The sequence below is a fragment of the Acinetobacter sp. AL9 genome, from assembly GCF_041464035.1.
GTDB classification, from domain to species: Bacteria; Pseudomonadota; Gammaproteobacteria; order Pseudomonadales; family Moraxellaceae; genus Acinetobacter; species Acinetobacter towneri.
In genome coordinates, this window is the sequence record NZ_JAYFSK010000018.1 from 1 (window position 1) to 47,665 (window position 47,665).

42 protein-coding genes and 7 pseudogenes are annotated in these 47,665 nt (G+C 37.8%); 29 read left to right on the plus strand and 20 right to left on the minus strand.

Annotated features, from left to right (window positions below):
• From ACEO2X_RS06195 to ACEO2X_RS06240, 10 genes and pseudogenes are all read left to right on the plus strand, one after another.
• On the plus strand, positions 1 to 197 hold a 197-nt coding region (locus ACEO2X_RS06195), incomplete at its 5' end, for an integrase core domain-containing protein (protein ID WP_371971249.1).
• A gap of 148 nt (positions 198 to 345) precedes the next feature.
• A complete protein-coding gene (locus ACEO2X_RS06200) occupies positions 346 to 957 on the plus strand; it encodes a hypothetical protein (protein ID WP_371971250.1) in 612 nt (203 codons plus the stop codon).
• Between the two features lie 19 nt (positions 958 to 976).
• A complete protein-coding gene (locus ACEO2X_RS06205; protein WP_371971252.1) occupies positions 977 to 2,620 on the plus strand; it encodes a dynamin family protein in 1,644 nt (547 codons plus the stop codon).
• Positions 2,621 to 2,629: 9 nt separating this feature from the next.
• Positions 2,630 to 4,279, plus strand: a complete 1,650-nt coding sequence (locus tag ACEO2X_RS06210) for a dynamin family protein (RefSeq protein WP_371971254.1) — start codon at positions 2,630 to 2,632, stop codon at positions 4,277 to 4,279.
• A gap of 81 nt (positions 4,280 to 4,360) precedes the next feature.
• Positions 4,361 to 5,986 carry a dynamin family protein gene (locus tag ACEO2X_RS06215; protein ID WP_371971255.1) on the plus strand — a complete coding sequence of 542 codons (1,626 nt, stop codon included), beginning with the start codon at positions 4,361 to 4,363 and terminating at the stop codon, positions 5,984 to 5,986.
• Between the two features lie 343 nt (positions 5,987 to 6,329).
• Positions 6,330 to 8,462 carry a dynamin family protein gene (locus ACEO2X_RS06220; RefSeq protein ID WP_371971256.1) on the plus strand — a complete coding sequence of 711 codons (2,133 nt, stop codon included), beginning with the start codon at positions 6,330 to 6,332 and terminating at the stop codon, positions 8,460 to 8,462.
• A 61-nt stretch (positions 8,463 to 8,523) separates the two neighbouring features.
• Positions 8,524 to 9,369: pseudogene (locus ACEO2X_RS06225) on the plus strand (AAA family ATPase); the annotation flags it as partial.
• A gap of 189 nt (positions 9,370 to 9,558) precedes the next feature.
• Positions 9,559 to 9,783, plus strand: a pseudogene (locus ACEO2X_RS06230) (biotin/lipoyl-containing protein); the annotation flags it as partial.
• 225 nt (positions 9,784 to 10,008) lie between these two features.
• A complete protein-coding gene (locus ACEO2X_RS06235; RefSeq protein WP_371971258.1) occupies positions 10,009 to 10,599 on the plus strand; it encodes a hypothetical protein in 591 nt (196 codons plus the stop codon).
• Between the two features lie 3 nt (positions 10,600 to 10,602).
• Positions 10,603 to 12,042, plus strand: a complete 1,440-nt coding sequence (locus ACEO2X_RS06240; RefSeq protein ID WP_371971260.1) for a VWA domain-containing protein — start codon at positions 10,603 to 10,605, stop codon at positions 12,040 to 12,042.
• 283 nt (positions 12,043 to 12,325) lie between these two features.
• Here the strand turns inward: ACEO2X_RS06240 and ACEO2X_RS06245 are convergent, their stop codons facing one another.
• Entirely contained in the window at positions 12,326 to 13,573 is a 1,248-nt protein-coding gene (locus ACEO2X_RS06245; RefSeq protein ID WP_168390300.1) for an integrase family protein, read from the minus strand.
• Between the two features lie 392 nt (positions 13,574 to 13,965).
• On the opposite strand from ACEO2X_RS06245, the gene ACEO2X_RS06250 reads away from it, so the two are divergent.
• The 5 genes from ACEO2X_RS06250 to ACEO2X_RS06270 all read left to right on the plus strand — a co-directional run bounded on the left by ACEO2X_RS06250 (position 13,966) and on the right by ACEO2X_RS06270 (position 20,578).
• Positions 13,966 to 15,186: a tyrosine-type recombinase/integrase gene (locus tag ACEO2X_RS06250; RefSeq protein WP_371971262.1), complete on the plus strand. Its 1,221-nt coding sequence runs from the start codon at positions 13,966 to 13,968 to the stop codon at positions 15,184 to 15,186.
• Between the two features lie 1,676 nt (positions 15,187 to 16,862).
• Positions 16,863 to 17,780, plus strand: coding sequence for a hypothetical protein (locus ACEO2X_RS06255; RefSeq protein ID WP_371971264.1), 918 nt, complete (start codon positions 16,863 to 16,865; stop codon positions 17,778 to 17,780).
• A 46-nt stretch (positions 17,781 to 17,826) separates the two neighbouring features.
• Positions 17,827 to 18,902, plus strand: a protein-coding gene (locus ACEO2X_RS06260) for an IS3-like element ISAba20 family transposase (RefSeq protein ID WP_371971266.1) whose coding sequence is annotated in 2 segments (ribosomal slippage) — positions 17,827 to 18,079 and positions 18,079 to 18,902 — 1,077 coding nt in all. Because the reading frame shifts where the segments join, the coding sequence is not laid out codon by codon here.
• 243 nt (positions 18,903 to 19,145) lie between these two features.
• Complete coding sequence (locus tag ACEO2X_RS06265) at positions 19,146 to 19,766, plus strand: class I SAM-dependent methyltransferase (RefSeq protein ID WP_371971268.1); 621 nt, start codon at positions 19,146 to 19,148, stop codon at positions 19,764 to 19,766.
• A gap of 68 nt (positions 19,767 to 19,834) precedes the next feature.
• Entirely contained in the window at positions 19,835 to 20,578 is a 744-nt protein-coding gene (locus ACEO2X_RS06270; RefSeq protein WP_121594997.1) for an SDR family NAD(P)-dependent oxidoreductase, read from the plus strand.
• Between the two features lie 259 nt (positions 20,579 to 20,837).
• Here the strand turns inward: ACEO2X_RS06270 and ACEO2X_RS06275 are convergent, their stop codons facing one another.
• Positions 20,838 to 21,137 carry a NifB/NifX family molybdenum-iron cluster-binding protein gene (locus tag ACEO2X_RS06275; protein ID WP_120366198.1) on the minus strand — a complete coding sequence of 100 codons (300 nt, stop codon included), beginning with the start codon at positions 21,135 to 21,137 and terminating at the stop codon, positions 20,838 to 20,840.
• Between the two features lie 118 nt (positions 21,138 to 21,255).
• On the minus strand, positions 21,256 to 21,516 hold the full coding sequence (locus ACEO2X_RS06280; protein WP_120366197.1) for a DNA-binding transcriptional regulator: 261 nt from the start codon (positions 21,514 to 21,516) through the stop codon (positions 21,256 to 21,258).
• Positions 21,517 to 22,627: 1,111 nt separating this feature from the next.
• On the opposite strand from ACEO2X_RS06280, the gene ACEO2X_RS06285 reads away from it, so the two are divergent.
• From ACEO2X_RS06285 to ACEO2X_RS06315, 7 genes and pseudogenes are all read left to right on the plus strand, one after another.
• On the plus strand, positions 22,628 to 22,939 hold the full coding sequence (locus ACEO2X_RS06285) for a rhodanese-like domain-containing protein (RefSeq protein ID WP_371971270.1): 312 nt from the start codon (positions 22,628 to 22,630) through the stop codon (positions 22,937 to 22,939).
• A 49-nt stretch (positions 22,940 to 22,988) separates the two neighbouring features.
• A complete protein-coding gene (locus tag ACEO2X_RS06290) occupies positions 22,989 to 23,861 on the plus strand; it encodes an MBL fold metallo-hydrolase (RefSeq protein WP_371971271.1) in 873 nt (290 codons plus the stop codon).
• 251 nt (positions 23,862 to 24,112) lie between these two features.
• A complete protein-coding gene (locus tag ACEO2X_RS06295; RefSeq protein ID WP_081401333.1) occupies positions 24,113 to 24,523 on the plus strand; it encodes a DUF2946 family protein in 411 nt (136 codons plus the stop codon).
• Between the two features lie 273 nt (positions 24,524 to 24,796).
• The gene (locus ACEO2X_RS06300; protein WP_371971272.1) at positions 24,797 to 26,242 is read left to right on the plus strand and encodes a cytochrome ubiquinol oxidase subunit I; all 1,446 of its coding nucleotides are present in this window, start codon (positions 24,797 to 24,799) and stop codon (positions 26,240 to 26,242) included.
• Positions 26,239 to 27,243, plus strand: coding sequence for a cytochrome d ubiquinol oxidase subunit II (gene cydB / locus ACEO2X_RS06305; RefSeq protein ID WP_110975861.1), 1,005 nt, complete (start codon positions 26,239 to 26,241; stop codon positions 27,241 to 27,243). Before ACEO2X_RS06300 ends, cydB begins: the two co-directional genes overlap by 4 nt.
• 253 nt (positions 27,244 to 27,496) lie before the next feature.
• Positions 27,497 to 27,814 (plus strand): hypothetical protein, encoded by a 318-nt coding sequence (locus tag ACEO2X_RS06310; protein ID WP_004973778.1) that lies wholly within the window; start codon positions 27,497 to 27,499, stop codon positions 27,812 to 27,814.
• A gap of 97 nt (positions 27,815 to 27,911) precedes the next feature.
• Positions 27,912 to 28,190 (plus strand): annotated as a pseudogene (locus ACEO2X_RS06315) (Dps family protein); the annotation flags it as partial.
• A 79-nt stretch (positions 28,191 to 28,269) separates the two neighbouring features.
• On the opposite strand, the gene ACEO2X_RS06320 reads toward ACEO2X_RS06315, so the two are convergent.
• Positions 28,270 to 28,917, minus strand: a complete 648-nt coding sequence (locus ACEO2X_RS06320; RefSeq protein WP_086194912.1) for a peroxiredoxin — start codon at positions 28,915 to 28,917, stop codon at positions 28,270 to 28,272.
• Positions 28,918 to 28,941: 24 nt separating this feature from the next.
• Positions 28,942 to 29,349, minus strand: coding sequence for a rhodanese-like domain-containing protein (locus ACEO2X_RS06325; RefSeq protein ID WP_371971273.1), 408 nt, complete (start codon positions 29,347 to 29,349; stop codon positions 28,942 to 28,944).
• Positions 29,350 to 29,716: 367 nt separating this feature from the next.
• On the opposite strand from ACEO2X_RS06325, the gene ACEO2X_RS06330 reads away from it, so the two are divergent.
• Complete coding sequence (locus tag ACEO2X_RS06330; protein ID WP_001067784.1) at positions 29,717 to 30,421, plus strand: IS6-like element IS1006 family transposase; 705 nt, start codon at positions 29,717 to 29,719, stop codon at positions 30,419 to 30,421.
• A gap of 301 nt (positions 30,422 to 30,722) precedes the next feature.
• Positions 30,723 to 30,956 carry a DUF6500 family protein gene (locus tag ACEO2X_RS06335; RefSeq protein WP_180012408.1) on the plus strand — a complete coding sequence of 78 codons (234 nt, stop codon included), beginning with the start codon at positions 30,723 to 30,725 and terminating at the stop codon, positions 30,954 to 30,956.
• Between the two features lie 466 nt (positions 30,957 to 31,422).
• Here the strand turns inward: ACEO2X_RS06335 and ACEO2X_RS06340 are convergent, their stop codons facing one another.
• From ACEO2X_RS06340 to ACEO2X_RS06355, 4 genes and pseudogenes are all read right to left on the minus strand, one after another.
• Positions 31,423 to 31,737: a hypothetical protein gene (locus tag ACEO2X_RS06340; RefSeq protein ID WP_104505826.1), complete on the minus strand. Its 315-nt coding sequence runs from the start codon at positions 31,735 to 31,737 to the stop codon at positions 31,423 to 31,425.
• A 38-nt stretch (positions 31,738 to 31,775) separates the two neighbouring features.
• Positions 31,776 to 32,090, minus strand: coding sequence for a DNA-binding transcriptional regulator (locus ACEO2X_RS06345; RefSeq protein WP_104505827.1), 315 nt, complete (start codon positions 32,088 to 32,090; stop codon positions 31,776 to 31,778).
• Positions 32,071 to 32,346 (minus strand): annotated as a pseudogene (locus tag ACEO2X_RS06350) (transcriptional regulator); the annotation flags it as partial. The pseudogene ACEO2X_RS06350 and the gene ACEO2X_RS06345, both read right to left, overlap by 20 nt.
• A gap of 48 nt (positions 32,347 to 32,394) precedes the next feature.
• Positions 32,395 to 32,880, minus strand: a pseudogene (locus tag ACEO2X_RS06355) (IS3 family transposase); the annotation flags it as partial.
• 105 nt (positions 32,881 to 32,985) lie between these two features.
• Here ACEO2X_RS06355 and ACEO2X_RS06360 point away from each other — a divergent pair.
• Positions 32,986 to 33,543, plus strand: a complete 558-nt coding sequence (locus tag ACEO2X_RS06360; protein ID WP_019836970.1) for a DNA-binding protein — start codon at positions 32,986 to 32,988, stop codon at positions 33,541 to 33,543.
• An 82-nt stretch (positions 33,544 to 33,625) separates the two neighbouring features.
• Here the strand turns inward: ACEO2X_RS06360 and ACEO2X_RS06365 are convergent, their stop codons facing one another.
• The 6 genes from ACEO2X_RS06365 to ACEO2X_RS06390 form a co-directional block, all read right to left on the minus strand.
• A complete protein-coding gene (locus ACEO2X_RS06365) occupies positions 33,626 to 33,916 on the minus strand; it encodes a type II toxin-antitoxin system YafQ family toxin (RefSeq protein ID WP_371971276.1) in 291 nt (96 codons plus the stop codon).
• A complete protein-coding gene (locus ACEO2X_RS06370; protein WP_004778838.1) occupies positions 33,903 to 34,163 on the minus strand; it encodes a type II toxin-antitoxin system RelB/DinJ family antitoxin in 261 nt (86 codons plus the stop codon). Before ACEO2X_RS06370 ends, ACEO2X_RS06365 begins: the two co-directional genes overlap by 14 nt.
• 88 nt (positions 34,164 to 34,251) lie before the next feature.
• The gene (locus tag ACEO2X_RS06375; RefSeq protein ID WP_371971277.1) at positions 34,252 to 35,586 is read right to left on the minus strand and encodes an ISNCY family transposase; all 1,335 of its coding nucleotides are present in this window, start codon (positions 35,584 to 35,586) and stop codon (positions 34,252 to 34,254) included.
• Positions 35,587 to 35,752: 166 nt separating this feature from the next.
• A complete protein-coding gene (locus ACEO2X_RS06380; protein ID WP_004812232.1) occupies positions 35,753 to 36,085 on the minus strand; it encodes a type II toxin-antitoxin system HicB family antitoxin in 333 nt (110 codons plus the stop codon).
• Complete coding sequence (locus tag ACEO2X_RS06385) at positions 36,082 to 36,330, minus strand: type II toxin-antitoxin system HicA family toxin (RefSeq protein WP_004812233.1); 249 nt, start codon at positions 36,328 to 36,330, stop codon at positions 36,082 to 36,084. The genes ACEO2X_RS06380 and ACEO2X_RS06385 overlap by 4 nt, the downstream gene beginning before the upstream one ends.
• A 104-nt stretch (positions 36,331 to 36,434) precedes the next feature.
• A complete protein-coding gene (locus tag ACEO2X_RS06390; RefSeq protein WP_000537573.1) occupies positions 36,435 to 36,962 on the minus strand; it encodes a plasmid pRiA4b ORF-3 family protein in 528 nt (175 codons plus the stop codon).
• A 229-nt stretch (positions 36,963 to 37,191) separates the two neighbouring features.
• On the opposite strand from ACEO2X_RS06390, the pseudogene ACEO2X_RS06395 reads away from it, so the two are divergent.
• The 3 genes and pseudogenes from ACEO2X_RS06395 to xseB all read left to right on the plus strand — a co-directional run.
• Positions 37,192 to 37,779: pseudogene (locus tag ACEO2X_RS06395) on the plus strand (recombinase family protein); the annotation flags it as partial.
• 247 nt (positions 37,780 to 38,026) lie between these two features.
• Positions 38,027 to 39,289: an exodeoxyribonuclease VII large subunit gene (xseA, locus tag ACEO2X_RS06400; RefSeq protein ID WP_371971278.1), complete on the plus strand. Its 1,263-nt coding sequence runs from the start codon at positions 38,027 to 38,029 to the stop codon at positions 39,287 to 39,289.
• Positions 39,282 to 39,476 carry an exodeoxyribonuclease VII small subunit gene (xseB, locus tag ACEO2X_RS06405; protein ID WP_004644823.1) on the plus strand — a complete coding sequence of 65 codons (195 nt, stop codon included), beginning with the start codon at positions 39,282 to 39,284 and terminating at the stop codon, positions 39,474 to 39,476. Before xseA ends, xseB begins: the two co-directional genes overlap by 8 nt.
• Here xseB and ACEO2X_RS06410 read toward each other — a convergent pair.
• The 5 genes from ACEO2X_RS06410 to ACEO2X_RS06430 form a co-directional block, all read right to left on the minus strand.
• Positions 39,473 to 40,780, minus strand: coding sequence for a DNA-directed DNA polymerase (locus tag ACEO2X_RS06410; protein WP_371971279.1), 1,308 nt, complete (start codon positions 40,778 to 40,780; stop codon positions 39,473 to 39,475). The genes xseB and ACEO2X_RS06410 overlap by 4 nt on opposite strands.
• A 15-nt stretch (positions 40,781 to 40,795) precedes the next feature.
• Positions 40,796 to 41,374 carry a LexA family transcriptional regulator gene (locus tag ACEO2X_RS06415; RefSeq protein WP_180073124.1) on the minus strand — a complete coding sequence of 193 codons (579 nt, stop codon included), beginning with the start codon at positions 41,372 to 41,374 and terminating at the stop codon, positions 40,796 to 40,798.
• Between the two features lie 154 nt (positions 41,375 to 41,528).
• Positions 41,529 to 41,888, minus strand: coding sequence for a hypothetical protein (locus ACEO2X_RS06420; RefSeq protein WP_371971281.1), 360 nt, complete (start codon positions 41,886 to 41,888; stop codon positions 41,529 to 41,531).
• A gap of 96 nt (positions 41,889 to 41,984) precedes the next feature.
• Positions 41,985 to 42,917 (minus strand): IS5-like element IS17 family transposase, encoded by a 933-nt coding sequence (locus ACEO2X_RS06425; RefSeq protein ID WP_081408502.1) that lies wholly within the window; start codon positions 42,915 to 42,917, stop codon positions 41,985 to 41,987.
• A gap of 381 nt (positions 42,918 to 43,298) precedes the next feature.
• Positions 43,299 to 45,533, minus strand: a complete 2,235-nt coding sequence (locus ACEO2X_RS06430) for an NADP-dependent isocitrate dehydrogenase (RefSeq protein ID WP_167846287.1) — start codon at positions 45,531 to 45,533, stop codon at positions 43,299 to 43,301.
• An 815-nt stretch (positions 45,534 to 46,348) separates the two neighbouring features.
• Between ACEO2X_RS06430 and ACEO2X_RS06435 the strand changes: the two are divergent.
• Positions 46,349 to 47,323, plus strand: a pseudogene (locus ACEO2X_RS06435) (sensor histidine kinase); the annotation flags it as partial.
• Positions 47,324 to 47,665: the final 342 nt, after the last annotated feature.

The following is a 47,665-nucleotide window of genomic DNA, read 5'->3' on the forward strand; positions in this document are numbered from 1 at the left end:
TGGTTGAACGATTATGGCGGAGCGTTAAATATGAAGAGGTGTATCTCAAAGCTTATAGCAGTGTCACAGATGCGAAAAAGCAATTGAGTGCATATTTTGAGTTTTATAATCTGAAACGACCTCATTCAAGTCTAGACAAAATGACACCAAATGAGTTTTACTATGATCAGCTACCCCAACAAAACAAGGTGGCTTAACTAGAGCGGAATATCACTTATAAATACGCTTTTAGTTGTTCAAACAAGTGGAACCACCTCTAACTATGACGCACTCGATCAAAGTCTCAATTAAAAATATAAATAAAAAATATATACTTAAAGTATAAAGTTAATACCTGAGATCAGAATGAGCCAAGAGTCTTCTAAGGTCATCACTCGCCAATGGATGATTATTCAGTTTTTATTAAATAGTAAATATGTAAGTAGCAATGAAATTGAAAAATATTTACTCACTAAAGGTGTAGTGACAACTCAGCGGACTATTCAAAGGGATTTAAATCTATTGGAAACATTATTTCCTTTGGAGTGTCGCCGTGATTGTATGCCTTATAGTTGGAGATGGAAAAAAGTAGAACAGTCGGTCAAGGGGGTGAGCTTGTCGCAGGCCTTAATCTTAAGGCTTGTTGACGATCAGTTGAGTGATATTTTACCTGAACATACACAGCAAGAATTATTACCATTATTCCAAAAGGCACGATTGATTACATCAAATGCTGTTTATGAAGAGGATGAAGCAAGCCTTCTTGATATTTTGACTAAAGATCGAAAGCGAACAATTGGATTAGTACAGTCTTCGATAACTCAGGAATTGGCTTTAGGGGTTACTCATAAAGTTACAAAAATTTATAAAGATATTTTTAATACTGAAGATCGTGAAACCAAGAAGTACTTAAAAACATTAAGTACATTACTTGAATCATACGAAATGCCAGAATTGGCAAATGCTTTAAAAAATTAATTTTACGAGAGTGAAAAAGATGTTTAAAACACAGCAAAATATACAAACACATATTCCAGAACTTGAAACATTACTTCAAAAATATGATTTATCTGTTGAGCCACTCATTCAGCTAAAATCAAATGTTGAAAATTTTAAGGTCCGTGTGCCATTGATTGGGGCATTTAGTGCTGGTAAATCATCTTTGATCAATGCTTTGATTCAGAAGAAACTACTTTGTGTTGAAATTGACCCTGCAAGTAATTTAGCGACTGAAATTAGTTTTTCAAAAGATGAAATCATTAAAGGCTTTAAAGCGAATAACTTTGTTAAAAATCTGACAGCACAAGAATTAAAAGACCAAGAGTTTTTAGATTTGATGCCTGATGGACATATTGAAGTACAGCTCAACCAAGCATTTTTGCAATCTCTTCCTCATTTATGTTTAGCAGATTTACCAGGTTTAGACTCAAAATCTGATGCTCATATGCAAGCAATTCATCATTATTTAGGGCGTAGTTTGGCCTATGTAATTACCGTAAGTAGTGAAGAAGGGACGTTAAAAGATAGTATTAAAAAGTTTCTACAAGAATTAGCACTGCATAAAGCACCTGTCGTAGTGATTATTACCAAAAATGATAAAAAAACACCTGAAGAAATGGTCGCGATTAAATCGCAAATTACTGAACAAGTAAGATCATTATTACCTGAAGGAAATTATTTAGATGTTGTGTCTGTATCTTCGAAAAAGAAAGATATAGCTGAAGCTGTTGAAGCATTCCAAAAATTAGAGAACTTGAGTGAAATGCGATTTAAGGAGACGGTTGTACCCCAGTTCAATCGAATCATTGATGAGATCGCATCACATTTGACTATTCTCTTGAACCAAGAAGATTTGGATACAGATGAATTGAAAGAAAAACAACAACAACTAATTGATGAGACAGAAAGTTTTAAGCAAAAACTTTCTATTGAATATCAAAAGATGAAAGAGCAGGTTCCTTCAGTTTTAAATAATGTAGTTGATCATATTCGAAATCGTCTTTTAGGTGAGACAGATCAATATGCAACAGCTCTAATAGGTCAGAATAATATTGAGAGTGATTTAAGTTACAGTGTAAGAATGGCTTTAACTGAAGGTATGGATCGCTACTTCAAACCTTTGGTAGATAAATATATTCATCGTATAGAGACAGATTTACCTAGTCTTATCGTTAATCAAAACTTTCATTTTGAGCAAGAAAAAACTGGTAGTGCTGTATTTGATCTTGGTCTGACTGGAATTACAGGGATATTAGCCTTTGTATTAAAGCGTTTTCCGTTAGCAGCGATGATCATGCCAGTGGTTACATCTATATTTAAAGCATTTATGTCTGACTATAATCGTGACCAACAAAGAGCAGAACAGAAAGAAGCTGCACGTGATCACGTTCGAGGAAAAATTATTCCGCAAGTGGTTGAGCAAGTGCAGATCAATTTAGGTTCTATTTTGCAAGAACAGCTTCATACCGTTAATCAGCAGGTAGAAGATCAAATCAATAATAAAGTCACACAAGCTCAACACTCGATTTCTATGTTAGAAGAACAACTTAAGCAAAATACTGAAGAAAGAGCGGTGCTACATGCAGCATATCAAAGTGATTTAACAATCATTCAAAATATGCAACAACAATTAGAATCTTAAGGAATAAACATGAATAAGCATGTAGAAATTACTCAAATGTATGAAGATTTGAAGCAATATTTTAATAATAACCTAGGGCTTTTGAAAAAAGAGAATGTTTTAGCTCATGGTCAAATAGGTCTAGATTTTATCCATGAAATGGAGAATTTTTATAAGTTTTGTATGTTACCTGAACTTGCAGATAAGGTGATTGTTGGTGTTGGTGGCGCATTTAGTGCAGGAAAATCTAGTTTCTTAAATGGTATCTTAGGTCGAAAAGTTTTGAGCGTAGCGATTGATCCAACGACATCTATTCCAACTTATTTGATACATGGTGAGCAACAAAAAATTGAGGCTGTGCTTAAAAATTCGCAGCAATTAGATTTGAGTCTGGAACAATTCAAAAACTTAACGCACCATGCTGAACAAGAGTTACATGAATTAGCAGTAAATATTGATTTAATTTTTTTAACTCAACCTGAGCAGAGATGGCCAAATTTAGCGTTTTTAGATACCCCAGGCTACAGTAATCATGAAGATATTGAGCAAGGCCTGTGTGATGCACATATCGCTAAAGTTCAGCTTAATGATGCACAGTGTTTAATTTGGTTGGTCTCAGCCGATCAAGGTGTTATTTCTCAAAGTGATATCGATTTTTTAAAAACAATTCGCTCAGATATTCCTAAATTAATTGTGATGAGTCGGGCTGATAAGAAATCACCTGATGACTTAACAGAAATTAAAAAACTCACTAAATATACTTTAGCTCAGCATCAGATTGAGGCTGTTGATGTATTAGTACTTTCTGCAAGACAACCAGAAAAATTTGATCGTCATTTATTAGATGATTATCTCGCGCAATGGAGCTCAAAAAGTCAAGAATCTCGTATTATCGAAAACTTTAATCAGTATTTCGATGCAATGAAAAAGCATCTTAATAATAAAGAGGGGGAAATAGAGATAGAGCAATTTCAAAGAAAATTATTTGAAAAAATTTATCAATTAGCAGTTTATGCAAATATTGATCTTGAAGCGCAATGGCAAAAATACTTAGCTGTACAAGCCAAAATTGAGCAAGACAGGCAAGATAAGTTGATTGCATATCAGGCTGAACTGGAACGTGAAGCGTTAAAAATAGAAGAAGAGAAACGTCTGCAACAGGTTAAGCTTGAGAAAGAAAGGGAAATGTTAAAAAACCAAGACTTGATTGCTAGAGCAGAGCAACTTAAGCAACAAGTACAAAAAACTGAGCGTCGTAGCTTGGAGCAAATTTTAGAAGATGCACAAGAAGAGATTAGTCGCCCTAGTGCTGGTATTTATGTCATTGATGATGTCTACAGTATCCGTAAAAAAACTGAAAAAGCCATTAAATCTTATGCTTATGAGGGTGATGGCGAGTATGGTAAATATAATGATGATCCTCTTGTACTCGTTGATACCACAACATTATTTAAAAATGCAGAGAATGGTCTGTATCTGACATATTCAGAGCTGTACTGCAAAGACATGCTATCAAAACGCTTTGTTATTCGTTTAAGTGAGATTCGAAGTATTCGTTTCGATAAGAGTGATTCTAAGCTCAGTATTAATGGTAAAGAAGTGTTGTATGTACCTCAGGATAATTTAAAAACACCTATGGTGAATCTTGCCAACGCATTGAAAACCTATATCGAGCAGTAATCATGATATAAAAATGAAGATTTTAAGTTTTAGCTCAACTTAGTAAAGGCTAATCCCCTATAAATTTTAGGATTATAGAGAATGCAATACCAAAAAGACTTTGATATCACACAGCGTTATGATTTTTTGTGTCGTGCCAGTCAGTCAAATGTGGAACAAGGTGGGCAGCGTTTACAACTTGTAGCCGCTCTAGATGCTTTGGACAAAATAATTAATCATGATTTACCTGAGTTGGCATATTCAGGTAGCTCAGGTCACGTCACTGATATTCTAAAAGCTCTTAATCTTGAATTAGAACATTTTAGAGTATTCTGTGAATTTCCAGACTTAGCTCAAAGAGTTATTGTGGGGGTTGGTGGGGCATTTAGTGCAGGAAAATCCAGTTTAATTAATACGATTTTGGGGAAAAAGCAGTTAGTGGTTGAGATAGATCCGACGACTTCATTACCAACTTATTTATTACACGGTGATCAAGAGCAAATTACCGCAATCAATTTATTTCATCATCGTGTAGTTTTATCCAAGGCTGAATTTGCTAGCTTGACCCACGAAGAAAAAATTAAATATGGTAGTCAGATTTCGGGTTTATTACGTTCAGTTTTTGTCAGTGATCCTCATTTTACTTGGAAAAATGTCGCTTTACTTGATACTCCAGGATATAGCAAACCTGATAGTGAACAATGGAGCGAACGAACAGATGAATCTGTGGCACGTTCACAACTCAATTTGTCTAATTATATTATTTGGGTGGTATCTGCAATGCAAGGTACGATCTCTGAAGATGATTTAAAGTTTTTGGCAACTTTAAATGCGGATATTCCTAAGCTGATTGTAATTAGTCGAGCAGATACTAAGACTCCTGAAGATATTATTCAGATTGTAGAGTTAGTGAAGCAGATTACATTTGAACGGGGAATTAATGTACTGGATGTGATTCCTGTATCTGCACGAAAGAAGATGGACTTTCCATCGCAACCTATAGTGAATTATTTGGAGAAGTGGAATGAGCACAAACAAAGTTTTAGCCTTGTTCAAAATTTTCAAAGGCTGTTCAGAAAGTATGTTGAAATTATAGAGGAAAAACAAAGTAGCACTTTAAGAAAACTTAATCGTTTAAATCGAATTTTAACTTTAACTGAATTAGCTGAGATTCAGGAGGATGCGCAAGAACTACGACTAGTTGCTGAGGCAGATTTAATATCTTTAAGAAATAGTATTAAATTATTCAAAGAGCTAGAAAATAAGTTTTTTACAAAAATTAATACTTCTATTAAACATATGGATGTTAAATCAAGAATAAAGTTGGCCACCATTGCAAGTGATAAAGAAATAAAAATACTTCTTGCTCATGATAAATCTACAGATGTTAAATTAGCTTTGCTAAACAATAATGAAAATTCAAATGAATCAAGGCACGGTTTTTGGGAGAGGGTTTTTGGTCGTTCAGGCGGTTATTTAGATGAGGAAGTTTTGCTTATTTTAGCTCAAGATTCTGAGCTGCTCGTAAGGATTAATGTTGCGGAAAACAAATATTTAACTGAAAGAATAAAAAAAAATTTATTAAAAGACTCTGAAGTATCAGTGAAAATTGCTTTATCTAAAAACTTTAATATAAATGAGATCGTTAAAAAAGATAATGTGTGTCTAAGGGATATTTTTGTTGTAGATAATTCTGGTGTTTGTAGGATCGTATCGATTTTAATATAACCGCAAATTGCGGATAAGAAATTGAATTGAAAAATAAGATAACTTGACCCATCAGTTAAGTAATCACTCAAAACTCAAGTTTGATCCATGACAAAATAATGGAGTCACAGTCCCTCTATAGCTAACATCATGTTAACTTTCGAGATATTAAAATGGCTAAACGCTTTAGTTCTGAATTTAAGCAACAAGGGTGGTAATCTCCCTCCTAAAATGATGGATAGAGATAAAAATCAATCCTTAGTACGTCAATCTATGACCTAGTCACCTTTTGTCTAGGTCTTTTTTCCATAAAATTGAGCTACAATTTTTTTCATAACTAATTGATATTAAAAAAGAGCAGGGTATGTCAATTCAACAGCATTTAGAACAACTTTCTAACTTGTGTCAGAACTTACAGGTTTGGGGAAAAAGATTCGATAACAACGAAATTTCAAATGTTTTTCGTTTAAAAGAAACCTTACAACAAGATATTCAACGCTTTGAACAAGAGCAACAAACTTTAAATATCGCGATTATGGGGCAAGTAAAGGCTGGGAAAAGTAGTTTTTTAAATGCGCTATTGTTCGATGGTAAGCCTGTTTTACCAACGGCTGCTACACCTAAAACAGCCAATCTCACCCGTATTAGCTATGGTGCTACACCTGCTTTAGAAATCGAATATTATTCGAAAGAAGAGTGGGCTGATTTAGAAAAGCTGGCTCAAGAAACATATGAATCTGAGTCTGTCAAAGTAGCCAAAGAACTGGTTGAAATGGTTGATAAAGCAGGGCTTGATGTGAGTGTTGCTTTAGAACAACAACATCAACGCATTGAAGCCACTTCACTTGATGAGTTAATGAATATATTAAATCAGTATGCAGGCAATGATGGTCAATACACAGCATTAGTAAAAATGACGCGTCTGTATCTGCCTAATGAAGAATTGAAGGGTTTTGATGTTATTGATACCCCAGGAATGAATGATCCTGTCATTAGTCGAACACAAAAGACCAAAGAAGAAATGGCACGTTGTGACGTTGTATTCTTTTTATCAAGAGCAAGTCAGTTTTTAGATCAGTCAGATATTGATTTATTGACTGAACAATTACCTCAGGGTGGTGTCGAACGTCTTTTCTTGATTGCAGGACAATATGACTCAGCGATTCTAGATGATGGTTTCAATCAAGAGAGCTTAGCGGATTGTGAAAGTAATTTGCAACGACGTTTGAATAAACGCGCAGTAAAAGAATTAGGCGATTTAGCTGACAAAAAGCGAAAAGCAGGTCATGAACATTTAGCAAACTTGCTAGAAAACTTAGTTAGTCCAATTGTTTCGAGTACTTTTGCACATGGTTTTGCTTCATGGGATTCTTCGACATGGGATGCTGCCATGCAACATGTATATAAGGAATTAAAAGAAACAGCAGATAATGATTGGGATGGATATCAATTTACACAGCAGGATTGGCAACGTATTGCTAACTTTGAAACTTTAAAAGAAAAATACCAAGCAGCACGTATTGAAAAAAATCAGATTTTGGAATCGAAGAAACAAAGTTTGTTACCTAAAGCGCAAGAAAAGCTTGATGAAGCCTTAACAGATTTAAGAGAAACTGTTGAAGGTCGTATCATCCGTTTAAATACGCAGGATATTTCTCAATTGACTGAATCAGAGAAGCTGTTAGAACAACGTATACGAGCGATTTCATCTAAGCTTGAGCAACATATTGGCACTGAACTAATATCAATTCAAAAAGCGAGTAATAGCATTGCTCAGGAATTGCAAAAATCAATTCAGCAATATACTCAACTCACTACACGTACTGGTTCTGAAACACATGAAGAGGCTTATGAAGTCAGCACATCTGTAATATGGAAGCCTTGGACATGGTTGAGTAGTGAAACTCGCTATCGGACATACACAACAAATTATGAATATTTATCTGCTTCTGATGCGGTAGAGCAAATCGCACAATATGCTAGAAACTGCAAGGTTGATATCCAATATCATTTCAATGATTTAATTCGTCCAAATCAATTAAAACTGAATTTGCGCCGTGCTCTGGTGAATGAATTAAATACTGCACAAGCAGATTTTGATGTCACTCAGTTTAAAAATGTATTGGATGCGGTCATCCGTCAGTTGAATCTGCCAGAGCTTAATTTAGAAATTGGTGATCCAAGCCGTAAAATCAGTCAAAACTTCAGTGGTCAAATCAAATCTAGCAATGATATGCAGAAGTTGAAGCAAGCGTTGAACCAATCTTTGCAGGAAGTTTTTAAATTACTAAACGATCAATTTAAAGCATCAGCAAAACAAATTGAATTCAATTTAACTGATATACAGAATCTGTTGGCGCATAAATTAACACAGGGCTTAGAAAATGAGCTCTTACAGATTAAGCGAGACTTTTCAGAGAAGCAGAAATCTATACAAGAATATGAAGCCTTAAAAGCTCTTATATCTGATGAAGCCTCAACAAAAAAAATTGCCTAATTTAACTCAGGAAGCGCATTACTTGTTCTTCCTTTTAATTCCATGATGGACAGTATATTGAATGAATACATCAGAATTATTTAAAAAAATTCAGCTGATTCAAAGCCAGCTTACTCAAGGTTTGGTTGAACGAGAACAAACGATTAAGCTGACACTGCTTGCAGCTCTAGCAGGTGAACATATTTTGCTAATCGGCCCACCTGGCACGGGGAAGAGCTTAGTCTCACGCCGTCTTCACTTGGTTTTTAAGGAAACCCCTTATTTTGAACGGCTTTTGACCAAATTTTCAGTGCCTGAAGAACTTTTTGGACCTTTATCGATTCAGGCTTTAGAACAAGATAAATATACTCGTCTAACCAAAGGTTATTTGCCTCAGGCATCCATTGCATTTTTGGATGAAATTTTCAAAGCGAACAGTGCCATTTTAAATGCCTTGCTTACTTTGTTGAATGAGCGTGAATTCGATAATGGTGTGATCAGAGAAAAGGTGCCATTGATTTCAGTCATTGGAGCAAGTAATGAATTACCTGAAGATGGTAATCTCAGTGCCTTATATGACCGTTTCCTATTCCGACAATATGTTGAGCCTGTTAGTAAATCTGGGTTTAAGCAGTTATTGACGATGAAAGCTAGCGAGGAAGAGCTATCTGTTGAGCAACTTTCGTATGACGAGCTCAAATACATTCAACAACACTCAAAAAAAGTGGAGTTATCTGCTGAAGCATTACAATTTTTAACGGAGTTGCGTAAGTGGTGTGCCGAAAATCAGATTCAGGTTTCTGACCGCCGCTGGCGCAAAATTGCAGGCATGCTCCAAGTTTCTGCATTTACCAATAGTCAAAGTCAGGTCACGATTTGGGATTGTTGGTTAGTTCAACATTGTATTTGGGAAAAGCCTGAGCAGATTGAATTGGTCGCAGGGATGTATGAACAATATTGTGGGAAGTCGGTGGTAAATTTAAAGAATTTGCTTACGGTAGTTGAGGTATTAGAAAATGAAGTGGAAAAATTACCTAAATGTGCTGAAAAAAAGATGAAAGACTCCAATATCAATGCATTTAGTCAAAAAGCTCAAAATGTAATTCATAGTGAGTTAATCGAAATTACTACACCTGTTTTTCCTGATGCAATTGAGGATGGAACAATTGCAACATGGCATGTAGAAGTCGGGGATAAAGTAGAAAGAGATCAGGTTATCTGTGATATTGAAACAGATAAGGTAGTTCTAGAGGTTGTAGCTCCGAAGGATGGCATATTTTATGCAGTTCTCAAAGATGAAGGTGAGACAGTCTTATCAAAGGAAAAAATTGCCGTGCTTGAATTAAAAAAACAATTTATGAGCACTACAGATGATAACACTTCTATTGCAAAAACTATTGGTCATCTCAATAAATCACAATTTTCAAGGTAATTAAGGAAAAAGAAAGATGAGTTTTTGGAATTCAGGGTGTAGTTTATTTTTAGCAGTTAATAATGAGAATTTAAATGAAGCTGTTTGGATGAAATTTAATAGAAAATTTTTTAAATGTATTCAAGGGGCATTTATATGCTTTTAACTCAATCGATCTTATCCTATATTAAGATGTCTGATAAAGAGCAGGAGGTTTTGGATAGTGTACGAACTCTACATTATAAGTTATGTACATATTTTTCTGTACAGAAAAGTGCTACAGCAAGTATAGAAAAATTAAAAAATTATATTGAAAAGTTGGTTCAGTTAGGCATTGTATTAGATGAAGAACTGATTTTTGATAGTGTGATTTATGCTTATCAGCAACGAAATAAAAAGTATCCTGCTGATTTCACAATGCGTTTAGCATTGGAGTATATGCAAAATCGTCATTCTAATTCTTCAAAATCACTCAATATAGAAGAGCATTCAGGAAAATTGAACATAAAGACTCATATGCAAAAAATCGAAGATATTGAGAAACATATAGAACGTATCAGTTTAATTAAGTTACAACTCACAAAAAATATAAAAGAACTAGAAAGCCAAGGTAAGGGTCATTTATGGCTTGATCATGAATTTGTTGATCCTGCTTTAGATACATTAAAAGGCAGTTTTGCTCAGGTGCAGGAAATTGAAAATCGTATACTGGTTTTAAAAGTGACTTATCAGGATTATCAGGGCTAATATATGGAAAATACAGTCGCTGCTGATTATTTAGAAGATCAATATGCCTTTTTAGATGATTGCCCTTCCGAACTTTTAGAAGAAGTGATTTGTTCGACTTTAGGTTCTCTTGAACAGCGCAGTGAGACCATGCAACAATGGTATAAATATTTCATGATGGGGGAAATTCCTCCAATACCTGAGTGGCTGCCAAAGCATAGTTCTGATGTTGTTCAGCAGCAAATTGTGCAGTCAGGAATTGCCCCTTTTTTGAAAGATCAGCATGAGCTGACGATTGAGTTCTTAAAACATGTCATATTGCAATGGCAAGTGATTCAATCTGAATATCAAGAAAAAATGCAAAAATGGCTACAGGATAAAATTGCCAATGCTAAACAAGGTAATGAGCCTTTTGATGCTTCTGAAGTAGAACAAGATTTTGACTTTAAGTATTTAGGTGAATTGGTTATTCATAATTCATGGCATGAGCGATTAGAGGCATGGAAACAACTTAACAGCGTATTCGGTGATTTAAGCCAAATGCTTGGTCGTGGCGTAGATATCACTAAGGGTATTCTTAAACATCAAAATTGGCGTCATATTGAACGATTACAAGAACTGTTAAAGTGTATTGATGAGTTTAAAAAAGTCGTTGATGCATTGGGACGTTTGCAGGAAAGTATAGATGATGATGAGGAACTCGAAAGTTTCTTTGAAAGCATTTCACGCGTTGTAGAAGAAATCCAAGAGAAGGTTGTTGATTATGTACCTGAAGAAATGTCAGGTACTGAACGTAGTGGTGAAATTAGCCGTATGTTACCACAAGAAGCCTTGTTCCTAGGTCATCCTAAATTAAAATTACTTTGGCATGCAAAACGCTATGAGCAGGCTTTATTAAGCTACAAAGTACAGGGACTAGAAATTGAAAAAACTTGGGTAGATATTTCTCAACAACAAGAAGTGAAAAAGCCACGTACTCGTTTTGATCGTGGTCCTATGTTGATTGTGATTGATACTTCTGGTTCGATGAGTGGCACACCAGAAATCATTGCGAAAGCGTTAACATTACAAGCTGCAAAAACTGCACATGCAGAAAACAGGGCATGTTACTTATATGCATTTGGTGGGCAAGGACAAAGAATTGAGCATGATTTAAAGTTTACTCAAGATGGTATTCAAAAATTACTAGAGTTTTTGGGCTATTCTTTTGGTGGTGGGAATGATATTGAAACTGTGGAGTGTGCTGTTAAACGATTAGAAGAAGAACAATGGAAAAAAGCCGATGTGATGATCGTTAGTGATGGTGAATGGACAGCTTCTTCTCATATTGAACAGATAGTAAAATCTTCTGCGGAAAAGGGTACTCGTTTCCATGGAGTGCAAGTTGGGGGATATGGGCAAGGGTTAAAGCAGTTATGCAACAGTACTTATAGCTTTAAAAACTGGGATAAAATTAAAAAATAAATACAGGATTAATCGTAAATTATCTGATGATGTTAATTGTAAAGTTTAAAATGGGATAGCATTGTGGAATATGCCTATTCGCGACTGGCGTTTAGCCATGAGCCGCTTTATTATTGAATTCGGTGACCGCTTAAGCAATCACCTTTAAATTTATGAAAAGCAATTACACAAAATTATTTACAGGCTCATTTATTATTGAATTCGGTGACCGCCTAAGCAATCACCTCTAATTTATGAAAAGCAATTACACAAAATTATTTATAAGCTCTCAAATGGGGGGATTTCAATTAATGCCATTTTGCACTTGTTGCAAAATCCAATCCTCGTATTCTTGCAGTGTTTCTCGTAGCATATCCATAGGTCGTACGATATAGTGTCTCTCAACTAATGCACTTGGTTTATGACCTGAGATCTGTGCTAAAGATCCTTCATTGATTTTTGCCCATATAGCTAATGTTTTATATGACCTTCTCAATCCATGGGGGGTAAGTCCAATATTTAGTTTTTTACATATTTTCTCTAAGCTATCATAAGGATTAACAATATGGCCACATTCAGCGCCTTTACTGCTAAATATGAATTTAGAATCAGAATTTTTCTTTAGTTCTAATAATAGGCTTTCAACATATGCAGTCAGAGGAATTAGGCGACCTTCATCTTCAATTTTATCTCTGACTTTTGCTGTTTTCCAACGAAAATCGACATCTGTCCATTTTAATGAAAGCAGCTCATTCTTTCTGCAACCAGTGATTAAACTACATATAAAAAAAATCGCAATTTTTCTACTAGTTAACTTATTTACCTCTTCAAACCATGGTTTTAGATGCTGTTTCATCAAACAATCATTTTTGGCTTTGGGGGAAGGGACTTTATCTTTAACCTTTTTGGCGTTATATGATTTTGGAGGTATTAAGTTTTCATAGTCTTCATGTTCCTCGCACCAATTGAGAAAAGCGCGTGTGAGTCGATATGCTTTAGCTGATGTTGTAGGGCGATAGTCATTTTGATCAAGCCAATCACAAAACACATCTGCAGTTAATTCAGAAAGCTTATACTCAAACAGTTGATAAATAGGTTGATTAGCATAAACACTATTTTTTTCAGGATCGTAACCACCTCTAGATAATTCGATATGATCCTGATAACTTCTAGGTCGCCAATTAGGTTGTCTTGCTTTTAAATATTCAAACCATACATCTTTAAATTTAATAGTTTTACGCTTTTCTTGTTTTAGCAGTTCTTTATTATCAGCTAAAGCTTTCTTACGCTCGATTAATGGGTCAATCCCTTTGTGGCACATAATCGCCAATTCTTGTGCATATTTACGAGCGTCATCTAATTTCCATACATCAACGTCACCAATTTTGATACGACGGTTTTGAAGACCAATACGACCTTGGAAGATGTAGCTTTTATTATTTTTAGGTGTAACTTTAACACCGAATCCTGGGGTTTTCTCATCCCAAAAAAAAGTTGGTTTATTTTTGTCTGAGCAATCAATTTTATCAATAGCAGGTTTTGTTAACTTCATTCTAGTAAGCGTCTGGTAAGCAAGTAGTAAGCAAAATCAATATATATTAATCAACAAAAAGAGTGAATAATAAAATTTTAAAATTATATAAGCATATGATAGTATTGATTTTATATATGTTGCTTGTTGATTTTTAATTACCATGTAAACGGACTCATAATCCGTTGGTCGACAGTTCAAGTCTGTCTGGGCCCACCAATTTTTTGTAATCATATGCACAGCTTTGCAATGATTTCATATATAAACCCATGAATTATAATGATTCGTGGGTTTTTTATTTCTGCTTTTTGCGCAACTATGTTTGGCTATGCACAGCTTTATTTGGCCCTCTTGTGTATCCAATCTTGTATCCGATACTCTTTCTGCATTACTCGGATACAAGAGATTTTGCTATGAAAAGAGTGGCTTTAGATAACATCAAACAAATCAAAGATACCCATCTTCTTAATCTTGAACCTGAGGATAAGGAATATCGTATTTCATGTGATGCTGGGCTTTATTTTCGTGTATCACCAAAAGGGAAAAAAACTTGGCAAGTCCGCTTTAAGGATGAGGCGGGGAAGTGGAAATGGCACAGTATTGGAAGTTATCCGCAGTTATCGCTTGTAGCAGCTAAACTTGAAGCTTCAACTATTTTTCTTAAGTTACAGCAAAATGAAAAAGTATTAACAAAAAAAGAAATTGAATTGCAAAAGATTGAGGAACAACAACTTAATTTAAAAAGTTTGATGTATGACTGGCTTGATACTAAGAAAACAACTTGGGCTGCAATAACAATAAAGAAAGAAACTCAATCAATTGAAAAACGTATCTTATCTGTTTTTGGTGAATTGGATTTCACCAAAATTTCACCTCAACAATGGCTGACATTTTTTCAGGATATGCTTAGAAGTGAAAGTATTTACAATCGTGTAGAGAAACTAGTTTCACATTGTCGCAATGCCTACGATCTTGCAAAGTTTCATGGACAAATAGAGTCGAACCCTTTGGATGGAATTTTGAAGTATCTTGATAAAGGTAGTAAAGGGAATATGAAGCATGTCAGTCTTCAGGAACTGCCCGAGTTGGTGCAGTCTATTCGAAGCTATAGAAATTCGCATACAGCAATTGCTTTAGAGTTACTTGTTATTCTTTTTCCTCGACCACAAGAATTGCGCTATGCAAAATGGCAAGATTTTGACTTTGAGAAAAAAATCTGGATAAAGCCTGCCGAAACAATGAAATGTGGTATTACCCATGTTGTACCTTTACCAAAACAGGCAATAGAACTGTTATTTAAATTAAAAGAAATTAGGACAGTATCGGATTTTTTATTTCCTAGCAGAGATAGCCTTATACAGCCAATGAGTGAAGCAACTTTAAATAATGCTTTGAAAAATCTAGCCTATCGAGGCCGTCAAAGTCCACATGGATTTAGACATATTGCAAGTACTGCCTTAAATAATCAATTCAGTGATAAAGAACAGGTTATTGAAGCTTGTTTAGCGCATAAAAAACAGGGTGTAAAAGCTGTTTATGACAAAGCTACACATTTAGAAGAACGAATTGAAATTATGCAATGGTGGGCCGACTATGTTAGTAATGTTACTGATAACATTAAAGCCGTAGCATAATTTTTTAATAAGACAAGGCTCGTCCCTAAGGGATCGAGCCTAATGCATTTGTTAACGCTCTTTGTTGAGCAGATGATTACGCCTGTACTGGCGGTTCAATTTTTTCATGCCGACTTAGGCCATATTCCATTTCATATTTCTACTGCTAGGCAATAGTTTTATGCTTGTCTAATCTGGAAGAACAAGCCACGATTTTTTCATGCTGGTGTAGCATTATCCTGATTTAAGTTTCAGGCAAACCCGTATAAGTTTATTTTCATCAGTGACCAAACTTCAGAATACTTACACTGTAACAATCTCGGCCTAGTCAGAGAGACCAATCCCCGACTGAGAAACACGACCAGTGTTCCATTAACCTTTCTTTTCTACATATTGTCCAACATGCTCACGCATGTGCCGACTCAAGTTTTCGCAATGAGCATCCCGACTGAAAAAATCGAAATGTTTTAGGATTCGCTTTAAGCTAGCTATCTCATTTGATACGAATCTTACTATGAAGATTTGTATCACAATTTCCGCAAGTAAATACTTGCTTTATATGCGCTACTCACCATCGCTCCCACACTGAAAAAAATACAATAGACTTTTAACCAATTTAAGCCTTTTTATTCAGTGCTTCCCAAGTTATTTCAAAGCGTCTTAATGTGCAGACCGTTTATCCTCTCGCCTGTATACATGCTTCCTGTTTCCCCCGACCGTAGTTCCTTAAAAAATATCGGGATATGATGTATACACAACTTTGTAAAGGGTAAAACTCTTACACTCCAATCAGCATCTATCGATTAATGCCGTTACACGTTTAAGCTATCCAGCGACCCATTCAGCTTGCGCAAAATGGTGCCAGCTTTTCCAGCGTTAGCCTCAAAGCCCTAGTACCTTACGGCACTCTCAGCAGCCATCGTGATTGGAAATGAGCATACTTTTCCAAGTAAAAAACTTGTTCGATCAAGCATACACATTCAGCTATTAACGGAGACTATCGCTCATCCTATGCTGCTCCTGACTGTATCACTTTGAACAGGGTTTCAATGTTCCACTATTTTCATAATTTCACACCTAACTTGGCTATTACTAACCAAATGACCATTTCACGATAAATCGCTTATAGGCTCCCGTTTCCTTGTCGCCCAACCACTTTTTATTTGCTTGGAACTCTTAAAAAGTGAATGAACGGATAGAAAAAGGATATTGCAATCCTCTAGCCCCCGTTGCAACGTACCGAGCGAGGTTTCCCCAGCAGTCCGCTACATCGGCAGTACAAGAATGGTTAGGTCATGTACTCAGGACAATATGTATCAAAGTTTTGAATGGGGGTCAGCCATTCATCCAACTTCAAAAAAGTACTGGAATGGATGGTCAATCCACAATTCGATTGATATGTATGCATATTATCATAATGAATTTATTATATCAATAATATTGATTATTAATTTAAATAAGTATAAGATTTTCTAATTAAATCTCGTCATGCGCACTAGGAACTACTTTATTGTCACCTTACAAAGTGAGGTGACAATGCTCGCGCAATTTGATCAATGCTGATTGCTAGCGCACTCAGCAAGATAGGAAAAGTAGAGATATTTATTGTTGATGAACAATTCAAAATTGAGTCAAGAATTTGATATAGAAGTGGATTGTTGACTTACATCATTAATGTATAGTTGGATGACAAAAAAATGATCGATTATAGTCCCCATACAAAATACACCGCACAAAAAATTCAGGATAAAGTCACTCGAGGATCATATTTTTATTGCAAATTTATTGTCAAAACTGAGTTGGACAAAATTGATATTGAGAAAATTATTCTTAAATTAACGGAACGATATTCCTTACATTTAACAAGCCGCCAAAGAAACTATCGATTAAAGCAAGGATTACCAGTAGCTGATCTAATCATTCAGGATATTCTTTATAAAGATGCGTGGTTATTTATCTTATTAATCAAAACTCCTAATAGCCATCGGCATAGTAAAGAAACGGTAGGAAAGGTGATTTCAGTATCTAGCTCAGTACTCGGTTCCAATGACAAAATTACAGAAATTGAACCTGTTATTTGGGATAAAGTCACCTTAGAGCAAGAATTAACTTTTATTCATAATTTTTTTAACGACAATGAACAGTTTAATTTTGTGTTGAATAAGCCATATTTGAGCTTAGATTTTGGGAAGTGTGAGGCTGAATTAGTACGATTAAGTCTTAAAAAATATGCTGAACACCAGACTAAATTTTATCGACCAAGCAATAAAAATTTTTCATGGACATGGCGATTTAAGAAAGGGGAGATAGAAAAGCAAAAAAGGGAACTAACTCAAATTCTGAACCGAGTTATTTCACAGAAAAATCAGAATAAAGCAGTAAATGATCTTCTTTCATGGCAACAGTATTTTAAAGTTTATGCGGTATTTCGTGGCACGCGCCAACAAGCCGGTCGTTTATATACTTTTGGAAAGTTATTCTTTTTTGGTCGGAAACGACAACGTTGGGATCAGGCGAACATGCCTATACTGGATTTAACTATCATTCCACGCTATGAAATTTATGCAGACTCTTATGGTGAATATTGTATGGTAATCCCCCCTAAAAATAATTGAGTTTAAAAGTAGAAAATCGAATAACCTTGATTTAAGGAGATTTTCTATGAAAACATCTAAGTATTCAGACAGCTTGATCATGAGTATCTTGAAGCAAGCTGAAGCAGGAACACCCATACCGAACTTGTGCCGCGAACATGGTATGAGCTCTGCTACATTCTACAAGTGGAAGTCCAAATATGGCGGCATGGATCTTTCAATGATGACGCGGCTTAAAGAACTTGAGGCTGAAAATGCCCGTTTAAAACGCATGTATGCTGATGAGCGGCTAAAGTCAGACATCTTGCAAGATGCACTTTTAAAAAAGTTTTAAGGTCTGTTCAGCGAAAGTCACTTGCTCAGCAAGCTACTGAGCAATTTAAGATTTCAATCAGCATGGCCTGCTTAATTTTTAAAGTCAGTCAAACGTGTTATCGCTATAAAGCTCGTTTAGATGAAGAGAATCAACAGATTGCCGAATGGTTGATTCAATTAACCAATGATCATAAAACATGGGGCTTCAAGCTTTGTTTCCTGTATTTGCGTAATGTTAAAAAATACAAATGGAACCACAAACGTGTCTATCGCATTTATAAGGAGCTTGAGCTTAATTTAAGAATCAAGCCTAATAAGCGGATTAAACGAGAACAGCCAGAACCCCTTGCAGTACCGACAGCTAAGAATGAATCATGGTCAATGGACTTTATGTATGATCAACTCAGTGATGGACGTAGTTATCGAGTTCACAACGTGATTGATGACTATAATCGCGAGTCATTGGATATATTGATTGACTTTTCGTTGCCAGCAGAACGTGTGCTGAGAGGACTTGATCAGCTCATTGAATGGCGAGGTAAACCTAAACGCATTAGAACCGACAATGGCCCAGAGTATATAAGTGAGCTGATGGAAAAGTGGTGTGATCAGCATGGTATTGAGCATGTATTTACTCAACCAGGCAATCCACAGCAAAATGCATATGTTGAGCGATTTAATCGTACAGTACGTTATGAGTGTCTAAATCAATATTTATTTCGAGATCTGAGCGAGGTGCAGGACTATACAACTGACTGGCAGTACTTTTATAATCATGAACGACCTCATATGTCAGTAAATGGTTGTCCACCTATTTTTAAACAATAACAAGGCTTTAGATTTTCTACCCATTAATTCAATTAAAAATGGGGGTATTACCGGGTTATGTATCACCTTTTGAGTTTGAAGCAATGTACTATGATAAGATTAACCCGTTAGGTCAGGTGGCCTAACTTAAATAAAAAAGTCTCCGACAAACCCGGTACGGTTCATGATGTATGCCGCAAATGCCCTGGAAGCATTTAAAGAGTTTTCCAACTGATTGGATAGTGGAGTAAATGGAGGGATGAAATGAGTCAGCACTGGAATGAATTGTATACCCAGACGCAGGACTTATACGGCACAGCAGCAAACCTGTTTATCCATGAGATTGCGGAAAAAATCCGGATAGAAGGTAAAACACTGGCTATTGCTGAAGGGGAAGGACGGAATATCCTGTACCTGGCTGAGCAGGCAAGACAGCAGGGTTACCCTTTTTCAGCGGAAGTTTGGGATTATTCCGATGTTGCTTTGAAGCATCTGTCCAGTAAAGCTGAAGCCACAGGGATAAAGCTTGAACTCAGACATGTTGATTTAACAGCAGCGAAATGGCCGTCCGAGCGTTATCAAAACGCGATTTGTGTATTTGGTCATTTCGATACAGAAACGCAAAAAAAGGTTTTAGAAGGCATAAGAAAATCCTTGCTCAACGGTGGATGGTTTATCGGTGAGCTGTATTCCAAGGAGCAGATCAACTATAAAACTGGTGGCCCTAAAAATATCGAATATTTATACGATCCGTGGGATATTTTGCAGGTTTTCAAGCAGGATCATATCCATCATTTTTATGTTGGAGAGCAAGAAAGACAGGAGGGAGAATTACATTGTGGTAAATGCCATGTTATTCAATTTGCGATACAAGTGATGAAGTAAAAACAAGTGAATTCTTAAATGTGATGCAAATATTCAGCATTGCAGTACTTTAAAAAAGAGGTTTTATTATGTCAAATCGGTTCAAAAATAAAGTTGCCCTAGTTACTGGTGCGGGTTCTGGAATTGGGAAAAGCACAGCTATGCTTTTAGCGAAGCAGGGTGCAAGTGTTGTAGTCTCGGATATTAACTTTGAAGCAGCACAGAAAGTTGCTGAGGAAATTGTATCTTTAGGCGGTAAAGCGGCTGCGAATAAAGCCAATACGGCTGAACCTGAAGACATGAAAGCAGCGGTTGAATTTTCAGTCAGCACCTATGGTGCGCTTCATTTAGCTTTTAACAACGCTGGAATATTGGGTGACGTTCAGCCAATTGCAGATTTAAGTATTGAAGCTTGGCGTCGTGTGATTGATATTAATTTGAATGCGGTCTTTTATGGCTTACATTATCAAATCCCTGCAATATTGGCAGCCGGCGGTGGTGCAATTGTGAATACAGCATCAATTTTAGGTTTAGTTGGGACTGAAAATATTTCTGGTTATGTTGCAGCTAAGCATGGTGTAACCGGGCTTACTAAAACGGCTTCGCTAGAATATGCTAAAAAGGGTATTCGTATTAATTCAGTACATCCTGGTTATATTAAAACACCTTTAATTGGTGAGTTTGATGAAGCTGAACTGACAAAATTGCATCCAGTTGGTCGTTTAGGAAATCCGGAAGAAGTTGCTCAGGTCGTTGCTTTCTTACTTTCTGATGATGCATCTTTTGTAACGGGCAGCCAGTATGTAGTAGATGGTTCATATACTTCACAATAGTTAATTTTAGGAAAGGCCTTCACCTAATTGAGAAGGTTTTTCCTTTTAGAGTTTATATATAAGTATATGTTTTACAAATAAAAAACCTTATGGAATTCATCAGGTGTTTATATGAAATATCGTGTCAACTTATTTTAAGCCTAGGCAATTTAATTTTTTGATTAAATAGCAGTTAGTAAGATGTATTTTATTAGCTAAAGTTCCCACTAACTTTTAATGGAAACTTTAACTATGGTTTTAGATTTTATTCATAGGCGAGTTAAAGTAAACTGTTAATAAAATTATCAGGATCAATTTCATCCGTCACAATAACATGTACGCCAATATTTTTGAGTTTTTCTCGCAATCTGTCACCCATCCCTGTGGTTACGAACATGTCCATAGGTAACAGTTTTTCTAGTACCTCACCCGACTGAGAAAATGATGCTTCTTTCTCCACCTCAATGAGCTGTTTGTCCATAACTTTCCCATCTTTGAGCTCATATTTCCAGAATTTTCGGCATTTCCCAGCATGCGGAGTAATATGACGTCGGTTCTGTGATGTAATTACAATTACCATAAAGATTTCTCCAAACCAAACCGATACTACTGCTCTTTATAGGTATGTATCGGTTCATGATGATTCATAAGTTAAGCTTGTAGTGACAGAAGCTATTCAAAAACATAGCTAATACTATTCAAGCAAGATTTTCCAAAACAAACTGAGGTGACTTGATAAAGAGTTTCAACAAAGCTTGGGCTGAGCTTGAGGGATGACGAACTCCACGTTCCCAACTTTCTAAGGTACGGGCGGAAATACACAGTTTTGATGCTAGTTCTGTCTGTGAAATATTTAGAGCTTGCCGGATCCTTACAATTTGTTGTGCTAAATCCAGACAACAGTTGCTATTAAAATCACTTTTTGGGAGATGTGCCTGATCATGCTGAAGTAGATTCATCATTGTCTCCTCCTTATCGATATACTAGAAAGTTGTAATAACACTTTGAAAAATCCAAAGGTCATTGAGACTGTGACAGCCTGATTTCAAATAAATTTGAATACAGATAAATTAAAAGCCATATTCATTATTACGGATAGGATCACTGTGACTGAAGATGCTAATTGTGAGCTGCTCACATGTTTTGGATAGATGAATATTTTCAGCCATATCGGAAACTGCGGAAGACTGCTCAGCGATACCACATCTGCTGATTTAGTGGATGAGTGTTAAAGGAGGAGCACGACCCTGAGGAATCAGGAACCACGGAGCAGGTGGAGACAGCGTATATGGGACAACTGTACTGAAGAATTGTAGTAATATCTGAGTCCTGATCAGTACTAGTCTGAGTTTCGTATCCAGTAGCGGTAGGGTATAGCTGTGCACCAGGCAAAACTGGCAGTCATGCTCGGTATGTGCATCATCCCGCTCTTGATGTTCATGTCGATCCTGCACATGTGTGAAGACATGTGCATTATTTTGGTCTGCTCCGCTGGCTTGATTGCTATGCGGATGTGATGTTGCGAAGCTGTGGTGTGGATGAACGTTAGTAACTTCTAGATGTAATGCTGCGGCAATAGTTTTACATACCGAAAAAACACTGTGTTTTTCTGGCAATAAAGGCTGCAGCAACACAGCGATCTGTAACAAGATTGCTGATAACCCCAGCAATCTTCCCAACATCATGAGCACTTCACTACACTTTTATGGACATTACATAAGTTATAATATAACAAAATATAAAATTTATAATTGAAAAATAGACGATAAAATCGATTTTAATCTGCTACTCAACATAATTTTATTTTTTCTTTATGGAATAGGAAGCATAAGATCATTCTGAAGCGAATGAGGTCTTATTAAAGTTGGACTGCATTGTAGGTTTAGTTATTAAAAAGTCATTGTATTTTCTATGAGGATAGATTTGAAGTTTAACCAACCCAAGATTGGCTTATATTTATTTTACTACTTATTTTTATTTTAAATCCTTATAAATATAAGTCGCGGATAACAACTGTTCTAATAGAGGAAAATCATGTTTAATATTCTGATGTATCTACCTTGGGGCAAGGTGCCTGAAACTACCTGTCAGGAATTATGGCAGAAACGGGAAATTGTACAGATTGTTGATGTCCGAAGTGCTCAAGAGTTTAAACATAGTCATATAGAAGGTGCTGTCAATTTACCTATTACACAGTTGAACGAATCTACAATACAGTCATTAGGGCTTGATCCGGATCAGCCTGTGGTGACCATTTGTCTATCGGCACACCGGAGTATTCCTGCAACACGCAGATTGGCCAAGATGGGTTATTCAGTCACACAGTTAAAAGGTGGTATGAAATCCTGGTGGAAAAACAACCTACCTTGCATCAAAAACTAAGTTTTAAATGTGCTCTGTGAGCTTCTAAATTTTAAAAAGGAGTAAGACTATGTCGACTCAACCAAATGTAAAAGATTTTTTTGATCCTAAAACAAATACATTCAGTTATGTAGTTTCAGATCCAGCCACAAAACAATGTGCGATTATCGACAGTGTTCTCGATTATGACTCTGCTTCAGCAGTGACATCTACCACGCATGCCGATCAAATCATCGCGTATGTCAAAGAGCAGGGCTTACAGGTTGAGTGGATTTTGGAAACGCATGTACATGCAGATCATTTAACAGCAGCACAGTATTTAAAACAGCAACTCGGTGGAAAAACAGCGATGAGCGAACGAATTTCACTGGTACAGGACACCTTTAGCTCAATCTATAACATTGATATCAAACAATTCAATGCTTACCAGACATTTGATCATGTATTTCAGGATCACGAAGAATTTCATATTGGCAACCTGAAAGCCTATAATATTCCTACTCCTGGCCATACACCTGCATGCTTGAGTTATGTGATTGGGGATGCTGTTTTTGTGGGTGATACCTTGTTTATGCCTGATTATGGAACGGCACGATGTGATTTTCCTAAGGGCAGTGCTGCGACTTTATTTGACTCTGTACAGATCCTCTATCAGTTGCCTGAAGACACTCGTGTTTTCCTATGTCATGACTATTTACCGGAATCACGTCATGACTACATCTGTGAAACGGATATCAAAACTCAGAAACAGTTTAATATTCATATTCATATTGGCACAGAAAAAGCGGAGTTTGTTGCAATGCGCCAAAAACGTGATGCAACCTTGAGAATGCCTGAGCTGATTCTGCCATCCATTCAGATTAATATGAATGCGGGACGCTTTCCCCAACCAGAACAAAATGGCGTATCTTACTTAAAATTGCCTCTCAATTATTTCAAGTAAGCAAAGTCTTCTTCTGAACACTCTTTGTACAATAAATAACTTTCTCCTGCATCAACTGTAAGAGAAAGTTATTTTATTATCTTAAGTGTTTAATTTAATCAACTTTTTATTTATTTTTTTTGCTTTTCAAAAACGAATATATATTATATATTTATAGAATGAAAAGCTGAGTAAATAAGTAGGAATTTATCTTTAAATTTCATCTTTTTATCCAGCGTATCCCTCTTATTCGATGCCAGTCGAGAGAAAACTTGCTGAAGCGAAGTGGAATCTTTATTGCATTTGCAGCCATACTTTTGCAAATTGCAGTATATTTACAGCCTCTGCTGCCGGAAAAATTTCATATTGCTCCGGTCTGTATGTCGATCACCCACAATCTTCTTTCGCCTGCTGATCATCATCATATCCACTCGGTTCATCATGAGCTGCTACAGGATTTGATGCTTCAACATTCCCACGATCACAATGAACATAACCATCAATGCCAATATTGTAAGGTCTATGGTGATTTGGTGCTGCCATTTAAGTTGGGGATTGATGAAGTTCTGGACCGGATTCAAGTCAGATTAAATTTCTATCAGACTGTTTTCCGGCATGTCTATTTCAGCTTACAGAAGCTGTATTTGCTGCCGCAGGGCAGAGCGCCTCCTTTGGCTCTTTAAGACACGATTTGTCACATCAAACAGTTGATCTGTTTATACCACACAACATCTTAAAGAGTTTTAATCATGAAAATTAATACTTTGTTGCCTGTTAGCAGCATTATGAGTTATCTCAGCCTTAAAAAAGTAATGTGGGCATGCAAACGTGAAGGCTTACGTATTTACAATACTGTAAATATGTGGACACACTTAAATTTAAATATACATAAAACGATATTTCAGAGTGTTTTGCTGAAATCTTTTCACCCATTAATAGAAGGATAAGGTGACAACATGGACTTAGGGTTAACCGCGCTGGAACTGGCGCGTATCCAGTTTGCATTTACCGTATCATTTCATATTATTTTTCCTGCCATTTCTATTGGTTTAGCCAGTTTTCTAGCCGTTCTGGAATGGCGTTGGCTTAAAACCAATGATCCGGTATACCGGGACTTATTTAAGTTCTGGATCAAAGTCTTTGCCCTGTCCTTTGGTATGGGCGTGGTCTCTGGCGTGGTGATGAGCTATCAGTTTGGTACCAACTGGAGTGAGTTTTCACGGATTTCCGGCAGTGTCACAGGACCATTACTCGCTTATGAGGTTTTAAGTGCGTTTTTCCTTGAAGCCGGTTTTCTGGGGATTATGCTATTTGGTTGGGGCCGAGTGGGGCCTAAAACCCATTTTTTCGCAACACTAATGGTTGCAGTAGGTACCTGTATATCCATGTTCTGGATTCTGTCCTCGAACAGCTGGATGCAAACCCCTCAGGGCTTTACTATAGAAAATGGTATTATCGTCCCGCAAGATTGGTTTGCGATTGTATTTAATCCATCCTTCCCATATCGATTAGCACATATGGCGATGGCCGCTTTCCTTGTTTCAGCCTTGTTAGTTGCAGCAACAGCTGCTTTCCACTTATTAAAAGGTCGTCGTGATGCCTTGGTAAAAAAATCATTTTCCATGGCCATGTGGATGATTCTTGCTTTGGCACCTCTGCAAATGTTTGTAGGTGACATGCATGGCCTGAATACGCTTGAACACCAACCGGCCAAATTAGCGGCTATAGAAGGACACTGGGAAACCAATAAAGATAGTGGTATGCCACTCTATTTATTTGGTATTCCTGATATGGAAGCTGAAGAAACCAAATATGCGATCGGGATTCCGAATCTGGGGAGCCTGATCATGACACATACTCTGGATGGTGAAGTCAAAGGTTTAAAAGAGTTTGCACCTGAAGACCGTCCAAACTCACTGGTTGTATTCTGGAGTTTCCGGATCATGGTAGGGCTCGGTGTACTCATGATTCTGATGGCAATTTTAGGGGTATGGCTGAGAAAAACAGGAAAGTTTTATGATTCCCTATGGTTGCATAAGTTTGCCTTATATATGGGGCCATCAGGATTTATCGCTTTACTTGCCGGTTGGTTTACCACTGAAGTTGGTCGTCAACCTTGGGTTGTTTATGGTGTATTGCGTACTAAAGATACACTTTCTCCCGTTTCAGCAGAGCAGGTAGGTTTAACCTTGATCATTTTTGTGGTGGTCTACTTTATTGTGTTCGGTGTTGGCATTTTCTACATGCTGAAACTGATGCGTAAAGGCCCGGATTTTATACATTCGGCACCACATAGTGAGCAGGCGATCATACAGGCATCAAAGCGTCCTTTAAGTACGATTGATGAGGAGAATGATCTTGATCAAGTAAGTTCTAAACAATCTCAGGAGAACCAAAAATGATCGATTTATCATTGATTTGGATTCTAATTATTGGATTAGGGGTGCTGATCTATGTCGTGCTAGATGGCTTTGACCTTGGTATTGGTATCCTATTTCCTTTTATTTCCGATCGCCAGGAACGTGATGTTATGATGAATACCGTCGCGCCCGTCTGGGATGGTAATGAAACCTGGATGGTACTTGGTGGTGCAGGATTATTTGCTGCGTTTCCCTTGGTGTATTCTACGGTGCTTTCAGCTCTGTATATGCCAATCATTCTTATGGTAATTGCCTTAATTTTCCGTGGTGTGGCATTCGAATTCAGGTTTAAGGCCAATAAAACTAAACATCTGTGGGATCAAGCTTTTATATGGGGTTCCATTCTGAGCTCATTTTTCCAAGGACTGATTTTGGGAGCCTATATTCAGGGGATTGAAACCACGAATGGCATCTATACTGGTGGCGGTCTGGATTGGTTAACACCTTTTTCCCTGTTTACCGGTTTAAGTGTAGTCGTACTGTATGCAACACTAGGATGTGGTTGGTTGATCTTTAAAACCGAAAAAATGCTGCAGAATCGCATGTTTGAACTGATGCCAAAACTGCTGATTTCATTACTGATGATTTTTGCCTGTGTCAGTATTTATACGCCTTTGGCTCATCCTCAAATTGCAGAACGCTGGTTCAGTCAACCGCAACTCTTTTATTTTAGCCCGGTACCCGTACTGGTTCTGCTGTTTACTTTCCTGGCAATCAAAGCCTGTAAGCAGCGCAAAGAGTTCCTACCATTCATTTATACTTTGGCTTTGGTAATTCTCGCTTATAGCGGTTTTCTGATTAGTTTATGGCCTTATGTCATTCCACCATCAGTCACCATTTGGGAGGCTGCAGCACCTGCCAGTAGTCAATTGTTCGCCCTCATTGGAGCATTGATTTTAATTCCGATCATTCTTATTTATACCGGATTATCGTATTGGGTTTTCAGGGATAAAGTGCGTGTGGGTGATGAAGGTTATCATTAAGGAGGCAGAATGAAAATTTCTCAATTGAAATGGTTTATTGGCTTATGGCTGGCTGGTTTTTTAAGTTTGGCCTTGGTCGCAGGACTGTTTAGATTGCTGTTGAAATTGGCGTATTAAGTTTTAAACACAGGTCAGTGAGGTTTTCCTTACTGACCTATTTTTTATAAGGTTCAGTTTTTTTAGATGCAAAAAATTGCTGGATCTGAATAAGTTTGATGAGAGATTTGGACTAAAAATAAATGAGGAGTAAATGATGAAAAACCATCTTTTTTGTGTAGGCATTGAATTTAAAAAAGCATCGGATCCATCAGAATCCTATGCGTATGTGACAGCTTATTTAGGCGCAAAAAACATTGATGAAGCAATTCAACGGGTGGAAAAACAGCTGGAGCAAGAAGGAAATGAAATCCTGTTTGTCCGCGGTTGTTGGGTCGTCGATTCAGACTGTGATGATGGTTTCTGTCCAACAGATGAGAGTAGGACGCTAGCAAACAATGATTTGCTTTTTAATGACCAGATCAAGTTTGGAAAATTACAAGAATGGTCAATCAATAATAACTACGAATACTAATTTCGTAAGTGATGCATCAGTTGGTTTTTTCTTTCTGATGCTGTAGTAGTGTTTTCAATTTAATATATTAATCTAGGCTCTTAGCACATACTAACCAGATGTGATCGCAGAACGTATTCGTGCGTTAGGTTTTCCTGCTCCGGGCACTTACAAGCAATTTGTAGAATTAGCATCAATCAAAGAAGTAGAGGGTGTTCCTAAAGCAAATGAAATGATTCAGTTACTGGTCAATGCACATGAAGCGGTTGCGAGAACTGCAAGAAGTATATTTGATGTTGTGGATGAGGCGAATGACCAGCCAACAGCAGATGTACTCACACAACGATTAGATATTCATGAGAAAACTGCATGGATGTTAAGAAGTCTTTTAGAATAAAAATTCATTTCATTATAAAAAATATGAGGCTAATAGCCTCATGTTTTTTATATTTTAAAGTAAATAATCACTTTAAAAATTATAGTGATTTAGTGCTGTAGTACCAATCTACATAGTTGTAGCCTTCAGATTTACGTGTATCAGCAGCTTCCATTGTTACTGGTGGTGGCACAATCACTTCTTGGCCCGGTTGCCAATTTTCAGGTGTAGCAACTTTGTATTCATCAGAAGTCTGTAACGCTTTAAGTACACGAAGAAACTCATCAATACTACGTCCATTACTCATAGGGTAATAAACCATTGCACGTAAGATACCTTCAGGATCGATAATAAAAGTCGCACGAACAGCTGCTGTATCACTAGCACCTGGTTGGATCATGCCATAAGCTTTGGCAACTTCCATTGAAAGATCGGCAATAATTGGGAATGGGATTTTAATGCCAAAGTTTTCTTCAATACTACGTGCCCAAGCAATATGTGAATGTACACTATCAATTGATAAACCTAATAGTTCACAGTTCAGTTCAGCGAATTGCTCAGCGCGAGTTGCAAAACCCATAAATTCAGTAGTACAAACAGGTGTAAAATCAGCTGGATGTGAGAAAAGAACTAACCATTTTCCCTTGTAATCTTCTAAACTTTTCATACCATGAGTAGTTTTGGCATTGAAATTTGGTGCTGGCTTATTTAATTGTGGAAATGTTACAACTTCATCTAGGTTAGACATTTACAGTCTCCTTAGGGGGGGGAATTAATTTAAATAAGAAATGGTTGGATAACCTGCATCAATCCAAGCTTGCATACCACCTTCTACAGAATAGAGTTTTTCCAATCCCATATTTTGAAGTGCTTGAATTGATAGAGCTGAACGAGCTCCTGTACCACAGATTAAATAAATATCTTTTTCTGATAGTTCCTGTAAAGAATGTTCAATTTCGCAATGGTGATTCACTAGGGGATGTTGGGCTATTTTCATTTCCAACATCCCTCGTGGAAAATTTACAGCTCGATCAATTGCTACAGTTTTGTATTCTTCAGGTTCACGAACGTCTATTGAAATTAAGTCAGGATATTCTAAATATTTCTCGTACAGCTTCTCGACTTTTATTTCAATAACCTTATTTTTAGCTTCAGTTATCAGCTGATTTGGGGTTTTCATACTATCCCTCTGGAAGTCGATATCACTATACTTTATATATTTATAATATAATAAGTATTCTCATTATTGTCTAATATTATTAGACTTCTTTTCATAAATCAAAAAGCAATCTTCTTTCTGATCCTCAGTTCAAGCGATACATAGGTATCTGATTGTCAACTTTTTATTTAATGGTTAAGCAATTGAAAATTCATATTCCATCTAAAGGCAGACCATCCAAATTAAGCTTGGAAAATCAAGTTCTTCTCTTCCTGAGCTATTAGCAGGAATACCGAATGCTATTCGGTAATCCCCCCTAAAAATAAGGCACTGTTGCAAATAACCACGAATGGTAAGCTGAAGACTGTTTTAGCTAAAGGTGCAGCATATGAATCCTTTCCATGGTCGGCATTTTCAGGGCGAAATCATTCTTTGGGCTGTGCGCTGGTATTGTAAATATGGCATTAGCTATCGTGAACTGCAGGAAATGCTGGCCGAACGGGGTGTGAATGTTGATCACACGACTATTTACCGTTGGGTTCAACGTTATGCTCCTGAAATAGAAAAACGTTTACGCTGGTATTGGCGTAATCCTACAGATCTGAGCTCGTGGCATATTGATGAAACCTATGTAAAAGTGAATGGACGATGGTCTTATCTGTATCGTGCAGTCGATCAACGTGGCGATACCATTGATTTTTATCTTTCTTCTAGACGTAATACCAAATCAGCATATTGTTTTCTTGGAAAAATTTTAAATAATGTGAAGAAGTGGCAAATTCCACAAGTGATCAACACGGATAAAGCACCCACATATGGACGTGCTTTATCACGGTTAAAACGGGAAGGTAAATGTCCACCAGACCTTGAGCACAGGCAGATTAAGTATAAAAATAACGTGATTGAATGTGATCATGGCAAGCTAAAGCGGATCATCAGGGCCACATTAGGATTCAAATCTATGAAGACGGCTTATGCCACAATTAAAGGTATTGAAGTCATGCGTGCACTACGTAAAGGACAAGCATCGTCATTTTATTATGGTCAGCCTCAGGGTGAAGTGTGTCTAATCAACAGGGTTTTCGGTCTCTAAGTACTTTTTAAAGGGAACATCATCGACTCAAATCTCTATTTGCAACAGTGCCGTTAATACCTCGGCTTTTGGAGCTGTTTTTTTAGCCCCTATGATTAACCACGATTGTTTAACTAATATGAACAAAGTCGTGAAACATTGGTCAAAGAATAGGCGTGAAACATGAAAAATCATAAAAAAAGCCCAATCGGGTGTGATTGGGCTATAAACTAGAAACTACAGCATTGATTTCTAAGGAAAATTATAACATTTAAAACTTCGTATAACGTGTATTATGTTAATTTTAGAGAAAGTTAAAAATATGAGAAAAGAGTTAAGAGAAATATTTATTCATGGATGTAATGAAAAAATTGACAAAAAAGGAGATAGCGTAGGTTTATCTTTCTATGCTTTTTTCAAGAATAAGAATGATAATCCTGAGCTTTTAATGGAAGCAGCCAATTGGTGGATCATGCAACATAAATTAGATCATTTCGAAAAAGCCGTAAAAATTAAAGCTCTTGTTTTAAGTGAGTCTTCGCCTGACTTAACATAATGGCGGTTATACGCAATACAACACTTGTATATTAATATAAATATCAAACACTTAAAAATTTCGCTCTAGCCAAAAAATGCACAAAAAGCCGACTTTGAAACAAGTCGGCTTTTTTATGAGCAGTTTTGATAGTTCTTGCCAATAAATTTGTTTAAAAAGTAGTCGATTTTGAGATTTTTTAAATTTTATCAATGCGTGAATGTTCAAAATTATCCCCATTTCTTGTGGATAAAACTTAGGCTGTTTTGTACGCTTTAGCTTACGTAAATTCCGGTCCTTTGCGGCTATTCGGAATAGTAGAATTTTCATATGATTAATTGGTCAGGAACAGGAAGTTCCTTAGAATTACAAAGAATGAGCACCAGGATGGGGCCAGATACGACAAGCACTAAGCCAGCACAGACCTAAAGTTCCAATAAAAAACCTCGGCAGGATGCCGGGGTTTTTTATTGTCTGCATTTAAGGTCTAATCAGTCTTAGCCAATTCATTTTGGTTGATAAGTTTAATCAGCGCATTTTGAACAAACTCATCAAGTTCAATCCCTTTTTCTTTTATGATGGTTTCTATCTTTGCTAGCGTTTCACTTTCTAATTCGAACTCGATTTCTGCTGATGTTTCCATGAGTAAATCATAGTTATTTTCGACTATCTTTTTAAAGGTTTCTTCTAGATCTTTTGTTGATGGAATATTGAAAGATAAGCGTAATGAGCTATTGATAATTTCAATATGGGTATACCCTAAATATTCAGTACTTTTTCCCACAAATCCTAAGTGCTTCATAAAAAACCTTAAATAAATATAGTAGAGAGCTGTCTAAATTAAGCCAGACTCTCTTTTACAAATTTTGGATCAACAATAAATAATCGAATAAGGGATGTTGCTGCTCCTGATGGTCTTCTCGCACCTTGTTCCCATGATTCAAGAGTACGTCTTGATACGCCAAGAATCTTAGCAAACTGATCTTGTGTTAGTTGAGCCTTTCTACGAGCTAACGCTACATCTGTCTCAGTGATTACGGTTCTTTTCGCTGCATTACTAGTAAGCATATCGTCGATGCCTTGTAATATTTCAGCTTCAATATCCCTAGTTGCTTCAAAAGCCTCAAGTTCTTTTTCAGTCATTAAACGAGTCATTTAGTTTCTCCACTAATGCTTGAAGAGTCTTCTTACTAAGCTGTACAGTTTGCTTTTTACTGTACAAGGTTAATAACCAAATCTCTCCATTTGCTAAACGATTAAAGTAGATGACTCTGACACCACCACTTTTACCTCTACCACCGCTAGTCCATCTAATCTTACGAATACCACCTGCATTAGGCTCTACATCTCCTGCTTCAGGATTTAATGCTAAGAATGTTTTGAATTCCTCATATTCTTCCTGAGTCCAATAAACAAGACAGTGAACCGTACCGGGTTTGTCGGAGACTTTTTATTTAAGTTAGGCCACCTGACCTAACGGATTAATCTTATCATAGTAGATTGCTTCAAACTCAAAAGGTGATACATAACCCAGTGCACTATGTACACGTTCTTTATTGAACCAATCTACCCAGTTTAGTGTCGCAAGTTGTACATCTGCTAAACCTTGCCAATCTGCTTTTAAATATTCAATCACCTCTGTTTTGTATAAGCCATTCACCGTTTCAGCCAAAGCATTATCGTATGAATCACCAGTCGTACCGACTGATGCTCGTAAATTTGCTGCTTCTAAACGATTGGTATAACGAATGGAAAGATATTGCACACCTCTGTCGGAATGATGAATCACATTCTTTGGCATGCCTCGGTCATGCAATGCTTGCTCCAATGCATCGAGCACCATGTCTGTATTCATACGTGTTGATACTTTCCATCCAACAATTGCTCGTGAGAACACATCAATAATAAAGGCGGTATAGACCCAACCTGAATTGGTTTGAATATACGGGTGAGTTTTAGCTAGTCATAATTCATAAAAAATATCGATTGTGTACTGTACTGTAATGTACTAAAATACGATACAGTACAGTACACAATAGGAAGTAAACCCATGGCAATCACTAAATCAGATGTGGCAAAAGCCATCGAATCCCTTGCAGCACAAGGCTCAAACCCAACTAACGATAATATCCTTGCGGTTCTTGGTAGCGGATCAAAGACCACTATCAACAAATACCGCAAAGAGATCCTTGAAGAGCAACTGGCGGCAGCCGTTACTACGGCAAAAACTCTGAAAGATGCGGAACTTGTTACCGTGTCACAAGTCATTGCAACCCTATTGCAAGAACGGATTGATGCAGTACAAGGCGGATATGCGGAAACAGTGCAACAACTGGAAAAGCAGCTTGCAGATACCACAGAAAAACTGGAACAGGTGCAAATCAAACTTGATGAACAGGTCAAACAAACTGATGACACTACCGACAAGCTGAAAGTCGCTCTTGCTAGTACAGATAAGGCAAAAGAAGACTACAACGCCTTGCAAGCCAAATATGAACAGCTACTCGAAAAATCAGGCTCGATCAAATATGTGGAATCACAACTCACTAATGCAAATGCACGGATAGCTGAATTAGAAAAACAGATTACAATGCAAAAAGACAAGTAACTGACGATGAAGGCTGACATGCTCCCCATTAAATCACCGGTTTAGTACGGAGTATGTCAACGCTCTTTGGGGGTTACATCATTCAAATTGCTAATTCGCTATGACTGCCTAAGCGAACTAATTTCAAAATTAGTAGTTCACTTTCTTCTGTTTTCTTATAGATTAAAACGAGATCAGGTTTGATATGGCAATCACGATGACCTACCCAATTACTGACCAAAGCATGGTCACGATACTTTTCAGGCAAGGCTTCATCAGCTTGCAATAATTCTAAAACAGTTTGTAGTTCAGCATCTAATGTATTTCGATGCTGCCCTTTTTTCTCACGTTTATAGTCTTTCTTGAATGCTGATGTGTACTTAATCGTCCGCATTTAGATCAGCCATCAAATCTTTAACAGAAGTGAAGCTCTTTGCTTTGCTTAGATCTTCTTCCATTGCAGCAATGGTTTCAGGATTGGGCTGCCAAATTTCAAAAGGCAGAGCCTTTTCTTTCGCTACCTTGGTTAACAGCAAGCGAACTGCATCTGAGACAGTTAAGCCCATTGTTGCAAGAACTTCTGTTGCTTCATGCTTAATGTTTTCGTTAATGCGAGTAGTGACTAGTGCATTTGAAGCCATGTTAAGCTCCTATGATTAACATTGTTAATCACACTATATTCTTAGATGAAGAAAAGTTCTGTTATTCACCAATTAAAATGTCCTGTTTTTAACTGCAAGAGTCAAGCACAGGATTTAAATTTCTTTGTTCAATAACAGCTTTCTGAGCTTTACGACTTGGCATATTTTTGTTTGTTCGGGAACGTTTATTCTGTTTCTCCAACTCTTCATGCTGTTGCTGGATATGCGCCAGGACTGAACCTAACCGTTTATTTTCAACTACTTCATTTTGCTGCAGCCCAGCCAATTTATTGAAGATGCTGTAGTTGATCCTCCGACCTTCATGCATGAGGGCCACAGTTCCATCCGGATACTCTAGAAATGAAATGTATTGCCCAACTAATTTCTGGTTCAATTCAGTTGGTTCAAGCAGATAAATACACTTGTCATACGTCAGGGTTAGATTCTTGGTGACCTTACGCGGTTCCTGCCAGGTAAAAATATCATCCAGTTCAAGATCAGATTCGGTTAATGGTCGATGTAAATTCTTTGAGTTTCGCGCGCATTTCGCGAACTTCTGATTGAAATGCTCAATAAAGCAGGGTAGCCATGCATTGGCTTCGGCAATCGAACCGATTCCTTCTAGACGCATCTCCTTGATCAGACGGTCCTGAAGGGTTCTATTCGCTCGCTCTACGCGACCTTTGGCCTGTGGGGAGTTGGCGAAGATAATATCAATGTTTAATTCGTTGAGAATCCGGCCAAATTGCGTGATCTGGCTGTCCTGACTGGATTTCTGGTTCACTCTGAATACCGAATGTTTATCGCTATAAAAGGCCAGCGGCTTGCCGTATTGCTCAATGTAGGCTCTGGTCGAAAGCATATAGTCAAAGGTGGTTTCAGCCTCACAAAAGCGCAGATGCAACAGCTTTCCAGTGGCATCATCGATATAAACCAGCAAACAGCATTTGGCGGCTCGTCCTTCAAACCAGTCATGATATGAGCCATCAATCTGGATCAGCTCACCGAAGCAATCACGGTTATATCTAGGCTGATATGGGCGTTTCAGTCGTTTGGATCGAGGAATCCAGAGCTCATTGGCCGTCATCCAGCGACGAAGCGTTTCTACCGGGAGATTCAGGCCGAACATGCTGCTGAGCTTCTCATGAGCCAAGGTTGGGCCAAAGCCCAGCAAATGTTCAGAAATAATGGAAAGGCATTCAGACTTTACGGCTTCATCATGGCGACGATGACCCGGTTGACCACGGCTGGCATGCACCAGACTTGAAACACCGTCTTGATTGAGCTTGTGCAATAACCGGGTTATTTGACGGGTTGAAAGATTCAGGATTTCAGCAGCACGGACTTGGGTAATACGATGATCTCGAACGTCTTGCAGCACTGCAAGACGTTGAATTTCTTTATCAGACATAGTGATCAGCATCTATATTTATATCCAGTCCATGATGGTAAAAACCATCATAAACCAGACATTTTTATTGGTGAGAATATAGACACTTTAAATGGGTTCTAACATAAAAATGGGAGCTTTAAGCTCCCATTTTTGCTGAGTTTTTCAATTTTTAGGTAGTAGCCTAGGCTTCAATAAATTACGCACCTAAACGCATTAACTTTTCTTGAATCGCATCACTGACAAAGGCATTTAGAGAATTACTTGATGCTAAAACCGCCTTACGGTGCAATTCAGGGCTAATACGGACATTAAAAGTGCCTTTGAATGGTTGATCAGGAGATTTTCCTAGTTCAGCACATGATTCTAAATAGCCGTCTACAGATTCCTGAAAAGCTTTCTCAAGGGCTTTTAAAGTTTCCGCTTCATAGGTAATAAGATCACGAATAAAAGCAAGTTTTCCAAATAACTCACCTGTTTCAAGATCAGGCTCAATTGTTCCGAGATAACCTTTGTACTTTAAATAGCTCATAAAAATCCCTCCTGCTTGAGTGCCTGTTTTACAGCTTTCAATGCCCCACCTTTGATTTCATTTTCAGGGTGTGGTCTATGCAGTAAAATCATATGTTCAGTTTTTTCATTAAAAAACCGAACACGAGAGCCTGCCATTTCAAATTTTTCATAGCCGAGCTGGCTCAGTAAAACGACTAAATCTTTATATGGAAACGTATTTTTTGAATTTCCAAATTTTTCCAATAACTTTTCCGTTTTACCCATATTTTAGCCCTACTCAGTTACGACTAAGTATAGTCCCTTGAAATTAAAAAATGCAACTAAATTTAGTTGCATTTTCATATAACCACCATTATGTTAAATCAGGTTTAAAACTTAATATCATGTGAATTAAAGTAGGTCGGATCAAACTCTATCTCTCCTATTTCATCCTCGATAATTTGCATGTAATCGTCATATCTTGGATGTTTAGGGTCTTGTAATGCATCTAAAATATCAAGATATCCAAAAATTCCTCCAATATCTTCAAATGGAGCATGATTTTGACCATCTATACAACATGGATATTTTTTATTTAAATCAGGAGATTGTCTGCTTTCTACAGTAATCAAATGTTCCCAACAATCGCCAAAATCATATGTATATATAATTTTTTTACCTACACGTAGAACTTCTTTCAATTTTTGTCTTTTATTGATCTTTTCATGCTTAATAGTCGTGAATTCATGTAAATGGCTATCTTCCCAATCAAAAGCAGATTGAATTGCCTTATGGAGCGTAGATAAAGTAGCTGCCGATGAAATTTGAATAGTTCTCCAGATTTCAGGATCACTGCCTAGAAGACTAATTTTTAATTGAAAAACTTCATCAGAAGATTTGAGCTTTACAGTTCCCATAACAGCCTAGTTCTCAAAAAATAGTTTTAGTAAATCTAAAATTAACATAATACAAGTTATATGAACTTACCATACCAAGCATGCCCTTCTGTCATGATTCTTCTATCAAAAGAGTATACTCGAATGATAAGGAAACAGTTATTTACAACGAAATATCATTAGAGTTGTTATGTTGATTAAATGATAGCTGTATCATTGTAGTATATTCAATAATCTCAAATGATAAACCATGACGACTAGAATCTACTTAAGAGCTTCAACCAAAGATCAAGATGCACAGAGAGCACTAAACCAATTAGATGACTTAAACCAAAGGCTCGAGTTAGGTGAATCGGTTACCTATATTGAGAATTTCTCAGGGACGAAGTTGGATCGTCCTGAACTAAACAGGTTGCTCACAGAAGCAAACCAAGGCGACACGTTATTGGTAGAAAGCGTTGATCGTCTGTCCCGTCTAAGCCAAGCAGACTTCCAAGAACTTAAGCGTAGAATCCAAGAGAAGGGGCTTCGCTTAGTAGTTGCTGACCTTCCCACAACTCATCAATTGATCCAAACCAATGACAGCATCACAAGCTCAATCCTAGATCTCATCAACAATATGCTGATTGATCTACTTGCTACTATGGCTCGTTTGGATAACGAGAAACGTATAGAAAGGATCAAGCAAGGCTTAGAGCGTTCAGGGTACAAACCATCAGGTAAGAAACCAAATGAAGCCAAGCACAAAAGAATCAAGGAGTTGCTTGCTACAAATAACATGACTAAGCAGGAAATTGCGAAAGCTGTTGGTTGTGGGGTAGCTACTGTGTATCGAGTAATGAACCAAGGAGAAGATGCAGAGCTGAATCAGCTTGTCGAATCTCGTGCACAACAAGGCAGGATTCGAGTAGCCATTGAAGACCTTTAGTTGAAATGTTAGCCACTTTTTTGGTTTCTATGTCACTGCCCTAACCAGCATGACTTGCGATACATGAAGTGGCATTATTACTTCATAACCTATAGGTGTTTGCCTATAAGCCAAACTTTCTATAGTCTTTGACAATTACAATTCATAAAAACTAAGTATGCCTGATCAACAGCTTTCCCTCAGTGAATACCTCGAAACAGTCCAAGAGATCGTAAAGATTGCCTTTGGTGATCCTGTATGGGTTAAAGCTGAAATTAGAAGCCTGAACACCAAGAGTGGTCACTGCTACCTAGAACTTGCTGAAAAAGAAGAGGGCACTGATAAAGTCATTGCATCTTGTAAAGGAACCATTTGGAAGTCCACTGCAGCTAAGCTTCTGTACAAGTTTCAGAACGAAAGTGGAATGGAGCTGTCAAAGGACCTGAATGTCCTGATTAAAGTCAAAGCCAGCTTTAGTCCGCAATATGGGTTCTCAGTAAACATTGAGGATATTGACTCAAGCTTTACGCTCGGTGATCTTGCGAGACGTTACCAACAGATCGTAAAGCAACTCACAGAAGATGGCTTGATTGACAAGAATAAGAAGCTCCCTACACCATTTGACATCAACAAAGTTCTCGTCATTGCACCTGAACAAGCTGCAGGATTAGGAGACTTTAGGAAGGATGCTGATATTCTGCATAAAGCTGGGGTCTGTGAATTCATCTATCACTCAGCAACATTTCAAGGTAATACAGCAGCAGCAAGTATCATTGCTTCTTTAAGCCAAGGATTAAGACAGTGGGCGAATGAATACAAAACACCTCCTGACTTGATTGTCATCATTCGTGGTGGTGGTGCTGTCAATGATTTGGCTTACTTGAATGATTACGACCTAGCTGCTTTGCTTTGCAAACGATCAGTACCAATTTGGGTTGGTATTGGACATGAACGAGATAAGACCATTCTCGATGAAATTGCACATCGATCTTTTGATACACCGAGTAAAGTGATTGGCGGTATTAGAAACCATATCGCTGAACGTGTAGATGAGGTCAAGGTTTTCATTCAATCCATCCAACTGTACTCTCAGCAGCAGATCCAAGTGTACCAAAGCCAAAATGATCAGTTAATGCAAATCACCAAATCTATGGCTCAGGCACAACTTAATCAAGCCAGCAAACAAGCTGACCAAATGAAGACGAATGTCCATTACTTTGCTCAGCAACAATTGAAACGAGCAACGCTTAATGTGGAAACGCTGATGAGAATGACGCTGATCCAAAACCCTACAAATGTATTGGCTAGAGGTTATGCCATCGTTCGTAGTGGAGGGAAGGCTATAACATCCATTCATCAAGCCAAGGATCAAACTTTGGCGATTCAATTACATGATGGTTTAATCAATACACAAGTTTTACAGGTGAAACCAAATGAGTGAACAACAACTAACATTTAAAGAAGGCTATGACATCTTAAAGAAGAATGCTGAGCTTCTAGAGTCTCAAGAGGAGCCGGACATTGATAACCTGATGAAAGTTGTTGAAGAATCCATGGCAGCTTATAAAAACTGTAAGCAACGCATTGATGCAGTACAACAAGCATTGAATGAAAGCTTTAAGGATTAATCTTTAATTGTTAGCAATTGATCCCACTTAAAGTAATTCTGTGTCAGTCGATCTCTGGACATATTCCAAGTGCGATTGGGCATCATACATGCACCTAGAGCAAGCTTGGTTTTACCAAACTTGATATGGACTTGTTCAAGGGAATCCATTAAAGCATCATCCAAGCGAACCTGATCCATATCTGTGAAGATATCGTAGAGATGGTTCGATTTTGGCTCTAAGCACGTCAAGATGACACCACATTTCTTGAAGGCGATGTCCTGTGCATATAGCTGATCAATCATCGCTGTAGCGAGCTTAGAGAGCGTCAAAAGATTGTCTGTAGGTTCAGGTAAAGCCAAGGATAAGGACTTGTTGTAGAAGGGCTTTGAATTATCAAATGGGTTTGATTGAACGAAACCAATTAAACAACCACACAGCAACTTGTCATCCCTTAATCTGCCTACTGCATCCATCACATATTTTGAGATGGCTTCTTTGAGATCATCAATTTGATGTACTCGTTGACCGAAGGAACGACTTGCTACGATCTGCTTCTTGGCAGGAGGTGAGTGTTCTAGTTCAATGCAGGCTACTCCATGTAGCTCTAGTAATGTTCGTTGCATGACGATAGAGAATTGGTCTCGAATCATCTGAGGTGAAGCCAAGACAAAATCCATAACAGAATGGATTGCCATGCTGTTTAACTTCTTCGTATGCTTTCTGCCAATGCCCCATACTTCATTCACATCAATTTCTTGATACATGCTCTCGGTTGAGCATGGGTCCATTGAAACCAAATTGCATACACCATTGAAGTAAGCATTCTTCTTGGCAATATGGTTCGCCAATTTCGCTTCAGTCTTTGAACGTCCAATGCCAATACATACGGGTAAACCAAGCCAAGAGAAAACACGCTGACGAATCTGCTGTGCATAGTCAGTCAGATCATAGTTGCTAAAGTGAGCTGTCAGATCAAGGAAGCATTCATCAATCGAGTAGACCTCCTGTTCTTGAGGAGCTACAAAATCAGAGAGCACCTTCATGAATCTGCGAGACATCTCAGCATACAAAGCATAGTTGCTCGAGAGTACTTGTACCTGATGTTTCTCTACAATATCCTTGATCTGAAAGAGAGGAACACCCATCTTAATGCCCAAGTCTTTGGCTTCTTGGGAACGTGCCACAGCACAGCCATCATTGTTGGATAGCACAATGACAGGCTTATTGTTCAGACTAGGGTTAAAGACACGTTCACAACTGACATAGCAATTATTGATGTCTACAAGTGCATAGATCTTCTGGTGAGCTACTTGCATGAGCATGAAACCAATCAAGTATTAACGCTTTCTGAATGGCTTGATGACAAAAGTCACTACACCCCAAATTAGCATTTCCTGCCCATCTTGCAGATGAATGTCGGAATACTCAGGGTTCTCTGCTTTAAGCCAACGATTATCATCACTTTCGATCATGAGACGTTTTACGGTGAACTCATTGTCGATCAGTGCAATCACGATATCTTCATGCTTGGCTTCAATGCTTCGGTCTACAATCAGTTCATCATCAATCTCAATACCTGCATCTCTCATGGAAAGTGAAGCTACTTTCACAACGAAGGTTGCAGCTTCATTTTTGATAAGGTGTTCATTCATGTCTAATGTTTTGTCGACATAGTCCTGGGCAGGAGAAGGGAAGCCAGCAGCAACCTTTTCTGAAGCCAAAGGAATGTGCATCGAGATAGATGGATCTACAAGTGTAATTGAGGCTATATCATTGAACCTGGCTTCTTTGGATTTGACCAAGTAATTCTTGATCTCGATGACACGAGATTCCGGCACACGAATTACCTTTGTAGGTTCATCATAATTTGCCTTGCGACCAGCACCTTCCCGAAATCCTCCACGCTGAGTAACCATCTGGATCTCCTTTACTTAATTGATTATGTAACATAATCAAAGAATATAGAGAGATTTTTGCTAAGGCAATGAAATTACGATGAATGGTTTAGGAAAATTATTGACTGATGTTCCATTAATCAGAGTTCTACGATGTCAACGTAAAGCTCAGGACTCACTTTTCTAGGGAGTCATTATTAGAGGCTTTAATGTACTTTGCACGTCGATTTGCTATGCGAGCTTTCTCTCTTTCAAACTGTTCTTCATCACTCATTAGTGTAAGCTCTTGGGATCTTTTTTCTCTTTCTTGGGCTTCTGCAAGAGCTCTTTTTGCATTAAGAAATGCTCTGAGGATACGCCAAGACAGTCTGAGTAGTGGTTGGACTACTATTGCTGCAAAAGGTATAGATAAGACAACTGTTCCTATGAAACCAGTAAAACCTACTGGTTCAATCCAAGCACAAAGTAGGAAGATGGAAAGTATGAGTGCTACTAACATCAAAATATGTGCATCAACTTCTTCATTCGGGTACATAGAGGTAAAGCATTTTGGTTACTATGTTGATATGGGATTTTAGGGGCTTTGTTGCACAAAGATTTGAAATGCAAAGCGCCCCTAATTGAGCCAAATTTAAGGCGTAACTTGGGTAAGTGGTCGACCTAATTCCGTAAATCTGTTGAGGACTGCTACACGTGCATGAATTTCATTCACCTGACTAGGAAAGCTTCTTGCCATTAATTTATCGCCTAATAATTTGATGCAATGCATCTTGGTTTCCACCAAACTGCGGCGATGATAGCCTGACCATTTTTTCCATAATGTCCTGCCTAAACGTTTAACTGTTCGAAGTAATTCATTTCGCTCTAGCGAGCTACTTTTTGTATCTTTCCATGGTTTCGCATTTTTTCTAGGTGGAATCACCGCATGTGCTTGCCGATCTGCAATAACCTGACGGCATTGCTTGGTGTCATAAGCTCCATCGGTATAAACAGAGTCAATCTGCTCATCTTGTGGAATCTGATTAAGTAAATCACCAAGCACCTGTGAATCACTGACATTATTGGTTGTGAGCTGAATAGCGCGTATTTGTAGGGTTTTGGCATCTATACCAATATGTAGTTTACGCCATTGGCGACGATATTCAGCTCCATGTTTCTTGCGTTTCCATTCGCCCTCACCTAGAAACTTCATGCCTGTAGAGTCTACGAGTAGATGCAGCCCATCGCTACTTTTTTGGTAGCTGATTGCAATATCAATATGCTTTTGTCTTCTACAAAGCGTACTGTAATCTGGTGCGGTCCAATTTAATCCGCAAAGTTTAATCAGACTTTGCACAAAGCCAGTGACCATACGTAAAGATAGACGGAATAAGGATTTAATCATTAAGCAGCATTGGATGGCTGCGTCGGAGTAGGTTTGATTTCGCCCTTGTTTGCCTTTTGATGGCGCATACCATTGCGTAGCAGGATCAAACCAAATGGCAATATTTCCGCGACTCATGAGTGCTCGGTTATATGCGGGCCAATTGGTTGTGCGGTAGATTTTCTGTGTAGGCTTATTCATTTGGAAATTATATCGCTGAAAAAGCCTTTACAGATAGGTTTGTGCAACAAAGCCTATCGTTGATAATGTGTTCCCAAGACTTCTTATTAGCTCTTTCAGTGCCAAACTTTTTGCCGCAATATACACAGCACAGGTCTCGCTCCGAGACCGCATCTTCTATGTGCTTTGGTATTCCCCACGAATTTGCCATTTTAGGTTTTCCTTATTTTATGGCTCTAGTTGAATGAAAAATCCTAACCTTTGATAACTCACATTCATAAAATTTAGATCTAAGCATTAAATGAAATAGTTGTCATAACACTATATAAATGAGGGTGTAAAAAAACCAGCACCGAAGCGCTGGTTTTTTACATCACTAACTTAGGTTAGTTTTGCATCAACTTATTGAGCTGCATCAAGAGCAGCATTGAATGTTGCGCTTGGACGCATTACTGCATTCACTTTAGCTTGATCTACTGCGTAGTAACCACCGATATCAACCGATTTACCTTGTACTTCCGCAAGTTCAGCAACAATTTTGTCTTCGTTTGCAGCTAAAGCTTGTGCAAGTGGTGCAAACTTCGCTTTCAACTCAGCATCTTCATCTTGAGCAGCAAGTGCTTCTGCCCAGAATTTTGCCAAGTAGAAGTGGCTGCCACGGTTGTCCAGTTCGCCAGTACGACGTGATGGAGACTTGTCGTTGTCAAGTAATTTGCTGGTCGCTTGATCAAGAGTTGATGCAAGTAATTTCGCACGAGTATTATCTTCTTTAATACCCATTTCTTCTAAAGAAGCAGCAAGCGCAAGGAACTCACCTAATGAATCCCAACGTAAGTGGTTTTCTTCAACAAGTTGTTGTACGTGTTTAGGCGCAGAACCACCCGCACCAGTTTCGTACATACCACCACCCGCCATTAACGGAACGATAGATAACATTTTCGCAGAAGTACCAAGCTCCATAATTGGGAACAAGTCAGTGAGGTAGTCACGTAAGATGTTACCTGTTACAGAAATGGTGTCTAAACCACGCGCAACACGCTCAAGTGTATAACGCATCGCACGAACTTGTGACATGATTTGAATATCTAAACCAGTCGTGTCGTGATCTTTTAAGTATTTTTGAACTTTCTTGATCACTTCGTTTTCGTGTGGACGGTACGGGTCTAACCAGAAAATTGCTGGCATACCAGAGTTACGTGCACGTGTTACTGCAAGTTTAACCCAGTCGCGAATAGGTGCATCTTTCACCTGACACATACGCCAGATGTCGCCTTCTTCTACGTTTTGAGTCATCAACACTTCACCAGTGTCAATATCAGTGATGTTTGCAACACCTGCAGCAGGAACTTCAAAAGTCTTGTCGTGTGAGCCGTATTCTTCAGCTTTTTGCGCCATCAAACCTACGTTTGGCACAGTACCCATCGTACGTGGGTCGAAGTTACCATTCCACTTACAGAAATTGATCATTTCTTGGTAAATACGCGCGAAAGTAGATTCAGGCATTACTGCTTTACAGTCGTAAGGTTTACCGTCAGCACCCCACATTTTACCGCCACCACGAATCATTGCAGGCATAGAAGCATCTACAATTACGTCGTTTGGAGAGTGGAAGTTGGTGATGCCTTTTGCAGAATCCACCATTGCAAGTGCAGGGCGGTGTTCTTGGCATGCGTGTAAATCTTCGATGATTTCTTCACGTAAAGAAGTTGGTAAGGTTTCGATCTTTTCATAAAGACCTGCCATACCGTTGTTGACGTTAATGCCAAGTTCTTCAAACAATTTACCGTGTTTTTCAAACGCTTCTTTATAGTAAATTTTCACACAGTGACCGAATACAATCGGGTGTGAAACTTTCATCATGGTCGCTTTTACGTGTAAAGAGAACAAAATGCCTGCTTCTTTACAATCATCCAATTCTTTTTCATAGAAGTCGCAAAGCGCTTTCTTGCTCATGAACATAGAATCGATGATTTCGCCATCAAGTAACGCTACTTTTTCTTTCAATACAATGGTTTCACCAGAATGAGTGATGAGTTCCATTTTTACGTTACGTGCGCGGTCAAGCGTCATTGATTTTTCGCCATGGTAGAAGTCACCTTCATCCATGTGTGAAACGTGAGTTTGTGACCATTGCTTCCATTCACCCATAGAGTGAGGGTGTTTTTTTGCATAGTTTTTCACTGCAGCAGGTGCACGACGGTCAGAGTTACCTTCACGTAATACAGGGTTTACTGCTGAACCTAAGCATTTACCAAAACGAGCGAGTAAAGCTTTCTCTTCTTCAGTATCCGCATTTTCAGGATAGTCAGGAATTGCATAGCCTTTTGCTTGTAATTCCTTGATACATGCAATTAACTGAGCAACTGAAGCACTGATGTTCGGAAGTTTGATGATATTGGTATCTGGATCTTGCGTGAGACGTCCAAGCTCTGCGAGGTTGTCGGCTACCTTCTGTTCTTCGCTTAGGTATTCCGAGAATTCAGAGAGTACGCGTGCTGCTACAGAGATATCACTCTTGACAATCTCGATGCCAGCAGGCTTAGTAAAGGTCTCAATGATCGGCAGTAGAGAGTAGGTCGCCAACAATGGCGCCTCATCGGTCAGTGTGTAAATGATTTTTGACTTTCCACCAGCCATATATAGCCCCTTGCTTTGATTGAGTTTTTTAGGAGCGAGATGATGACTCAGCCCCTGCGAACCGATTTGCCTAATTTAACCTTGAGAGTATCGACTCTCAATGCATTTCAGTCAACGTAATTACAGTGATGACGCCATTTCGCTACGAAATGATGTGTCGCATTTGTGCGAGTCAAGACACGGCTTAATGTAAAAATGAGCCTATTTAAACCTAAAAATCGCCTTGAGTATTTAGTGTTGAAATACTAATCAAATCGTATGATGAAGATATGACATCAAAAATATATGTATATTTTATTATAAATTAACCAGTTGAGGGTTCGACTTAAGTCGAATGTTTGATAAATAACCGATGAAAATGATAGGTGGATATATTTATTCTATTTATTTTATATGTTTATCAATATGTTGCTTCTATTTTTTACAGTGTGATGCAATGTAAACTCTTGTATAGAAGTTGAGATTTTCTTCAAAAACGGAGGGAAATCTACAGATAAAAAGCCTGATTTATATTTTAAAAGTTTAGATCTATTTTTATGGTCCAAATTTTACAAAAATAAGCGTATTTTTTAGCGGGTTTGTAGCACCGTTTGATCCATCAAAAATCATAATCAAGCGTGAGCTAAACCCTTGTTAATCCATAGATGAAAAATCAAGTAGTAAAGAAGAAATGCCGAGTTGTTACGCAGTTTTTTAAATTAGTTTGAAAGCTTGTGTTTTGTGTTAAAGTTTGTAGGTTAACTCTGAATTCAGTGGATGAGTTTTGTAGACAAAATAATTCATAGGCGCGGCACACTTTAATTAACGAGGCAAAAATGAAAATACAGTTGCTGGAAATTGGTCCTGAAACGGAGCAACTCAGTGCTTGCACACTCTCGTTATTATTGGGTGTACATACGCCAAGTAACCAAATTGATGGTTTTTTGAAGTTTGCCCGTCAAATGCTGCAAGTAGATCATGCCATTTTGACTTTTAAAAATGAGCCGTACATCTGGTATTCCACCAATCAAGTTTTTAAAGCCTTTCGTGCCAACCCAAACGCACGGTTAGACGCTTTCTTTCAAGGTCAGCAACTGATTGAACCTCAACATCCTCAATATGCAAATTTTGTGCAGCACATCGCAAGTTTGGGGATAGAAGCCGCGCGCCTAATCGCACTGGATTTACTCAAAACCGATGGCGAGTCGATTGGGCAGTTGTTGTTATTTGATCATCGTGAAGAAGCGTTTAGTTTAGGTGCTTTGCCGACAGTGGCGGAGTTTGCTGCAGGTTTGGTGCGTTATATTGAATTAAAAGTTGATTATGCAAGCTTAAAAGAACTGTATGAACAGCAGTCTGCATTGAATTTTAGTAAAACCAAATTTTTCCAAATTATTGCGCATGATTTGCGCGCGCCATTTCATGGCTTATTGGGGTTTTCGGAAGTTTTAGCGCAAGAGCGCGAAACTTTGGATGATTCTAGTATTCAAAATATTGCCGACTATTTATTCGACACAGCACAATCGACCTATAACTTGCTAGAAAGTTTATTGAATTGGGCGATGGCAGAGGGTGGACGCTTTGTGTATCACCCAATTAATTTTGAGTTAAAGCAATCGACCAAAATTGTTTGCGATGTGTTGAAAAGTTTGGCAATCAAGAAAAATATTGAACTGATTGATCAAGTTGAAGAAGGCATTAAAGTTTATGCCGACATCAATATGATTACCTCGGTGATTCAAAATTTGGTGTCGAATGCGCTGAAATTTACCTTTACCGATGGCACAGGCAAAGTCATTTTACGTGCAGAGTAATTAACTATAACTAAAAATATAGACAAATATTTGCATAAGTTCTCATTTTGTCTATGTCGATTCAGTAGTGGCAAGGTGGGTATTTATTAGAGATTTAAATGATTATCTTTTGTATTTTAGGTGAGTGTCTTGGTATATTAGCATCCATATCTATTGATTATCCAATCCCTTAACCTAGGCATGACTTTGTGAAATTAACACGCATTCATCACTGTAAAAACTTGAATGTGCAAAAGTACAAACAGCTTGAGAAACAAGCTGTTTTACTTGGTCGTATTCGTAGCGAGGTGTGGGCTAAATATGGTGCTATTTCAGGTTTGAATATCAGTGACAGAGCTA

Coding starts and splice junctions, on each gene's coding strand:
- ACEO2X_RS06200 (WP_371971250.1), top strand. CDS start 346: ATGAGCCAAGAGTCTTCTAAGGTCATCACTCGCCAATGGATGATTATT.
- ACEO2X_RS06205 (WP_371971252.1), top strand. CDS start 977: ATGTTTAAAACACAGCAAAATATACAAACACATATTCCAGAACTTGAA.
- ACEO2X_RS06210 (WP_371971254.1), top strand. CDS start 2,630: ATGAATAAGCATGTAGAAATTACTCAAATGTATGAAGATTTGAAGCAA.
- ACEO2X_RS06215 (WP_371971255.1), top strand. CDS start 4,361: ATGCAATACCAAAAAGACTTTGATATCACACAGCGTTATGATTTTTTG.
- ACEO2X_RS06220 (WP_371971256.1), top strand. CDS start 6,330: ATGTCAATTCAACAGCATTTAGAACAACTTTCTAACTTGTGTCAGAAC.
- ACEO2X_RS06235 (WP_371971258.1), top strand. CDS start 10,009: ATGCTTTTAACTCAATCGATCTTATCCTATATTAAGATGTCTGATAAA.
- ACEO2X_RS06240 (WP_371971260.1), top strand. CDS start 10,603: ATGGAAAATACAGTCGCTGCTGATTATTTAGAAGATCAATATGCCTTT.
- ACEO2X_RS06245 (WP_168390300.1), bottom strand. CDS start 13,573: ATGAAGTTAACAAAACCTGCTATTGATAAAATTGATTGCTCAGACAAA.
- ACEO2X_RS06250 (WP_371971262.1), top strand. CDS start 13,966: ATGAAAAGAGTGGCTTTAGATAACATCAAACAAATCAAAGATACCCAT.
- ACEO2X_RS06255 (WP_371971264.1), top strand. CDS start 16,863: ATGATCGATTATAGTCCCCATACAAAATACACCGCACAAAAAATTCAG.
- ACEO2X_RS06265 (WP_371971268.1), top strand. CDS start 19,146: ATGAGTCAGCACTGGAATGAATTGTATACCCAGACGCAGGACTTATAC.
- ACEO2X_RS06270 (WP_121594997.1), top strand. CDS start 19,835: ATGTCAAATCGGTTCAAAAATAAAGTTGCCCTAGTTACTGGTGCGGGT.
- ACEO2X_RS06275 (WP_120366198.1), bottom strand. CDS start 21,137: ATGGTAATTGTAATTACATCACAGAACCGACGTCATATTACTCCGCAT.
- ACEO2X_RS06280 (WP_120366197.1), bottom strand. CDS start 21,516: ATGAATCTACTTCAGCATGATCAGGCACATCTCCCAAAAAGTGATTTT.
- ACEO2X_RS06290 (WP_371971271.1), top strand. CDS start 22,989: ATGTCGACTCAACCAAATGTAAAAGATTTTTTTGATCCTAAAACAAAT.
- ACEO2X_RS06300 (WP_371971272.1), top strand. CDS start 24,797: ATGGACTTAGGGTTAACCGCGCTGGAACTGGCGCGTATCCAGTTTGCA.
- cydB (WP_110975861.1), top strand. CDS start 26,239: ATGATCGATTTATCATTGATTTGGATTCTAATTATTGGATTAGGGGTG.
- ACEO2X_RS06310 (WP_004973778.1), top strand. CDS start 27,497: ATGAAAAACCATCTTTTTTGTGTAGGCATTGAATTTAAAAAAGCATCG.
- ACEO2X_RS06320 (WP_086194912.1), bottom strand. CDS start 28,917: ATGTCTAACCTAGATGAAGTTGTAACATTTCCACAATTAAATAAGCCA.
- ACEO2X_RS06325 (WP_371971273.1), bottom strand. CDS start 29,349: ATGAAAACCCCAAATCAGCTGATAACTGAAGCTAAAAATAAGGTTATT.
- ACEO2X_RS06330 (WP_001067784.1), top strand. CDS start 29,717: ATGAATCCTTTCCATGGTCGGCATTTTCAGGGCGAAATCATTCTTTGG.
- ACEO2X_RS06335 (WP_180012408.1), top strand. CDS start 30,723: ATGAGAAAAGAGTTAAGAGAAATATTTATTCATGGATGTAATGAAAAA.
- ACEO2X_RS06340 (WP_104505826.1), bottom strand. CDS start 31,737: ATGAAGCACTTAGGATTTGTGGGAAAAAGTACTGAATATTTAGGGTAT.
- ACEO2X_RS06345 (WP_104505827.1), bottom strand. CDS start 32,090: ATGACTCGTTTAATGACTGAAAAAGAACTTGAGGCTTTTGAAGCAACT.
- ACEO2X_RS06360 (WP_019836970.1), top strand. CDS start 32,986: ATGGCAATCACTAAATCAGATGTGGCAAAAGCCATCGAATCCCTTGCA.
- ACEO2X_RS06365 (WP_371971276.1), bottom strand. CDS start 33,916: ATGCGGACGATTAAGTACACATCAGCATTCAAGAAAGACTATAAACGT.
- ACEO2X_RS06370 (WP_004778838.1), bottom strand. CDS start 34,163: ATGGCTTCAAATGCACTAGTCACTACTCGCATTAACGAAAACATTAAG.
- ACEO2X_RS06375 (WP_371971277.1), bottom strand. CDS start 35,586: ATGCTGATCACTATGTCTGATAAAGAAATTCAACGTCTTGCAGTGCTG.
- ACEO2X_RS06380 (WP_004812232.1), bottom strand. CDS start 36,085: ATGAGCTATTTAAAGTACAAAGGTTATCTCGGAACAATTGAGCCTGAT.
- ACEO2X_RS06385 (WP_004812233.1), bottom strand. CDS start 36,330: ATGGGTAAAACGGAAAAGTTATTGGAAAAATTTGGAAATTCAAAAAAT.
- ACEO2X_RS06390 (WP_000537573.1), bottom strand. CDS start 36,962: ATGGGAACTGTAAAGCTCAAATCTTCTGATGAAGTTTTTCAATTAAAA.
- xseA (WP_371971278.1), top strand. CDS start 38,027: ATGCCTGATCAACAGCTTTCCCTCAGTGAATACCTCGAAACAGTCCAA.
- xseB (WP_004644823.1), top strand. CDS start 39,282: ATGAGTGAACAACAACTAACATTTAAAGAAGGCTATGACATCTTAAAG.
- ACEO2X_RS06410 (WP_371971279.1), bottom strand. CDS start 40,780: ATGCTCATGCAAGTAGCTCACCAGAAGATCTATGCACTTGTAGACATC.
- ACEO2X_RS06415 (WP_180073124.1), bottom strand. CDS start 41,374: ATGGTTACTCAGCGTGGAGGATTTCGGGAAGGTGCTGGTCGCAAGGCA.
- ACEO2X_RS06420 (WP_371971281.1), bottom strand. CDS start 41,888: ATGTACCCGAATGAAGAAGTTGATGCACATATTTTGATGTTAGTAGCA.
- ACEO2X_RS06425 (WP_081408502.1), bottom strand. CDS start 42,917: ATGAATAAGCCTACACAGAAAATCTACCGCACAACCAATTGGCCCGCA.
- ACEO2X_RS06430 (WP_167846287.1), bottom strand. CDS start 45,533: ATGGCTGGTGGAAAGTCAAAAATCATTTACACACTGACCGATGAGGCG.